The sequence below is a fragment of the Pseudomonas songnenensis genome (genome assembly GCF_003696315.1).
Classification (GTDB): Bacteria; Pseudomonadota; Gammaproteobacteria; order Pseudomonadales; family Pseudomonadaceae; genus Stutzerimonas; species Stutzerimonas songnenensis.
In genome coordinates this window covers 848,390-905,317 of the sequence record NZ_RFFN01000001.1, presented here as the reverse complement: position 1 = coordinate 905,317, position 56,928 = coordinate 848,390, and the positions used below count along the sequence as shown (strand labels likewise).

At 61.9% G+C, this 56,928-nt stretch carries 52 protein-coding genes and 2 tRNA genes; 22 read left to right on the top strand and 32 right to left on the bottom strand.

The annotated features are described in order from the left end of the window. Positions 1–207 precede the first annotated feature (207 nt). Positions 208–1,155 carry a lysylphosphatidylglycerol synthase transmembrane domain-containing protein gene (locus EA798_RS04185; RefSeq protein WP_122098140.1) on the top strand — a complete coding sequence of 316 codons (948 nt, stop codon included), beginning with the start codon at positions 208–210 and terminating at the stop codon, positions 1,153–1,155. A 112-nt stretch (positions 1,156–1,267) separates the two neighbouring features. After that, positions 1,268–1,996 carry a VC0807 family protein gene (locus tag EA798_RS04180; protein ID WP_312956468.1) on the top strand — a complete coding sequence of 243 codons (729 nt, stop codon included), beginning with the start codon at positions 1,268–1,270 and terminating at the stop codon, positions 1,994–1,996. Between the two features lie 72 nt (positions 1,997–2,068). Here EA798_RS04180 and EA798_RS21055 read toward each other — a convergent pair whose 3' ends face one another. The 5 genes from EA798_RS21055 to EA798_RS04160 form a co-directional block, all read right to left on the bottom strand. Further along, positions 2,069–2,155, bottom strand: coding sequence for a small membrane protein YohP (locus EA798_RS21055; protein ID WP_443977743.1), 87 nt, complete (start codon positions 2,153–2,155; stop codon positions 2,069–2,071). A 119-nt stretch (positions 2,156–2,274) separates the two neighbouring features. Further along, positions 2,275–3,174 (bottom strand): AEC family transporter, encoded by a 900-nt coding sequence (locus tag EA798_RS04175; protein ID WP_106157750.1) that lies wholly within the window; start codon positions 3,172–3,174, stop codon positions 2,275–2,277. Positions 3,175–3,288: 114 nt separating this feature from the next. Beyond that, positions 3,289–4,209 (bottom strand): dTDP-4-dehydrorhamnose reductase, encoded by a 921-nt coding sequence (gene rfbD, locus EA798_RS04170; RefSeq protein WP_122098139.1) that lies wholly within the window; start codon positions 4,207–4,209, stop codon positions 3,289–3,291. 263 nt (positions 4,210–4,472) lie between these two features. Next, positions 4,473–5,180, bottom strand: a complete 708-nt coding sequence (sfsA, locus tag EA798_RS04165; RefSeq protein ID WP_122098138.1) for a DNA/RNA nuclease SfsA — start codon at positions 5,178–5,180, stop codon at positions 4,473–4,475. Beyond that, a complete protein-coding gene (locus EA798_RS04160) occupies positions 5,180–6,352 on the bottom strand; it encodes a pyridoxal phosphate-dependent aminotransferase (protein WP_122098137.1) in 1,173 nt (390 codons plus the stop codon). Before EA798_RS04160 ends, sfsA begins: the two co-directional genes overlap by 1 nt. A 191-nt stretch (positions 6,353–6,543) precedes the next feature. Between EA798_RS04160 and dksA the strand changes: the two genes are divergently transcribed. From dksA to EA798_RS04080, 16 genes are all read left to right on the top strand, one after another. After that, on the top strand, positions 6,544–6,990 hold the full coding sequence (gene dksA / locus EA798_RS04155; RefSeq protein ID WP_003284903.1) for an RNA polymerase-binding protein DksA: 447 nt from the start codon (positions 6,544–6,546) through the stop codon (positions 6,988–6,990). Between the two features lie 88 nt (positions 6,991–7,078). Next, positions 7,079–7,984: a tRNA glutamyl-Q(34) synthetase GluQRS gene (gluQRS, locus tag EA798_RS04150; RefSeq protein WP_122098136.1), complete on the top strand. Its 906-nt coding sequence runs from the start codon at positions 7,079–7,081 to the stop codon at positions 7,982–7,984. A 106-nt stretch (positions 7,985–8,090) separates the two neighbouring features. Continuing rightward, a complete protein-coding gene (locus tag EA798_RS04145; protein WP_003284901.1) occupies positions 8,091–8,267 on the top strand; it encodes a hypothetical protein in 177 nt (58 codons plus the stop codon). Beyond that, positions 8,251–11,205, top strand: a complete 2,955-nt coding sequence (locus EA798_RS04140; protein WP_122098135.1) for a sensor histidine kinase — start codon at positions 8,251–8,253, stop codon at positions 11,203–11,205. The genes EA798_RS04145 and EA798_RS04140 overlap by 17 nt, the downstream gene beginning before the upstream one ends. Positions 11,206–11,266: 61 nt before the next feature. Continuing rightward, complete coding sequence (locus EA798_RS04135) at positions 11,267–12,679, top strand: sigma-54-dependent transcriptional regulator (RefSeq protein ID WP_106157744.1); 1,413 nt, start codon at positions 11,267–11,269, stop codon at positions 12,677–12,679. A 750-nt stretch (positions 12,680–13,429) separates the two neighbouring features. Continuing rightward, the gene (locus EA798_RS04130) at positions 13,430–14,824 is read left to right on the top strand and encodes a polynucleotide adenylyltransferase PcnB (RefSeq protein WP_122098134.1); all 1,395 of its coding nucleotides are present in this window, start codon (positions 13,430–13,432) and stop codon (positions 14,822–14,824) included. A 1-nt stretch (position 14,825) separates the two neighbouring features. Next, on the top strand, positions 14,826–15,353 hold the full coding sequence (gene folK, locus EA798_RS04125) for a 2-amino-4-hydroxy-6-hydroxymethyldihydropteridine diphosphokinase (RefSeq protein WP_122098133.1): 528 nt from the start codon (positions 14,826–14,828) through the stop codon (positions 15,351–15,353). A 126-nt stretch (positions 15,354–15,479) separates the two neighbouring features. Beyond that, on the top strand, positions 15,480–16,280 hold the full coding sequence (panB, locus tag EA798_RS04120) for a 3-methyl-2-oxobutanoate hydroxymethyltransferase (RefSeq protein WP_122098132.1): 801 nt from the start codon (positions 15,480–15,482) through the stop codon (positions 16,278–16,280). Beyond that, positions 16,277–17,137 (top strand): pantoate--beta-alanine ligase, encoded by an 861-nt coding sequence (gene panC, locus EA798_RS04115; RefSeq protein ID WP_122098131.1) that lies wholly within the window; start codon positions 16,277–16,279, stop codon positions 17,135–17,137. The genes panB and panC overlap by 4 nt, the downstream gene beginning before the upstream one ends. 83 nt (positions 17,138–17,220) lie before the next feature. Further along, positions 17,221–17,601: an aspartate 1-decarboxylase gene (panD, locus tag EA798_RS04110; RefSeq protein WP_014597581.1), complete on the top strand. Its 381-nt coding sequence runs from the start codon at positions 17,221–17,223 to the stop codon at positions 17,599–17,601. Positions 17,602–17,957: 356 nt separating this feature from the next. After that, positions 17,958–19,622, top strand: a complete 1,665-nt coding sequence (gene pgi, locus EA798_RS04105; RefSeq protein ID WP_106157739.1) for a glucose-6-phosphate isomerase — start codon at positions 17,958–17,960, stop codon at positions 19,620–19,622. A 137-nt stretch (positions 19,623–19,759) separates the two neighbouring features. Then, positions 19,760–20,644, top strand: a complete 885-nt coding sequence (locus tag EA798_RS04100; protein ID WP_122098130.1) for an oxygenase MpaB family protein — start codon at positions 19,760–19,762, stop codon at positions 20,642–20,644. Positions 20,645–20,700: 56 nt separating this feature from the next. Then, positions 20,701–21,717, top strand: a complete 1,017-nt coding sequence (locus EA798_RS04095) for a class I SAM-dependent rRNA methyltransferase (RefSeq protein WP_122098129.1) — start codon at positions 20,701–20,703, stop codon at positions 21,715–21,717. A gap of 85 nt (positions 21,718–21,802) precedes the next feature. Continuing rightward, positions 21,803–24,694, top strand: coding sequence for a DUF748 domain-containing protein (locus EA798_RS04090; protein WP_122098128.1), 2,892 nt, complete (start codon positions 21,803–21,805; stop codon positions 24,692–24,694). Continuing rightward, a complete protein-coding gene (locus EA798_RS04085; protein ID WP_122098127.1) occupies positions 24,694–24,990 on the top strand; it encodes a DUF2845 domain-containing protein in 297 nt (98 codons plus the stop codon). The genes EA798_RS04090 and EA798_RS04085 overlap by 1 nt, the downstream gene beginning before the upstream one ends. A 17-nt stretch (positions 24,991–25,007) precedes the next feature. Further along, complete coding sequence (locus EA798_RS04080; RefSeq protein WP_122098126.1) at positions 25,008–25,316, top strand: DUF2845 domain-containing protein; 309 nt, start codon at positions 25,008–25,010, stop codon at positions 25,314–25,316. Between the two features lie 68 nt (positions 25,317–25,384). Here EA798_RS04080 and EA798_RS04075 read toward each other — a convergent pair whose 3' ends face one another. From EA798_RS04075 to ftsH, 15 genes are all read right to left on the bottom strand, one after another. Next, positions 25,385–25,753: a BON domain-containing protein gene (locus EA798_RS04075; protein ID WP_106157733.1), complete on the bottom strand. Its 369-nt coding sequence runs from the start codon at positions 25,751–25,753 to the stop codon at positions 25,385–25,387. A gap of 268 nt (positions 25,754–26,021) precedes the next feature. Then, the gene (gene pnp, locus EA798_RS04070; protein WP_122098125.1) at positions 26,022–28,127 is read right to left on the bottom strand and encodes a polyribonucleotide nucleotidyltransferase; all 2,106 of its coding nucleotides are present in this window, start codon (positions 28,125–28,127) and stop codon (positions 26,022–26,024) included. Positions 28,128–28,292: 165 nt separating this feature from the next. After that, complete coding sequence (gene rpsO, locus EA798_RS04065) at positions 28,293–28,562, bottom strand: 30S ribosomal protein S15 (protein ID WP_003293213.1); 270 nt, start codon at positions 28,560–28,562, stop codon at positions 28,293–28,295. A gap of 114 nt (positions 28,563–28,676) precedes the next feature. After that, positions 28,677–29,594, bottom strand: coding sequence for a tRNA pseudouridine(55) synthase TruB (gene truB, locus EA798_RS04060; RefSeq protein ID WP_122098124.1), 918 nt, complete (start codon positions 29,592–29,594; stop codon positions 28,677–28,679). 2 nt (positions 29,595–29,596) lie between these two features. Continuing rightward, entirely contained in the window at positions 29,597–29,986 is a 390-nt protein-coding gene (gene rbfA, locus EA798_RS04055) for a 30S ribosome-binding factor RbfA (RefSeq protein ID WP_011914371.1), read from the bottom strand. Positions 29,987–30,088: 102 nt separating this feature from the next. Further along, on the bottom strand, positions 30,089–32,590 hold the full coding sequence (infB, locus tag EA798_RS04050; protein ID WP_122098123.1) for a translation initiation factor IF-2: 2,502 nt from the start codon (positions 32,588–32,590) through the stop codon (positions 30,089–30,091). A gap of 28 nt (positions 32,591–32,618) precedes the next feature. Next, on the bottom strand, positions 32,619–34,100 hold the full coding sequence (gene nusA, locus EA798_RS04045; protein ID WP_015275887.1) for a transcription termination factor NusA: 1,482 nt from the start codon (positions 34,098–34,100) through the stop codon (positions 32,619–32,621). A 46-nt stretch (positions 34,101–34,146) separates the two neighbouring features. Further along, positions 34,147–34,605, bottom strand: coding sequence for a ribosome maturation factor RimP (gene rimP, locus EA798_RS04040; RefSeq protein WP_015275886.1), 459 nt, complete (start codon positions 34,603–34,605; stop codon positions 34,147–34,149). A gap of 127 nt (positions 34,606–34,732) precedes the next feature. Next, positions 34,733–34,809 (bottom strand) — tRNA-Met (locus EA798_RS04035). A 96-nt stretch (positions 34,810–34,905) separates the two neighbouring features. Beyond that, positions 34,906–34,991 (bottom strand) — tRNA-Leu (locus EA798_RS04030). A 7-nt stretch (positions 34,992–34,998) separates the two neighbouring features. Further along, positions 34,999–35,382 (bottom strand): preprotein translocase subunit SecG, encoded by a 384-nt coding sequence (gene secG, locus EA798_RS04025; RefSeq protein ID WP_106157729.1) that lies wholly within the window; start codon positions 35,380–35,382, stop codon positions 34,999–35,001. 4 nt (positions 35,383–35,386) lie between these two features. Beyond that, entirely contained in the window at positions 35,387–36,142 is a 756-nt protein-coding gene (gene tpiA / locus EA798_RS04020; RefSeq protein WP_122098122.1) for a triose-phosphate isomerase, read from the bottom strand. A 65-nt stretch (positions 36,143–36,207) separates the two neighbouring features. Next, positions 36,208–37,545, bottom strand: coding sequence for a phosphoglucosamine mutase (glmM, locus tag EA798_RS04015; RefSeq protein WP_122098121.1), 1,338 nt, complete (start codon positions 37,543–37,545; stop codon positions 36,208–36,210). Positions 37,546–37,555: 10 nt separating this feature from the next. Then, positions 37,556–38,407, bottom strand: a complete 852-nt coding sequence (gene folP / locus EA798_RS04010) for a dihydropteroate synthase (RefSeq protein ID WP_122098120.1) — start codon at positions 38,405–38,407, stop codon at positions 37,556–37,558. 165 nt (positions 38,408–38,572) lie between these two features. Then, positions 38,573–40,483 carry an ATP-dependent zinc metalloprotease FtsH gene (gene ftsH / locus EA798_RS04005; RefSeq protein ID WP_106157725.1) on the bottom strand — a complete coding sequence of 637 codons (1,911 nt, stop codon included), beginning with the start codon at positions 40,481–40,483 and terminating at the stop codon, positions 38,573–38,575. Positions 40,484–41,025: 542 nt separating this feature from the next. Between ftsH and yhbY the strand changes: the two genes are divergently transcribed. Continuing rightward, positions 41,026–41,337, top strand: coding sequence for a ribosome assembly RNA-binding protein YhbY (yhbY, locus tag EA798_RS04000; protein ID WP_122098119.1), 312 nt, complete (start codon positions 41,026–41,028; stop codon positions 41,335–41,337). 33 nt (positions 41,338–41,370) lie between these two features. On the opposite strand, the gene EA798_RS03995 is transcribed toward yhbY, so the two are convergent. From EA798_RS03995 to grpE, 8 genes are all read right to left on the bottom strand, one after another. Beyond that, positions 41,371–41,802 (bottom strand): DUF4149 domain-containing protein, encoded by a 432-nt coding sequence (locus tag EA798_RS03995; protein WP_122098118.1) that lies wholly within the window; start codon positions 41,800–41,802, stop codon positions 41,371–41,373. Continuing rightward, positions 41,780–42,256: a transcription elongation factor GreA gene (greA, locus tag EA798_RS03990; RefSeq protein WP_015275879.1), complete on the bottom strand. Its 477-nt coding sequence runs from the start codon at positions 42,254–42,256 to the stop codon at positions 41,780–41,782. The genes EA798_RS03995 and greA overlap by 23 nt, the downstream gene beginning before the upstream one ends. Continuing rightward, positions 42,253–45,474 (bottom strand): carbamoyl-phosphate synthase large subunit, encoded by a 3,222-nt coding sequence (gene carB / locus EA798_RS03985; protein ID WP_122098117.1) that lies wholly within the window; start codon positions 45,472–45,474, stop codon positions 42,253–42,255. The genes greA and carB overlap by 4 nt, the downstream gene beginning before the upstream one ends. A 36-nt stretch (positions 45,475–45,510) precedes the next feature. Continuing rightward, positions 45,511–46,659, bottom strand: coding sequence for a glutamine-hydrolyzing carbamoyl-phosphate synthase small subunit (carA, locus tag EA798_RS03980; RefSeq protein ID WP_122098116.1), 1,149 nt, complete (start codon positions 46,657–46,659; stop codon positions 45,511–45,513). Positions 46,660–46,875: 216 nt separating this feature from the next. Next, a complete protein-coding gene (gene dapB, locus EA798_RS03975) occupies positions 46,876–47,682 on the bottom strand; it encodes a 4-hydroxy-tetrahydrodipicolinate reductase (protein WP_106157719.1) in 807 nt (268 codons plus the stop codon). Positions 47,683–47,758: 76 nt separating this feature from the next. Beyond that, entirely contained in the window at positions 47,759–48,889 is a 1,131-nt protein-coding gene (gene dnaJ / locus EA798_RS03970) for a molecular chaperone DnaJ (protein ID WP_106157718.1), read from the bottom strand. 122 nt (positions 48,890–49,011) lie between these two features. Continuing rightward, entirely contained in the window at positions 49,012–50,925 is a 1,914-nt protein-coding gene (dnaK, locus tag EA798_RS03965; protein WP_106157717.1) for a molecular chaperone DnaK, read from the bottom strand. Between the two features lie 99 nt (positions 50,926–51,024). Beyond that, the gene (grpE, locus tag EA798_RS03960) at positions 51,025–51,594 is read right to left on the bottom strand and encodes a nucleotide exchange factor GrpE (protein WP_122098115.1); all 570 of its coding nucleotides are present in this window, start codon (positions 51,592–51,594) and stop codon (positions 51,025–51,027) included. A 202-nt stretch (positions 51,595–51,796) separates the two neighbouring features. Here grpE and recN point away from each other — a divergent pair, with 202 nt between their 5' ends. Continuing rightward, positions 51,797–53,470 (top strand): DNA repair protein RecN, encoded by a 1,674-nt coding sequence (gene recN, locus EA798_RS03955; protein ID WP_122098114.1) that lies wholly within the window; start codon positions 51,797–51,799, stop codon positions 53,468–53,470. A gap of 57 nt (positions 53,471–53,527) precedes the next feature. Here recN and fur read toward each other — a convergent pair whose 3' ends face one another. Continuing rightward, complete coding sequence (gene fur, locus EA798_RS03950; RefSeq protein ID WP_003280866.1) at positions 53,528–53,932, bottom strand: ferric iron uptake transcriptional regulator; 405 nt, start codon at positions 53,930–53,932, stop codon at positions 53,528–53,530. 95 nt (positions 53,933–54,027) lie between these two features. Between fur and EA798_RS03945 the strand changes: the two genes are divergently transcribed. Beyond that, positions 54,028–54,543, top strand: a complete 516-nt coding sequence (locus EA798_RS03945) for an outer membrane protein assembly factor BamE (RefSeq protein WP_122098113.1) — start codon at positions 54,028–54,030, stop codon at positions 54,541–54,543. 40 nt (positions 54,544–54,583) lie between these two features. Here the strand turns inward: EA798_RS03945 and EA798_RS03940 are convergent, their stop codons facing one another. Both EA798_RS03940 and EA798_RS03935 read right to left on the bottom strand, forming a co-directional pair. Then, positions 54,584–54,898 carry an RnfH family protein gene (locus EA798_RS03940; protein ID WP_122098112.1) on the bottom strand — a complete coding sequence of 105 codons (315 nt, stop codon included), beginning with the start codon at positions 54,896–54,898 and terminating at the stop codon, positions 54,584–54,586. Next, positions 54,891–55,325: a type II toxin-antitoxin system RatA family toxin gene (locus EA798_RS03935; RefSeq protein ID WP_014819218.1), complete on the bottom strand. Its 435-nt coding sequence runs from the start codon at positions 55,323–55,325 to the stop codon at positions 54,891–54,893. Before EA798_RS03935 ends, EA798_RS03940 begins: the two co-directional genes overlap by 8 nt. A 210-nt stretch (positions 55,326–55,535) precedes the next feature. Between EA798_RS03935 and smpB the strand changes: the two genes are divergently transcribed. Beyond that, positions 55,536–56,018 (top strand): SsrA-binding protein SmpB, encoded by a 483-nt coding sequence (gene smpB / locus EA798_RS03930; RefSeq protein ID WP_003299438.1) that lies wholly within the window; start codon positions 55,536–55,538, stop codon positions 56,016–56,018. Between the two features lie 67 nt (positions 56,019–56,085). Here smpB and EA798_RS03925 read toward each other — a convergent pair whose 3' ends face one another. Next, entirely contained in the window at positions 56,086–56,871 is a 786-nt protein-coding gene (locus EA798_RS03925; RefSeq protein WP_084899636.1) for a GntR family transcriptional regulator, read from the bottom strand. Positions 56,872–56,928: the final 57 nt, after the last annotated feature.

The window sequence follows — 56,928 nt, the reverse complement described above, 5'->3', positions numbered from 1 at the left end:
GGTCTGCAGTCGACAGCTCAGTGTTTCGAGCGTTGCCGCGAGGATGCCCCGAGAGCCGGAAAACTGAACAAAGCCGGCCGGTTGCTGCCGATTATCTGGACGAGTCGAAACAGGGCGGAGGTTATTAGCCCTGGCGGCGAATCAGGACGACCGGCGTGCGCCGGCGCCGAGCAGGTTCGTTCTGCACACTCTCCATGGAGCCAAGCAATGATGAAGAGGAGCGACGTCGCCTGGACCCTGATCGGGATCTCGGCTGTGCTGCTGTCCGGCTATCTGCTGTACCACGAGGTGCGCAATATCTCGCTTGCCGAACTCACCGACAGCTTGCACGCGATCGGTGCCGGCGGCTGGCTGTTGGCTGCCCTGTCGACCCTGGGTGCCTATGTCGCACTGGCCTGGTACGACCGCATCGCCATGGCGCACCTGGGCAAGCAGATCTCCTGGTGGTTCATCGCCCTCTGCTCGTTCACCACCTATGCCCTGGCCCACAACATCGGCGCATCGGTTTTCTCCGGCGCGCTGGTACGCTACCGCGCCTACCGCAGCAAGGGGCTCACGCCCCAGGAAATCGGCATCCTCATCGTCTTCTGTTCCCTGACGTTCGCGCTGGGGGTGCTGTTGGCCGCAGGTGTCGCTCTGATCCTCAAACCGCAACTGCTGGACCGCATCGTCCACAGCGCCCGCTGGGTGTCGTTCGCCCTCGGCTCAGGGCTGCTCATGCTGATTGCGCTGTATGTCTTCGGCGCCTGGCGGCAATTGGCCCCTTGGCGCCTGGGCAAATGGCACATCGAGTATCCCCGGCTGCCGATCGTCGGCCGGCAGCTGCTGGCTGGCCCCCTGGAGCTGCTCTGCGCAGCGGCGATCATCTACTTCGCGCTTCCGGCGGAGAGCAATCCAGGCTATCTGACGATACTCGGCGTATTCCTCGCTTCGTTTTCACTGGCTCTGCTGTCACACGCTCCCGGCGGGCTGGGCGTACTGGAGCTGACGTTTCTTGCCGCACTTCCGGAGCTACCCACAGTCGATGTGCTGGCGGCGCTGATTGTCTTTCGCGGGTTCTATCTGCTGTTACCGTTCGCTCTGGCCATGTTGATCGTGCTGGTATTCGAACACGACCAATGGCGCGAGCGACGGGCCGCCATGCAGCGGCGCTGAAGGCTTACGAACAGCAGAATAAACGCATGTAACGCCCAGTCCGACGAAGATGGTCTGGCGAACGGACGCCACACAGGCGATCATGCAGCCCTCTTCAGACCAACCCGATGTCATGACCGATACCACCCACACTCACGCCGAACACAAACCGCGCCCGCTGATCGACCTGGCCGTCAGTATCGTGCTCCCCTCGCTGATCCTGATGAAGCTAAGTGGCGAAGAACGCCTTGGTGCCGACGGCGCACTGCTGGTCGCCCTCGCATTCCCGCTGGGCTGGGGGCTATGGGAGCTGGCCAAATACCGCAAGTTCAACTGGATCGCCCTGCTCGGCCTGATCAGCGTGTTGCTGACCGGCGGCATCGGTCTGCTGCAGCTGGATACCCAATGGCTGGCAGTCAAGGAAGCCGCCGTGCCAGGCATCATCGGCATCGCCGTACTGGCCTCGACCCGCACTCGTTATCCGCTGATTCGCACCTTGCTGTACAACCCGAAGGTGCTCAACGTGGACAAGATTCACGAACAGCTCGAGCACAACGGTCAGGTCGAGCATTTCGAGACGCGCCTGCTGCGTGCGACCTACCTGCTCAGCGGCACCTTCTTCTTCTCGTCGTTCATGAATTACGTACTGGCCAAGTGGATCGTCAACAGTCCGGCCGGCAGCGAGGCGTTCAACGCCGAACTCGGACGTATGACCCTGCTCAGCTATCCGATGATCGCGATTCCCAGCATGCTGATGATGATGGCGATCTTCTATTACCTCTGGCGCACCATCCACGGCCTGACCGGCTTGCGCCTGGAAGACATCATGGCCGGTGCGCAAGAACAGAGCCGCAGCAAATAGCCGCACGCAAGATCGCGCATGAAAAAGGGCTGCCCGACGCGAATCGGCAGCCCTTTTTTTGCTCCTGTCTGGTCAGAACAGCAGCTTGAATATCCCGATCACCACGATCAGGCCGATGATGAAGATGATGCCCGCGGTCCCGCCGATGAATTTCAGCATGCTGTTCTCTCCCGTTTTCCAAAGTCTGTGATTTTGTGACACCCCCGGCCCGGGGGCGTTCGACAGAACCCGACATGCGAACGGCGAGAGTCCGCCCGCTGGCAACGAAAAATGCGCAATCAGCCGGACGCCAGCAGCATCCAGAGCGGCAGGCTGATGACCGCCATCAGCGTGGACAGAAAAACCGTCGAACTCACCGCCCGCGTGTCCTCCGAATGCTTGACGAAGGCCAGCACATTCACTCCGCTCGGGCAGGCCGCCAGCAGCACCAGCACATGGCGTGCGTCCGCATTCAGCCCCGGCAGCAAACCGCTTAACCACCAGACCAGCGCCGGGAACAGCGCCAGCTTGATCAGCGTCAGCAGCAATACCGAGCCGCTGGGTCGCAACCGGTAACGCGACAGACTGATACCCAGCACCATCAGTGCGCAGGGCAGTGCCGCTTGAGCCAGCCATCCGGCGACGCGCCACAGTGGCTCGGGCAGCTCCAGGCCGGAGACATTCAGCAACGCACCCAGCAGCAGGCCGATGATCAGCGGGTTCGCCAGATTCTTCAGCAGCGCCGGCACGCTTACCTTGTCGCCGTCGCCCAGCGCCGCATAGAAGCTCTGCAACGAGAACAGCACCAGGCTGTGGAACACCAGGATGGCGAAGACGTAGACCAGGCTTTCTGCGCCAAGCAACGTCGTCACCAGCGGGATACCGACCAGCACATTGTTTGAATAGGCAGCGGTCAGGCCCAACGGCGTAGCCCGTCCAGCCCGGTGATGGGCAACCGCGTTGACCAGCAGGAAGACCAGCAGAACCGGCACAAAGTAGGCCAGCAGAAGCATCGGCGACATGCCGTCGCTCAGCTCGGCACGGGCAATTCCGCTGAAGAGCACCGCAGGCATGAACAGTTTGAAGGTGACGCTAGCCAATCCGGCGGCACCCTCGTTGCCCAACCATTGGCGCCAGCCGAACAGATAACCGAGCGAAATCAGACCGAAGATCGGCAGGATTGCCAACACCACCACCATGCTGCGCCTCTCCCTAGAGCCGAACGTCAGGCCGCGCCCAGGCGCGGGGGCGCAAGAATACACCGGTGACTGGAGCAATCGCACGGCGGCCAGGCGGCCACCGTAACAGTCGCATCAGGCGCGAAAGGTTCTTTCGCGCGCGGCGGGGCGTTGTTCCTGCCGGCGCAGGACAGCAATGACCTCGCCCAGGTCGTCCTGCCAGGTGTGGGGCGTGATGCCGAACGTCGACTCGAAGCGACTGCAATCGAGCACCGACCAGGCCGGTCGGCGAGCAGGCGTTGGGTATTGCGCGGTCGCGATCGGCGAAACGCTCGGCTGCCGTGCAATCAGGCCGGCTGCTTCGCCCTGGCGGAATATCTCGACGGCGAAGTCGTACCATGAGCAGGCCGGTACGCCGCTGTAGTGGTACACCCCCCAAGCGAGCCTGGCACCGGCGGCATAACGTCGAGCCAGTTCCAACAATACCGAAGCGATCGCACCTGCCTCGGTCGGGCAGCCAATCTGATCGCTCACCACACCGAGCGCGTCGCGCTGCCGAGCGAGCCGCAACATGGTCTTGACGAAATTGTGCCCATGCACGCCATAGACCCAACTGGTACGCAGGATCAGATGAGCCGGCAGGCAGGCGCGGATCGCCTCCTCACCGGCCAGCTTGCTCGCACCGTAGACGCCGGTCGGCCCCGTTTCATCGCTCTCGAGATACGGGTGGTCGGCTTCCCCAGAGAACACGTAGTCGGTAGAGATATGAAACAGCGGAATACCGGCACGCTCGGCGGCCTCGGCGAGATTACGCGCACCATCCCGGTTGACCGCATAGGCCTGGTCGCCGTGGGATTCCGCGTTGTCCACATGGGTATAAGCCGCCGCATTGATGATCAGCCCGGGGCGTTGCTGCATCGCCGCTGCAACCTGCTCCGGTCTGGCAATGTCGAGCTGCGCCCGAGCCGGCGCCAGCACTTCCAAGCCAAAACTTGCCGCTCGCTCAACCAGCTCTCGACCGACCTGGCCACCGGCACCGCAAACGAGGATTCGCATTCTTTGTCGCCTCATCGATGACGCCCGCAGCAAGGCGAACGTGCGAAATCAAGTCTGTCCACGACGCCGCGCGCGCAGGTCGCGGTGCCGCCCAAAAAAACCATCGAAACCGGCTGGATCGCGTCATTACGCCGTAACAAAACGGCGGAGCAGAGCCTTCCCGTGCGTGATGGTTGTGGTTTCCAGCCTCGTTGAGGCCAGACGAAAGGCACTTTGTTCCCCAGTGGCGCACAAAAATTTATCGCGGTGCCGTTCATGGCAACTCACAGCAATACCGGCAATCGGCCACCGATGCGTAGCTCGGCGGGCGACAGATCGACGCCGTACGCGAGCACTTCCACCCCAGCCGCCACCGCATCCCGCAAGGCGGCCGCATATACCGGGTCGATCTCTTGCGCGGGCCGAACCGCCTCGATGTCGCTGAGATTGACGCAGTAAAGCTGTACGGCACGCACTCCCGCACGCGCCAAGGCCGCCAGTTCACGCAAGTGCCTGGCGCCGCGCGTGGTCACCGCATCCGGAAATGCCGCAACCGCCGTGTCAGCGAACCCGAGCGTGACGCTCTTGACCTCGACGAATGCGGCAGTGCCGCCATAATCGAGGCGAAAATCCACCCGGCTGTTCTCCACTCCGTAGGCCACTTCACGCTTGAGCGCCGTGAAGCCTGCCAGCTCGGCGATCTGCCCGTTCAGCAGCGCCTCCTCGATCAGCGGATTGGCGCGCGCCGTGTTCACGCACGCCAACCGCCCCTGCGGCGTCTCGACCAGTTCCCAGGTGCCCGGCAATTTGCGCCGTGGATCGCTGCTGCGCTGGAACCACACCCGCGCACCCTCGCTCATGCAGTTGAGCATAGAGCCGGTGTTTGGGCAGTGGATGCACAGCGCTTCGCCCTCGTCCGTGACGATGTCGGCGAGAAAACGCTTGTAGCGCCTGACCAGTCGCCCCTGCTCCAGTGGCTGCGCAAAACGCATCAGGCTTGCCAGCTGCGCAGGCCGCGGGCGATACGCTCGACTGCCTGCTGCAGGCGCGGCAGGTTCTGGGTATAGGCGAAGCGCACGTGATGCCCGGCCTGAAAGCGGCCAAAGTCCAGTCCCGGGGTGATCGCGACAAACTCCGTTTCCAGCATGTGCTGACAGAACGCGTAGGCATCGCCGCCAAAGGCGCTGATGTCGGCGTACAGATAGAACGCACCTTGCGGCTCGACCGCGATACCGAAGCCCAGCTCGCGCAAGGCCGGCAAGAGGAAATCGCGCCGGCGGGCGAACTCGCCACGGCGCGCCTCGAGAATATCCAGCGTTGCGGGCTCGAAACAGGCCAGGGCCGCGTGCTGAGCCATGCTCGGCGCACTGATATAGAGGTTCTGCGCGAGCTTCTCCAGCTCCGGAACCGCAGCCGGTGGCGCCACCAGCCAGCCCAGGCGCCAGCCGGTCATGCCGAAATACTTGGAGAAGCTGTTCAATACGAAGGCGTCATCATCGACTTCCAGCACGCTGGCCGCGTCCACGCCGTAGGTCAGTCCGTGGTAGATCTCATCGACCACCAGATGACCACCGCGCGCTTTCAGCGCAGCGGACAACCCGGCCAGTTCGTCACGCTCCAGCAGCGTGCCTGTCGGATTGGCTGGCGACGCGACCAGCGCACCGACGCTGTCACGGTCCCAGTAACGCTCGACCAGCTCGGGGGTCAGCTGGTAGCGCACGTCGGGGCCGACTGGCACCAGTTGCGCAGCACCTTCCACCAGCCTTAGAAAATGCCGGTTGCAAGGATAGCCGGGGTCGGCGAGCAGCCAGTGCTTGCCGGGATCCACCAGCAGGCTGGCAGCAAGCAGCAATGCGCCGGAGCCACCGGGCGTAATCAGGATGCGTTCGGGGTCAACGGATAATCCATAGCGCTGCGCATAAAAGCCGGCGATCGCTTCGCGCAGCCGTGGCAGACCGCGAGCAGGCGTGTAGCGCGTGTGCCCCGCAGCCAGCGCGGCTTGCCCTGCGGCCACGATGGGCGCGGCGGTAGTGAAATCCGGCTCACCGATTTCCAGATGAATAACGTCGTGGCCTTGAACTTGCAGCTGGTTCGCCCGCTCCAAAAGCGCCATGACGTGAAAAGGTTCGATTGCGCGGCTGCGCGCGCTGTATGACGAGGTCATCTGACCTTCCTGTTGAGAACGAAACGTGAATTCTACCCAAGGTCCCGATACCGCTGCAGTTACTGTTGGATTCGGGAGTAGCGCACCCCGATCCGATCTGGTAAGTTCGCCCGCTTGCAGCCGCAGGGCCGGCACGGGCCGGCAAGGGACAAATCATCCTGCGCAATGGACATAGCGAGAGGCGTTCATCCATGCCCATTACCAAAGAAACACCGTCGAGCAAGCAACTGATTCGCGCCTTCGAGCCCTATAAGGAAAGCAAGGGCGAGGAATACATGAGCGACAAGATGCGCGCCCATTTCACTGGCATCCTGAACAAGTGGAAACAGGAGCTGATGGAAGAGGTCGATCGCACCGTGCACCACATGCAGGACGAGGCTGCCAATTTCCCTGACCCGGCCGACCGCGCCAGTCAGGAAGAAGAGTTCAGCCTGGAACTGCGCGCCCGCGACCGCGAGCGCAAGCTGATCAAGAAGATCGACGAAACGCTGCAGCTGATCGAAGACAACGAATACGGCTGGTGCGATTCCTGTGGCGTCGAGATCGGTATCCGCCGACTGGAAGCCCGCCCCACCGCTACGCTCTGCATCGACTGCAAGACGCTGGCGGAGATCAAGGAAAAGCAGATCGGTTCCTGATCCCGGACGGGGCGCTTCGGCGCCCCGCTTCATTTCCGCTCTGCTTCGCTTCATCCGCCCCGCCATCCCTGATCGCGCCGGCTCTGCCATGCCATCTGCCACTCCTGCTCAGTCCGATCGCTACGTCGGCCGTTTTGCCCCGACGCCCAGCGGCTATCTGCACTTCGGCTCACTGGTCGCCGCCCTTGCTTCCTATCTCGACGCCCGCGCGGTCGGCGGTCGTTGGCTGCTGCGCATGGAGGACATCGACCCACCGCGGGAAATGCCCGGCGCGCAGAAGGCAATCGTCGATACGCTGTCGAGCTACGGCTTCGAATGGGACGGCGAGATGTTGCGCCAGAGCGAGCGTCAGGCCGCCTACGGCGCCGCCATCGAACGCCTGCTGGACGAAGGCCTGGCGTACGCCTGTACCTGCTCGCGCAAGCAGCTCGAAGGCTATCCGGGCCCCTACCCGGGATTTTGCCGCACGGCCGCGAACGGCCTCGACGATGCCGCCATCCGCCTGCGCGTACCTGAACGCGAATACGGCTTCACCGACCGTGTGCAGGGCGAATTCCGCCAGCACCTGGGGCGCGAGGTCGGTGACTTCGTGATCCGTCGCCGCGACGGTTTGATCGCCTACCAACTGGCGGTGGTGCTGGATGACGCCTGGCAGGGGGTAACCGACGTCGTGCGCGGTGCCGATCTGCTCGACTCCACGCCGCGCCAGCTCTACCTGCAGGAAGTGCTCGGCGTGCCGCAGCCGCGCTATCTGCACCTGCCGCTGATCATCCAGCCCGATGGGCACAAGCTGGGCAAAAGCTACCGTTCGCCGCCATTGCAGCCCCACGAGGCCAGTCCGCTGCTGCTGCGAGCATTACGCGCGCTGGGCCAGCAGCCTGCAGAGGCGCTGAGCGACGCCCTACCGGGCGAAATCCTCACCTGGGCGACAAGGCACTGGAACGCCGATCGCATCCCGCGCACCCGGACACTGGCGGAAGCGCAGCTGCGCTGAGTCGTCGGAAGCAACAAGGCGGCACACAAGGCCGTTTTACCCTCCGCTGGTGGCTTGCAACGTGCCGCTGCTCTACCATCGCCTCACTTCCGACACGAGACCCGGCATGTATATCTACCGACTGGTGCTGCTCCTGGTAGTGGGGATCTATCTGTTCTCCCCCGCCATCATGGACTGGTGGATCGACCCCAACGGTGCCTGGTATCGGCCCTACGTGCTGTGGCTGATCCTGATCGTGGTGACCTTTATTCTCCAGAGCCAGCGTGATGCAGACGAGCTTTAGCCTGAGCCACCTGATCCTGATCAGCGCCGCCTACCTGTTCATGCTGTTCGGCGTCGCCTGGGTCAGCGAACGCGGCCTGATTCCGCGCTGGATCATCCGCCACCCGCTGACCTACACCCTCTCGCTCGGGGTCTACGCCAGCGCCTGGGCCTTCTATGGCACCGTGGGCCTGGCCTATCAGTACGGTTACGGCTTTCTCGCCACCTATCTGGGCGTCTGCGGCGCCTTTCTGCTGGCACCGGTGCTGCTCTACCCGATCCTGCGCATCACCCGCACCTATCAGCTGTCATCGCTGGCTGATCTGGTCGCCTTCCGTTTCCGCAGCACCTGGAGCGGCGCGCTGACCACCATCGTCATGCTGATCGGCATGTTGCCGCTGCTGGCGCTGCAGATCCAGGCGGTGGCCGATGCCATCGGCATCCTCACTCTGGAGCCGCTGCAGGAGCGTGTGGCGCTGGGCTACTGCCTGATGATCATGCTGTTCACCATCCTCTTCGGTGCCCGCCACATCGCCACGCGGGAAAAGCACGAAGGCCTGGTGTTCGCCATCGCCTTCGAATCGATCGTCAAGCTGGTGACCTTCGGTGCCATCGGCCTTTACGCCCTGTATGTCGTATTCGGCGGCCCGCATCAGCTGGAGATCTGGCTGCTGCAGAACCAGTCGGCGCTGCAGGCGCTGCACACGCCGCTGCAGGAAGGCCCCTGGCGTACGCTTCTGCTGGTGTTCTTCGCCTCGGCGATCGTGATGCCGCACATGTACCACATGACCTTTACCGAGAACCTCAACCCACGCGGACTGGTCAGCGCCAGCTGGGGGTTGCCGCTGTACCTGCTACTGATGAGCCTGGCCGTGCCGCTGATTCTCTGGGCCGGACTGAAGCTGGGTGTGAGCACCAACCCAGAATACTTCACCCTTGGCCTGGGGCTCGCCGCACAGAGCGAGACCCTCGCGCTGCTGGCTTTTGTCGGCGGACTGTCGGCATCCAGCGGGCTGATCATCGTCAGCACGCTGGCGCTGTCCGGCATGGCGCTCAACCATCTGGTGTTGCCGCTCTATCAACCGTCCAGTGAGGGCAACATCTACCGCTGGCTGAAGTGGACGCGGCGCAGCCTGATCTTCGCGATCATCATGGCCGGCTACGGTTTCTACCTGCTGCTGGGCGCCGAGCAGGACCTGTCCAACCTCGGCATCGTTGCCTTCGTCGCCACCCTGCAGTTCCTCCCCGGCGTGCTGTCGGTGCTCTACTGGCCGACTGCCAACCGCCGCGGCTACATCGCCGGCCTGCTGGGTGGCATCGGCGTCTGGGTGGTGACCATGCTGTTGCCGCTGGTGGGCAACCTGGATGGCTTTTATATACCGCTGTTCAACGTCGTCTATGTGCTGGATGACACCAGCTGGCACCTCGCAGCGATCGCCTCGCTGGCGGTCAACGTGCTGGCGTTTTCGCTGTTCTCGATCTTCACCGAAACCAGTCCCGAGGAGCAGAGCGCCGCCGAAGCCTGCGCAGTGGAAAACGTGCGGCGCCCGCAACGGCGCGAGCTGATGGCGGCCTCACCGCAGGAATTTGCCACCCAGCTGGCCAAACCGTTGGGGGCCAAGACCGCCCAGCGCGAAGTGGAGCAGGCGCTGCGCGATCTGCAACTGCCCTTCGACGAGCACCGCCCCTATGCACTGCGCCGTCTACGTGACCGCATCGAAGCCAACCTGTCGGGCCTGATGGGCCCCAGCGTGGCCCAGGACATCGTCGAGAACTTCCTGCCGTACAAGAACGGCGCCGAGGGCTACATCACCGAGGACATCCACTTCATCGAGAGCCGTCTCGAGGAGTACCACTCGCGCCTGACCGGCCTGGCCGCCGAGCTCGACGCGCTGCGCCGCTATCACCGGCAGACCTTGCAGGAGCTGCCGATGGGCGTCTGCTCGCTGGCCAAGGATCAGGAAATCCTCATGTGGAACCGCGCACTCGAGGAACTCACCGAAATACCTGCGCTGCAGGTCGTGGGCTCGCGCCTGTCGACCATTGCCGAACCCTGGCGCAGCCTGCTCAGCGACTTCATCGAGCAAGCCGACGAGCACCTGCACAAGCAGCGCCTGGCGCACAACGGCCATCGCCGCTGCCTTAACCTGCACAAGGCGGCCATCGCCGAGCCGCTGGCCCCAGGCAACAGCGGCCTGGTGTTACTGGTCGAAGACCTGACCGAAACCCAGCAGCTGGAAGACCGCCTGGTGCACTCCGAGCGCCTGGCCAGCATCGGCCGCCTGGCGGCCGGGGTGGCGCACGAGATTGGCAACCCCATTACCGGCATCGCCTGTCTGGCGCAGAACCTGCGAGACGAACGCGAAGGCGACGGCGAGATCGTCGAGATCAGCGGCCAGATCATCGAGCAGACCAAACGCGTATCGCGCATCGTGCAATCGCTGATGAGCTTCGCCCATGCCGGCGAGCGACAGCACCAGCTCTATCCCGTTAGCCTGGCGCAGGTGACGCAGGACGCCATCGGCCTGCTCTCGCTCAACCGCAATCGCACCGAGGTACGGTTCATCAATATCTGCGATCCGACGCATTTCGCCGAGGGCGACCCGCAACGCCTCGCCCAGGTGCTGATCAACCTGCTGTCCAATGCCCGCGACGCGTCGCCGCAAGGGGGCGTGATCCGCATCAGCAGCGAAGTTGCCGAGCAGACCGTGTACCTGACGGTGGAAGACGAGGGCAGCGGCATTCCCAAGGACATTCAGGACCGCCTGTTCGAGCCGTTCTTCACCACCAAGGATCCAGGTGAAGGCACTGGCCTGGGCCTTGCGCTGGTCTATTCGATCATTGAAGAGCATTATGGCCAGATTGATATCGACAGCCCGGCCGACCCGGAAACACAGCGCGGCACCCGTTTTCGCATCACCCTGCCGCGGCATGTCGAAGCGTCCCATGCCGTAAGTTGAAGAGGCGACTGCCGTACCGGCCCTGTGCCGGCGCTGCCTCCAGACCGTCGAGAGAGTACTGATGTCACACATTCTGATCGTCGAAGACGAAACCATCATCCGCTCTGCCCTGCGACGCCTTCTCGAACGCAACCAGTACGAGGTCAGCGAAGCCGGCTCGGTGCAGGAGGCACAGGAGCGCTACAGCATCCCGGGCTTCGACCTCGTCGTCAGCGACCTGAGGCTGCCCGGTGCGCCCGGTACGGAACTCATCAAGCTCGCCGAAGGCACGCCGGTACTGATCATGACCAGCTACGCCAGTCTGCGCTCGGCCGTGGACTCGATGAAGATGGGCGCGGTCGACTACATCGCCAAACCTTTCGATCACGACGAGATGCTGCAGACCGTCGCACGCATTCTCAACGACCATCAGCAAAGTGCAGCCGTGCAGGCCCAGCCTGCGCGCAACGCAAGTGCCGCAGCAGGCGACACGGGGCGGGACGACATCGGCATCATTGGCCACTGCGCGCCCATGCAGGACCTGTTCGGCAAGATCCGCAAGGTCGCGCCCACCGATTCCAACGTGCTGATCCAGGGCGAATCGGGCACCGGAAAGGAACTGGTCGCCCGTGCACTACACAACCTTTCGCGACGCGCCAAGGCGCCAATGATCTCGGTGAACTGCGCCGCCATTCCGGAAACGCTGATCGAATCCGAACTGTTCGGCCATGAAAAAGGCGCGTTCACAGGCGCCAGCGCAGGACGCGCCGGCCTGGTCGAGGCTGCCGACGGCGGCACGCTGTTTCTCGACGAAATCGGCGAACTGCCCCTGGAAGCACAGGCACGTCTGCTCCGGGTTCTGCAGGAAGGCGAGATCCGCCGGGTTGGCTCGGTGCAATCGCAGAAGGTCGATGTGCGCCTGATTGCTGCCACTCACCGCGACCTGAAAACCCTGGCCAAGACCGGGCAGTTCCGTGAAGACCTTTACTACCGGCTGCACGTCATCGCACTCAAGCTACCCCCGCTGCGCGAACGCGGCAGTGACGTGCTGGAGATCGCCAAAGCATTCCTCGCCCGCCAGGGTGAACGCATGAGCAGCGACGACATGCATTTTTCCCGTGACGCCGAACAGGCCATCCGTCACTACTCATGGCCTGGCAACGTGCGCGAACTGGAAAACGCCATCGAACGCGCCGCAATCCTGAGTGAAAGCCCGGAGATCGATGCCGAGCTGCTGGGCATCGATATCGAGCTGGATGAGCTGGACGATGACTTCGACGAGCCGCTCGGCAGCATCCGCGGTATCGCCAGCAGCAATGAGCCGACCGAGGATCTTTCGCTGGAGGACTATTTCCAGCACTTCGTGCTCGAGCATCAGGACCACATGACCGAAACCGAGCTGGCTCGCAAGCTGGGCATCAGCCGCAAGTGCCTGTGGGAACGCCGTCAACGCCTGGGCATTCCGCGGCGCAAGTCGAGTAGCGCCGCTGGGTAGTTTGTTACCGCAGCCGCATGATTCGTAACAAAAACCGGGAGCAACGGTAACGTTCTCCCGGTTTTTTCTTGTCCGCCCCACCGACCTAAATAGCTAACCAGCTGATAAATAACGATTTTTTAAAACTGGCACAGCAAATGCTTTCTAAGTGGCACAACAACAATAACAAGCAGCTCCCATAACAAGAACAAGACGTAACGGCTCCAGCAAAATAACGACAAGAAGGCGGAGGCGCAGCTAACTGATTCTTTTGGAGAGGACTTGCCACGGGGTTCGCCCCACGACCAGGCCGAGAACAATAAAAACTGCAGCAAGCAGGGCCCGCACTGGTTGGATCGAAGATCAAGGCAAAGTCAGCGACCAAAGAAATCCGTTTGCTATTAGCTCCCAGTATGGGAGCGCTCTCGAAGGCCACGGCCCAAGAGAACAGGCGAACAACAAGAACAGCAACGCCTGAACGACTAATAACAATAAAGCACGCGACATTAATTCAAAGGGGAGCCTCGGCTCCCCTTTGTGCTATCCGGGCTTGCTGACCCGCCCGCGAAGCCGTTGCACTCGCAGCGTACCTTGCACTCCTGCATCCGCTCCGCCTGCCGTCCCAGGCAGTACCCTGTCACGCGGCGCAAGATGCTTTTTGACACCTCCCCGCGCATCGTTCAACATCCAGCACTCTCGGTGCTAGAATCCGCGCAGGTTTCGCGGCCATTCGCGACACCGGCCCGTCATTCCGCCACACAGTTGCCCTCCATGCTGAAAAAGCTGTTCCAGTCTTTTCGTCTTCCTCTGCGCCGTATCCCGCATCCCCGCCGCACACCTGAAATTCTGTCCAGCCGGCAGCATTCCCTGCATCGCAACGAGATCAGCCGTTACGCGGTGAGCGTGGTCGAGCGCCTGCAGCAGGCAGGTTACGAGGCTTATGTGGTGGGCGGTTGCGTGCGCGATCTACTGCTGCAGTTGAACCCCAAGGATTACGACGTCGCCACCAGCGCGACGCCCGAGCAGGTGCGCGCCGAGTTCCGCAACGCGCGGGTGATCGGCCGACGATTCAAGCTGGTGCATGTGCATTTCGGCCGCGAAATCATCGAGGTTGCCACCTTCCGCGCCAATCATCCTGAAGAGGATGACGATGACGCCAGCCATCTGGCCTCGCGCAACGAGAGCGGGCGCATCCTGCGCGACAACATCTACGGCACCCTCGAGGACGATGCGCAGCGTCGCGACTTCACCATCAACGCGCTGTACTACGATCCGACCACCGAGCGCATCCTCGATCACACCCGCGGCGTGCACGACATCCGTAATCGCCTGATCCGTCTGATCGGCGATCCCGAGCAGCGCTACCAGGAAGACCCGGTGCGCATGCTGCGTGCGGTGCGCTTCGCCGCCAAGCTCGATTTCGAAATCGAGCGACACAGCGCCGAACCCATCGTCGATCTGGCCGACCTGCTCGACGGCATTCCCTCGGCCCGTCTGTTCGACGAAGTGCTCAAGCTGTTTCTCGGCGGCAAGGCCGAGCGTACCTTCGAGCTGCTGCTCGAATATGATCTCTTCGCCCCGCTGTTCCCGGCGAGCGCTGCGGCACTGGAGCGCGACCCGGAGTACGCCGGCACGCTGATCCGCAACGCCCTGGCCAATACCGACCTGCGGATCCAGCAGGGCAAGCCGGTAACCCCTGCGTTTCTTTTCGCCGCCCTGCTCTGGCCTGCCCTCCCGGCACGCGTGCTGGAGCTGCAGAACCGCGGCATGCCGCCGATTCCGGCGATGCAGGAAGCCGCGCACGACATCATCTGGGAACAGTGCCAGCGCACCGCGATCCCGAAACGTTTCACCATGCCCATGCGCGAGATCTGGGACATGCAGGAGCGTCTGCCGCGTCGCCAGGGCCGGCGTGCCGACCAGCTGCTGGAGAATCCGCGTTTCCGAGCCGGTTACGACTTCCTCCTGCTACGAGAGAGCGCCGGCGAGCAGACCGGCGGACTGGGCGACTGGTGGACCGACTACCAGGAAGCCAGTGAAAGCGAGCGGCGCAACATGATTCGCGGACTCAGCAACAAAGACGATAACGGCGGAGCGAAGAAGCGCCGCCGCGGCGGACGTCGCCGCCGGGCTCCAGGCGACAGTACCGCCACTCCGGCCGAGTAGGATGGAACGCGTCTATATCGGCCTGGGCAGCAACCTGGCCGAGCCGCGGCAGCAACTGCGCGGCGCCCTGCAAGCGCTGGCCGAGCTTCCACAGAGCAGTCTGGCCGCAGTCTCGTCGCTTTATGCCAGCGACCCGCTCGGGCCTGCCGACCAGCCCCGCTATATCAACGCCGTCGCCGCCCTGGATACCGACCTTGCGCCATTGAAGCTACTCGACGCCCTGCAGCGTATCGAGCTGGCCCAAGGCCGCGAGCGCAAGGCCGAGCGCTGGGGCCCACGCACCCTCGATCTGGATATCCTGCTGTTTGGCGACAGGCTGATCGACGAGCCGCGCTTAAAGGTTCCGCACTATCACATGCAGGCCCGCGCGTTCGTGCTCTACCCATTGGCCGAAATCGCCCCGGGGGAACTGGTCTTCGCCGACGGTCGCCGGCTCGCCGATCTGCTCACAGCCTGCCCTTTCAGCGGCCTCGAGCGGCTATCCAGCGACAGTGTCACCGCCACGGTAACGAACGTAACGCGCAGGTAACACTCGCGATTGACTTACTCTGCCGCCGCCGGGACTATAAGCGCCCTCTGCCACCTGCGGCCGTAGCACCCTCCCGGTGTGCCGCCCGGCAATTCTGACCTCCGAGGCTCGAAGAGGACGGCATTCATGCCAGACGTAACCCTGACCACGCTGCAAGGGCTCAAGCAGAAGGGCGAGAAGATCGTCATGCTCACCTGCTATGACGCCACCTTCGCCAAGACGGCCTGCGACGCGGGCGTCGAGATGCTCCTTATCGGCGATTCACTCGGCATGGTCCTGCAAGGTCACGACAGCACCCTGCCGGTTACCGTTGCCGACATGGCCTATCACACCGCCAGCGTCAAACGCGGTAATCGCGGCGCGATGATCGTCGCCGACCTGCCGTTCATGGCCAACGCCACCACCGAACAAACCCTGAACAATTCGGCCGCGCTGATGCAGGCCGGCGCGCACATGATCAAGCTGGAAGGCACCGCCTGGCTGGCGGAGTCGATCCGCCTGCTGGCTGAGCGCGGCATTCCGGTCTGTGCGCACATGGGCCTGACGCCCCAGGCCGTCAACCTCTTCGGCGGCTACAAGGTACAAGGCCGCGAAGAAGCCCAGGCACTGCAGATGCTCGAGGACGCCAAATCGCTGGAAGCGGCCGGCGCCGCCATGTTGCTGCTCGAATGCGTACCCAGCGAACTCGCCGCGCGCATCACCCGCGCCGTGCAGATCCCGGTGATCGGCATCGGTGCCGGCAGCGACACCGACGGCCAGGTCCTGGTGTTGCACGACATGCTGGGGCTTTCGCTCAGCGGCCGCGTGCCGAAGTTCGTCAAGAACTTCATGCGCGAGCACGGTGACATTCCTTCTGCCATCGCCGGCTACGTGAAAGCCGTCAAGACCATCGAGTTTCCCGCAGCCGAGCACGGTTTCTCCGCATGAACATCGTCAAGACCATTGCCGATCTGCGCGCCGCGGTCGCCCGCGCGCGCAGCGAGGGCAAGCGCATCGGCTTCGTGCCGACCATGGGCAACCTGCATGCCGGCCATATCGCGCTGGTGAAAAAGGCCGGTCAGCGTGCCGACTTCGTGGTCGCCAGCATCTTCGTCAATCCGCTGCAGTTCGGCCCCAACGAGGACCTGGACAGCTATCCACGCACCCTCGCGGCGGATCAGGACAAGCTCTTCGAAGCAGGCTGCCATCTGCTCTTCGCGCCGAGCGTGGACGAAATGTACCCGCATGGGCAGGCCCAGCAGACGATCGTGCGCGTCCCAGGTGTATCGGAAGGCTTGTGTGGCGGCAGTCGTCCCGGACACTTCGACGGTGTCTCCACGGTAGTCACCAAGTTGTTCAACATGGTCCTGCCGGATCTCGCCGTGTTCGGGCAGAAGGATTTCCAGCAGCTGGCCGTGATCCGCACCATGGTTCGCGACCTGAACATGCCGGTGCAGATCCTTTCCGAGCCGATCGTTCGGGCCGATGACGGCCTGGCATTGTCGTCGCGTAACGGGTACCTGACGGCGGACGAGCGTGCCACGGCACCTGTGCTGTACCGCACGCTGAAAGGGCTCGAGCTGGCGATCCGGGGTGGCCGCCGCGATTATCCGGCACTGATCGCCGAAGGGTTGAGTGCGCTACAAGCCGCCGGCCTGCGTCCGGACTATCTGGAGATCCGCAACGCCGTCGATCTGCAGCCTGTGAGCGACGCTTCCAGCGAAGTAGTCATCCTTGCAGCCGCCTATCTCGGCAAGACACGACTGCTCGACAATCTGCTCGTCGACATCCACATATCGGCCTGATTCCAGCCAATTGCCCGCAGCCTTGATCACGTTCAAGGCTTGAGGCACACTCTGCGCCGCTTGCGCACCCGGAGGACCCTGCCATGCACGCCATCATGCTCAAGGCCAAACTGCACCGCGCCCAGGTGACTCACTCGGTGCTCGACTACGAAGGCTCCTGCGCCATCGACGGCGAGTGGCTGGACCTGGCCGGTATCCGTGAATACGAACAGATCCAGATCTATAACGTCGACAACGGCGAGCGCTTCACCACCTACGCCATCCGCGGCGAGGAAGGCTCGAAAATCATTTCGGTCAACGGTGCCGCTGCCCACAAGGCGGGCGTCGGCCATCGCCTGATCATCTGCGCCTATGCGCACTACAGCGAGGCCGAGCTGGCCAACTTCAAGCCTCACGTGCTCTACATGGGTGCGGACGGCGAGCTGAGCCATACCAGCAACGCCATCCCGGTGCAGGTCGCCTGACCTCTGCTCCCGGCAACGCTGAAAGAAAGCCCGAAGTGTCCGCACTTCGGGCTTTTTCGTTGTGCCGGGGCCGCAACGGCCTGGATGCTTGGCCAATGTGTCAGCCCGGGCAGAATAGGCGAAATAGCCCGGAACGCAGCAGGGGTTTCCCCTGTCAGAGCTGACTCTGATGGCATAGGATGTGCCTTTACCGGCTCGGCCAAAGCCGGGTTCGGCCAGCATCCGCAGCACTCAGGACGAGTGCCGGCGTGCCCGCACGGTCATACATATCACTGAATCCTGTCGCGGCCAGTGGCGCCCCGATGCACGACCGCAAGGATTCAGCGGCCTGTCAAAGCAAAGGAAGCCGCATCACCATGAGCTACTACCAGCATCCGCTCGATGTCACCGGCCTGCCGTCCTGGAAGGCCCTGGAAGAACACCGCCTGGACATGCAGAACTTCAGCATGCGCGAAGCGTTCAAGGCCGACCCTACGCGCTTCGATGACCTGTCGGTTTCCTGCAGCGGCCTGTTTCTCGACTATTCGAAGAACCTGATCACCCCCGAGACCCGCACCCTGCTGGTGAACCTGGCCCGCGAGGCCGGCGTCGAACAGGCCGCCCACGCGATGTTCGAAGGCGAGCGGATCAACGCCTCGGAGAATCGTCCGGTACTGCATACGGCGCTGCGCCGCCCCATGGGCGAATCGGTGATGGTCGACGGCAAGAACATCATGCGCGACGTGCACACCGCCCTGGCGCAGATGACCGATATCGTCACCCGCATTCACAACAACCTGTGGCGCGGCTTCAGCGACAAGACCATCACCGACGTGGTGAACATCGGCATCGGCGGCTCGTTCCTCGGCCCGCAGCTGGTCTCCGAGGCGCTGCTGCCATTCACCCAGCACGGCGTGCGGACGCACTACCTCGCAAACATCGACGGCAGCGAGTTCCGCGAAGTGACCGCCAAGCTGAATGTCGAAACCACCCTGTTCATTATCTCCAGCAAGACATTCGGCACCCTGGAGACATTGAAGAATGCCCAGGCCGCGCGTAACTGGTACCTGGGCAAGGGCGGCACAGAGGAAAAGCTCTACCGTCACTTCATCGCCGTCACCAGCAACAAGCAGGCGGCGGTCGAGTTCGGCATTCGCGAGAAGAACATCTTCCCGATGTGGGACTGGGTCGGTGGCCGCTACTCGCTGTGGTCGGCGATCGGCCTGCCCATTGCCCTGGCCATCGGCATGTCCAACTTCAAGGATCTGCTGTCCGGTGCCTACAGCATGGACCAGCATTTCCTCAGCGAGCCGTTCGAAAGCAACATGCCGGTGCTGCTGGCGATGCTGGGCATCTGGTACCACAACTTCTGGGGCGCGCAGAGTTACGCCTTCCTGCCCTACGATCACTACCTGCGCAACTTCGTCAAACATCTGCAGCAGATGGACATGGAGTCCAACGGAAAAAGCGTACGCCAGGACGGCACGCCGGTTTCCTGCACCACCGGCCCGGTGATCTGGGGCGGCGTCGGCGCCAACGGCCAGCACGCCTACCATCAGTTGCTGCACCAGGGCACCCCGCTGATTCCGGCGGACTTCATCGTCCCGGTGGTCAGCCACAACCCGGTCGCCGATCACCACGAGTGGCTCTACGCCAACTGCCTGTCGCAAAGCCAGGCCCTGATGCTCGGTAAGACACGCGAGGAAGCCGAGGCCGAACTGCGTGCCAAGGGCCTCAGTGAAGCCGAGGTCCAGCGGCTGGCACCGCACAAGGTGATTCCGGGCAACCGGCCGAGCAATACCGTGGTGATGGAGACCATCAGCCCCGGCCGCCTCGGCGCCCTGATCGCACTGTACGAGCACAAGGTCTTCGTTCAGGGCGTGATCTGGGGAATCAACTCGTTCGATCAGTGGGGCGTGGAGCTCGGCAAGGATCTGGGCAAGGCTGTCTACAACCAGATGACCCGCTTCGATGCCGCGCCGGCCGAGGATGCGTCGACCCAGGGTCTGATCGACTTCTTCCGTGGCCGCCATCGCGGCTGATTGCGACCTGACCGGGCAGTGCACTGCTGCCCGGTCACGCCTCTTGGCCCCCTCGTCCGAACCTGCCTGCAACCGCAAGCAACGATCGTCTCCTCAGGTACTATCGGTCGCTTCGCAAGCCAGCAGCGCCATTTGCCATGGAATTCATCCGCCGTCAGATCGAAACCCGCGTGCTGAGCCTCACCGGCCTGGCCATCGGCGGGGTCGACTACGAAAACCCGCCAGGCGATCCCGGCCTGTTCGGGCCCGAGTCAGTGTGCTGGCGGGTGCATGGCGACTTCACCTCGATGATGGTCGGCGGAATTTCCGCGCTACTGCTGCAGGCCCTGCATCCACTGGCCTTGGCCGGCGTCTGGGATCACTCGAATTTTCGCCAGGACCTGCTCGGCCGGCTGCGACGTACCGGCCAGTTCATTTCTGCCACGACGTTCGGCAGCCAGGCCGATGCCGATCGGCTGATCGAACGGGTCCAGCGCATTCACGCCGGCGTGACCGGCACGGCGCCGGATGGCCGGCCGTATGCCGCATCCGACCCTGACCTGCTTACCTGGGTCCATGTCGCAGAAGTCAGCAGTTTTCTCAAATCGCACCTGCGTTACCTGAACCCGGCGCTCTCGGCTGAGGAGCAGGATCGCTACTACGCCGAAGTCGCGCTGATTGCCGAACGCCTCGGCGCTCAGGACGTGCCGCGTTCGCGCGCGCAGATTGCGGCCTACCTGGAGCGGGTCCGACCGCAGCTGCGCAGTGACGACCGCGCACTGGAAATATTTCGGATACTGCGTAGCGCCCCGGCGCCGAGCCCGCTGCTCAGGCCGTTCGGAACATTGATGCTGTACGCCGGTGTCGATCTCCTGCCCGAATGGGCCCCGGCAATGCTTGACCTGTCGCTAAGCGAAAATCGACGCCAACTGATCCGCGCCGGCGTGTGCTGCACTGCACCGGTGCCGCGTTGGGCCGTGCGCAGCGGGTCCGTGCATCGCGCGCGGCGACGCATGGGCCTGCCGCCGCGCCAGCCCGGATAAATCAGCGCAGCATTTCTTGGTAGACTGCGCGCCCTCCTGTTTTCGAGTCGCCGCGCATGCCATCTCTAGACCAGGCGCTGCGCGCCGCCTTTGAAAGCCGTCGCCCGCTGCTCGAGGAGCTGCACCAACAGGACACCGATTGCTATCGGCTTTTCCATGGCAGCCAGGAAGGCGCAGCCGGCCTGACGATCGACCGCTACGGTCCGCAACTGATGGTGCAGAGCTTCCACCAGCCGGTCGATGCGCCATCCCTGCAGATCATCCAGGATGCAGCCTGCGAGTTCCTCGGGGCGCCGCTGCAGTTCGTCTACAACGACCGTTCGCAGAGCAACTCGCGTATCGACCGCAGCGCTGCGGGACATCAACCAGACGATGCCGCACTCGAGGATCAGATCGGCCATGAGTGGGGGCTGCGCTACCGCGTACGCGCGCGTCACTCCGGCCAGGATCCGCTGCTTTTCCTCGACCTGCGCAACGCCCGCGGCTGGGTCAAGCGACACAGCGCCGGCAAATCGGTGCTCAACCTGTTTTCCTACACCTGCGGCGTCGGCCTGTGCGCAGCTGCAGGAGGCGCGGCTGAAGTCTGGAACGTCGACTTCGCCGAGCGCAACCTGGCGGTTGGCCGGGAAAACGGCGAGTTGAACCCTTCCTTGCTGCCGATGCATTTCGTCCACTCCGACTATTTCCCTGCTATTCGCCAGTTGGCCGGCCTGCCGGTGAGTGCGCGTCGTGGCCGGACATTGCCGGCTTACCCGCGCCTGGCGCAACGCCAGTTCGATCTGGTGTTGCTTGACCCACCAGCCTGGGCGCGCAGCGCGTTCGGCACGGTGGACCTGCTGCGTGACTACCAGAGCCTGCTCAAACCCGCACTGCTGGCCACCGCCGAAGGTGGTGTGCTGATCTGTTGCAACAACCTGGCGAAAGTGTCGATGGAAGACTGGCGAACCCAGGTGCTGCGCTGCGCGGAGAAAGCTGGCAGGCCGGTACGCGAATGGCAGGTGCTGGCGCCAGCTGCCGACTTCCCGTCCCTCGATGGGCTTGCACCCTTGAAGACGCTGATTCTGCGGCTCTGAGCGCATTGCCGGCATCGCTCGATTCGGGGAACCGCATGCCCGTGCCATACTCCAAGGCATCCATCCGCCAGGAATACTTCCGGTCATGCCCAATGGAATGAAGCGTGCGTTCACCGGTGTGGCGCTCGTGCTGATCTGCTACAGCCTGCTTGGCTTTCTGATCCTGCCGGGTATCGCCCAGCGCGTCGCCAATCAGCAGTTGGCCAACTACGCCACCGTACCGGCCAACCTGCAACGTATCGAATTCAACCCGTTCAGCCTTGAGCTTTCACTGTTCGGCCTGCGCATCGGCGCGCAGGACGACCGCCAGCTGGCCTTCGAACGGCTCTACCTCGACCTGCAATGGGACAGCCTCTGGCAGCGGACCCTGCATCTGGCTGCAGTCGAGTTGTGGGCGCCGCATGTCGAGGCGCGCTTCGCCAGGGATGGCGCGCTCAACCTTGGTCAGCTGTTCGAAGTGCCAGAGGCAGAGGCGACAACCAGCGAAGCGGGCGAGATCTTTCCGCTGCGTATCGACCGGCTGCAACTGGTACGCGGACATCTCGGCTTCGAAGACAAGCGACCGAGCGAGCCCATCGTTCTGATCTACGATTCGCTGGATTTCGAACTGCATAACCTGGCAACTCGCAGTGACGGCAGCGCCGACGCACGTCTCACCGCCAGCGGGCCGAGTGGCGGACGCATTGACTGGCAGGGCGACCTCAGCTTGCAGCCGTTGGCTTCCCGCGGCTCACTGCAGGTCAGCAAACTGCAGCTCAAGGACTTCTGGCCCTATGTGCGCGACGCCGCACCGCTGGTGCTCAAGAATGGCACCCTAGAACTCAGCACGGGCTATCGCCTCGATCTCGACGACGGCTTCACGCTTACGCTGGAAAACGCCAGCGCCGCGGTAGGCCAGCTGGCACTGGATAGCCCGGACGGGCGCAAACTTGTTCGCCTGGAGCGGCTGGAGCTGAGCGATACCGCGCTGGACCTCGCCAAGCAACAGGTCACCATCGGCACGCTGCGCAGCCGCAACCTGGAAACCTGGGCCGCCCGTGAAGCAGACGGCGAGCTGGACTGGCAGAAACTGTTCGCCTCTTCCCCGGCGAAAGCGGATGCCAGCAAGGCAACAGCGGAAGAACAAGCACAGCCCGCCGCAGAACCGTGGCAACTGCTGCTGCGCGACGCACAGCTACGCGACTATCGGGTACATCTGGCCGATCGTGTTCCGGACGAAGACGTCGAGCTGGCGCTGGGGCCACTGAATCTCGACATCCGCGATTTCGACAGTCTCGGCAACAGCCCCTTCGCCCTCAAACTGGACACCGGCGTCGGCAAGCAGGGTGCGGTTCAGGCCAGCGGACAGCTGCAGCTGAGCCCCATGAGCGGCAGACTGGCGGTGACCACGCGGGATATCGACCTGCGCATTGCCCAGGCCTACCTCAGCCCGCTGGTCCATCTCGAGCTGCGCAGCGGAATGCTCGCCAGCGAACTGGACATCGACCTGCAGGGCACCGAGCCTCTGGCCTTCAGCGTGCGTGGCAGCGCCGACGCCACGCAACTGCATACGCTCGACACGATCAACAACCGCGACTTCGTCAAATGGCAGCGGCTGCAGCTCAGCGGCCTGGATTACCGCCACCCGAACAGCCTGGCGATCGACCGCATCGATCTGAGCCAGCCGTACGCCCGCTTCATCATCAACCCCGACCTGAGCACTAACATCAATGATCTGCTGGTCAAGCGCGGCGATCCACCGAGCGCTGCGGAAGAACAATCGACGCCGGCGAGCGAGCCGCTAGCCATTCGCATCGGCGGCATCGGCATCGCCAACGGCTCGGCGAACTTTGCCGATTTCAGCCTGCGGCCGCCCTTCGTTACCGCTATCCAGTCGCTGAACGGCGAGATCGGCACGCTCGACAACCGCGAACAGAAGGCTGCCTCGGTGAATATCGCTGGCAAGGTGGATCAGTACGCGCCAGTCAGCATCAAGGGCAAGCTCACGCCGTTCGACCCGCTGCAGAGCCTGGACATCGCGACCAGCTTTCGCCAGGTTGAATTGACCACCCTGACGCCCTATTCCGGCAAATTCGCCGGTTATCGCATCCGCAAGGGTCGTCTCAACCTGGATCTGCACTACCGGATCGAGCAGGGCCGCTTGAACGCCGAGAACAAGGTGGTCCTCGAACAGCTGCAGCTCGGCGAGAAAGTCGACAGCCCGGACGCGGTGGATCTACCCGTGCGCCTGGCGGTAGCGCTACTCAAGGACAGCAATGGCACCATCTCCATCGAGCTTCCGGTCCAGGGCAACCTGAACGATCCCCAGTTCAGCGTCATGCCGATCGTCTGGCAGACGCTACGCAATCTGGTGGTTCGTGCCGCACAGGCGCCTTTCAAGTTCATTGCGGGCTTGGCCGGCGGTGACGATAGCGACCTCAGCCACATCGGGTTCGAACCGGCCAGCAGCACGCTGGACGCCGAAGCGCGCAAGGTTCTCGACACCCTCGCAGCAGCATTGAAGCAGCGTCCAGGCCTGCGCCTGGAAGTGGAAGGGATGAGTGCCGGTGCTATTGACGGGCCGCTCTTGGCCGAACAGCGTTTGCAGCAGGAATACCGCGAAACGCAGTACCGGATCCTGCAGCGTCGAGGCGACAAGGTGCCTGCCGATCCCTCGCTGATACGCATCGAGACAGAGGACGAAGCGCCGCTGCTGGAGGGCATCTACCGCAGCCGACTCGGCCATCAGCCGCCATCCGCATGGGCCGAACTGGATGCCGAACAACGTACCCAGCAGATGCGTCAGGCAGTGCTCGAGTCCTGGGCGGACAATGCAACACTACTGCGTCGGCTCAGCCGTGATCGCGCCGCGGCGATAAAGGGCTATCTGGTCGAGGCCGGACTGGATTCCGAGCGGGTCTATCTATTGGATACCGGCACCGCAGAACAGCCTAGCGATGGCAAGGTAGCCACTGCACTGCACCTGGGGAGTGACTGATGGAAATGATGAGATACGTCGTTGCCGGTGTGTTGCTGGCAACCATTACCAACGTCCAGGCCGACACCATGCGCTGCGGCAGCCAGCTGGTCACCACCGGCGATCGCGCCTTTGAAGTCGAACGCAAATGCGGAACCCCGGAACATCGCGATCTGGTGGGCTACACCCTGAGCCGCAACGACCGGCAAGAGTTTGCGCTGGAAGAGTGGGTTTACGGCCCTCGCAACGGCATGCTCAGCATCCTCACCTTCGAAGGCAACCGTCTGGTTCGTATCGAAACCCGCCGGGCCAATTGAACACCTGGAGTCAGCTGATGAATCGACGCATATCCGCCCTGCTGCTCTGCCTGTCGCTAGGCACTCTGCACGCAGAGGCATCGTCTACCTATCGCTGCAACAGCCGCCTGGTGAGCCTGGATGCCACCACGGCGGAGGTCCGCAGCAAGTGCGGCGAGCCCGCTAGCAGCTCAATGGCGGGTTACAAGGAGATCATCGACGAATACGGCTACCGGCAAGAGGTGCCGGTCGAGGAGTGGGTTTATGGGCCGAACCATGGAATGTTCCACTTCTTGCGCTTCGAAGGCAGCCGGTTGCGGCAGATCGACAGCCAACGCGGCAACTAGCCCATAAAAAACCCCGCTAAAAAGCGGGGTTTTTTCTCATCCCGGCAATAGCGCGCGGGACAGCACCATCAGTCGGCAGTCTTCAGGCCGTCAGCGGCAACATCGCGGACGCCCTTGATGCCTTTGGCCTTGGCGATAGCGGCTTCTTTCTCAGCCTCGGTGGCTACTGTGCCGGACAGAGAAACGACGCCATCCTTGGTTTCTACTTCGATGTCCATGCCTGGAGTGGCGTCTTCCGCCAGCAGAGTGGATTTCACCTTGGTGGTGATCCAGGTATCGGATGCAGCATCACCCGCGTCGTCCATGGTGTTGGCAGCCAACATCACGGTATCGGTCTTGTCGATAGCAGGGGTGGTATCAGCCAGGGCGGCGCCGGCGAACGGCAGGCTAAGAGCAGCGGCAATGGCGGCAGCGGTAAGGGTCTGAGTAGTCTTCATAGATGTCACTCCTGTTCTCATGGTTTCTGGGGCATGACTCCGGTCCCAGATGCACAGATAACAGCGCAAGCGGTGTGCCAACTTTAACCGTTATTTTTATCCTTAAAAAACAACGACTTGCAAAATAAGCCATCATTCGAACACATGCACTATGCATGTTTGGCCGAACCATTGCGTGCATCTTGCAATCCGCCGCAGAGCCCCGCGGAATTTTTGAAGGCAAACAAAAAGGGCCCGAAGGCCCTTTCTGTCAGCTACGTTGCCTGCCTCAGACGCCAGACGCTTCCGCGGCGGCTACGTCCTTGATGGACAGCTTGATACGGCCGCGGTTATCCACGTCCAGTACCAGGACCTTGACTTCCTGGCCTTCCTTCAGCACGTCGGTGACCTTCTCGATCCGCTGATCGCTGATCTGCGAGATGTGCACCAGGCCGTCCTTGCCAGGCAGGATGTTGACGAACGCGCCGAAGTCGACGATGCGCTCCACCTTGCCGACGTAGATCTTGCCGATTTCGGCTTCGGCAGTGATGCCCAGCACGCGCTGCTTGGCCGCTTCTGCCGCTTCCTTGGTCTCGCCGAAGATCTTGATCGAGCCATCGTCTTCGATGTCGATCGAGGCCTTGGTCTCTTCGCAGATGGCGCGAATGGTAGCGCCACCCTTGCCGATCACGTCGCGGATCTTGTCCTGGTCGATCTTCATCGCCAGCATGGTCGGTGCGTTGGCCGACAGCTCGCTGCGCGACTGGGCAATGACCTGGTTCATCTGGCCAAGGATATTCAGGCGCGCTTCCAGGGCCTGGCCCAGAGCGATCTCCATGATTTCTTCGGTGATGCCCTGGATCTTGATGTCCATCTGCAGCGCGGTCACGCCCTTGGCGGTACCGGCAACCTTGAAGTCCATGTCGCCGAGGTGGTCTTCGTCACCGAGAATGTCGGTCAGAACGGCGAACTTCTCGCCTTCCTTGACCAGACCCATGGCGATACCGGCTACCGGAGCCTTCATCGGCACGCCCGCATCCATCAGTGCCAGCGATGCACCACAGACCGACGCCATGGAGCTGGAACCGTTGGATTCGGTGATCTCGGAAACCACGCGGATGGTGTACGGGAACTCGTCGGCGCTTGGCAGCATGGCGGCAACGCCACGACGGGCCAGGCGACCGTGGCCGATCTCGCGGCGACCGGTAGCGCCCATGCGACCACACTCACCGACCGAGTACGGCGGGAAGTTGTAGTGCAGCATGAAGGGGTCTTTCTTCTCGCCTTCCAGGGTGTCGAGCAGCTGCGCGTCACGGGCAGTACCGAGGGTCGCAACGACCAGGGCCTGGGTTTCGCCACGGGTGAACAGGGCCGAACCGTGGGTCTTGTCGAGCACGCCAACTTCGATGTTCAGCCCGCGAACGGTGCGGGTGTCGCGACCGTCGATGCGCGGCTTGCCGTTGACGATGTTCTCGCGAACGGTGCGGTACTCGATCTCACCGAAGGCATCCTTCACTTCGCCGGCAGACGGCTGGCCTTCTTCACCAGAGAACTTGGCAACGACCTGGTCCTTCAGCTCGCCCAGGCGCGCATAGCGATCCTGCTTGATGGTGATGGTGTAAGCCTGGGAGATGGCTTCGCCGAACTCGGCACGGATGGCGTCCAGCAACGCCGTGTTGGCTTGCGGAGCGGTCCAGTCCCAGCGCGGCTTGCCGGCTTCAGCAGCCAGCTCTTCGACGGCCTTGATCACGGCCTGGAACTCGTCGTGGGCGAACAGGACGGCGCCCAGCATCTGGTCTTCGGTCAGCTCTTTGGCTTCCGATTCGACCATCAGTACGGCGTCCTTGGTGCCGGCCACGACCATGTCCAGGCTGGAGGCCTTCAGCTGCTCGTAGTTCGGGTTCAGCAGGTAGCCGGTTTCGGGATGGAAGGCCACGCGCGCAGCGCCGATAGGGCCGTCGAACGGAATACCGGAAACGGCCAGAGCGGCCGAAGTACCGATCATCGCGGCGATGTCCGGGTCAGTCTTCTTGCTGGTGGAGACGACGGTGCAGATGACCTGCACTTCGTTCTGGAAGCCTTCCGGGAACAGCGGACGGATCGGACGATCGATCAGACGCGAGGTCAGGGTTTCCTTCTCGGAAGGACGCGCCTCACGCTTGAAGAAGCCGCCAGGGATCTTGCCGGCTGCGTAGGTCTTCTCCTGGTAATGCACGGAGAGCGGGAAGAACCCCTTGCTCGGATCGGCGGTCTTGGCACCGACCACGGTCACCAGCACGGTGACGTCATCATCGACGGTGACCAGCACTGCGCCGGAGGCCTGGCGGGCGATACGACCCGTTTCCAGGGTTACGGTCGACTGACCGAATTGAAACTTCTTGATTACCGGATTCACGGTTTTTCCTTCTCTTTGTTGCCTTGGGGAAATTGGCAGAACGTTCGGGAGTCGGCCCGAAACGACCTGCAAGAAAGCCAAAAGCTGGAAGACCGAAGCTGATCGCAGGGATATCCCACTTTCAACTTCAGGCTTCCAGCTTCCGGCTTCCAGCGCGGGCGCGTCTTAGCGACGCAGACCCAGACGACCGATCAGGGTGCTGTAACGAGTGGTGTCCTTACCCTTCAGGTAATCCAGCAGCTTGCGGCGCTGGTTAACCATACGGATCAGACCACGACGCGAGTGGTGGTCTTTGCCGTTGGCCTTGAAGTGGTCCTGCAGCTTGTTGATGTTGGCGGTCAGCAGGGCTACCTGCACTTCCGGAGAACCGGTGTCGCCTTCAGCTTGCTTGTACTCGTTAACGATCTGGGCTTTTTCTTCAACGCTCAGTGCCATGATAGGGCTCCTTGAGTGAACAGGCCGGGAATCATCCCGTGTTTAATAAAGAGAAATGACCGTGCCTGCTGACAGCCACCCTCTGACGCAACGCGCGAACGCGCCGCGTAACGGTCATTCCGACCGAATCAACCGACGTGGCGCGATGCGCCCGTCTTCGCTCACTTCACCGATACCGATGAAGCGACCATTGTTATCTTGCACACGTACCATGCCGTACTTGGGCGCTTCCGGCGCCCGCACCGGCTGTCCGTGCAGCCAGTAATAGGCACTGTGTTCGGACAGCTGCAACAGCGGCCAATGTTCAAGACCACTATCAACGGGCTGCAGCAGACCATCCAGCGCCTCGGCACCACCCTCGCCGTGCAACTGCTCAAGGGTCTCGAGCTTCACCGTCTGCGAAAGGTCGAACGGTCCGGCCTGAGTTCGCCGTAGCTCGGCAACATGCGCACCACAACCGAGCAACTGACCGATGTCTTCGACCAGCGTACGGATATAGGTGCCTTTGCTGCATGAAACAGCGAGGCGCGCCTTATCGCCTTCGAGCGAAAGCAACTCCAAGCGCGCAATATTAACAGAACGCGGCTCGCGCTCCACCACCTCTCCGGCACGTGCCAGTTTGTACAACGGCTGGCCGTCTCGCTTGAGGGCCGAATACATTGGCGGCACCTGCAGGATGTCACCACGAAACTGCGGCAGCAGAGCCTCCAGCTCTTCGACGGTGACCGCGACCGGCTTGCGCTCCAGGACCTCGCCTTCGGCATCGGCCGTGGTCGTGGTTACGCCCAGCTGCATGACTGTTTCGTAAGCCTTGTCCGCGTCCAGCAGGTACTGCGAGAACTTGGTCGCCTCGCCAAAACACAGCGGCAACACGCCGGTGGCGAGCGGATCGAGACTTCCGGTATGCCCGGCCTTCTCCGCATTCAGCAGCCAGCGGACCTTCTGCAAGGCCGCATTGGAGGTAAACCCTCGCGGCTTGTCGAGCAGGATGATGCCGTTGACGTTGCGGCGTACACGCTTGACCTGTGCCACGTTTATTCTCCGCGCTCGTCGCTGTGCTTGCGATCTTCCGCCACGGCGCGCTCGATCAGCGAGCTCAGCTCGACACCCCGACGAATGCTCGCGTCGTAGTTGAAGTGCAGTTGCGGAACAGTGCGCAGCTTCATGCTCTTGCCCAGCTGCATGCGCAGGAATCCGGCAGCATCGTTGAGGATGCGCAGGTTGCCCTTGATTGCTTCCTGATCGTCGTCCTGCCCCATGATGGTTATGAAGATCTTTGCATGGGACAGATCGCGACTGACGTCGACCGCGGTGATGGTAATCAGGCCCAGGCGCGGATCCTTGATCTCACGCTGAATAAGCAGCGCCAATTCGCGCTGCATCTGATCGCCGATACGCTGGGTACGACTGAATTCTTTGGCCATAAATTTCTACCCGATTAAAAGCCGAAAGCTGGAAGCTCGAAGCGGTAACCGCACTCAGGCGGCCACCGACTCCTTGCTCCCAGCTTTCAGATTGACGCTTGCTTACAGCGAACGCGCCACTTCGACCTTCTCGAACACTTCGATCTTGTCGCCGACCTTGACGTCGTTGTAGCTCTTCACGCCGATACCGCATTCCATGCCGGCGCGGACTTCCGCGACGTCATCCTTGAAGCGGCGCAGCGATTCCAGTTCGCCTTCGAAGATGACGACGTCGTCGCGCAGCACGCGGATCGGACGATTGCGGTGGACCATGCCCTCGGTGACCATGCAACCGGCGATGGCGCCGAACTTCGGCGAACGGAACACGTCACGCACTTCGGCGATGCCGAGAATGTTCTCGCGAACATCGCTGCCGAGCATACCGGTGAGCGCCTTCTTGACGTCCTCGATGATGTCGTAGATGACGTTGTAGTAGCGCATATCCAGGCCTTCGGCCTCGACGATCTTGCGCGCACCGGCATCGGCACGGACGTTGAAGCCGAACAGCACCGCGTTGGACGCCAGCGCCAGGTTGGCATCGGACTCGGTGATACCACCGACACCGCCGCCGACCACACGAACCTGCACTTCGTCGTTGCCCAGGCCGTTGAGCGAGCCCTGCAGCGCCTCGAGCGAGCCGCGTACGTCCGCCTTGAGCACGATGTTGAGCGTCTTCTTCTCGTCCTGCCCCATGGTCTCGAAGATGTTTTCCAGCTTGCCGGCATGGGCGCGAGCCAGTTTCACTTCGCGGAACTTGCCCTGGCGGAACAACGCAACTTCACGGGCCTTCTTCTCGTCGGCCACAACGGTCAGGTCGTCACCGGCTTCCGGCGTACCATCCAGGCCGAGGATCTCGACCGGAATCGACGGGCCGGCTTCCTTAACAGGCTTGCCGTTTTCGTCGAGCATGGCGCGAACGCGACCGAAATTGACGCCGCACAGCACCATATCGCCCTGGCGCAGCGTACCGTCCTGAACCAGCACAGTGGCAACCGGGCCACGACCCTTGTCCAGACGCGATTCGACTACTACGCCACGGCCTGGCGCCGAAGGCGTGGCCTTGAGTTCGAGCAGTTCGGCCTGCAGCAGAACGGCTTCGAGCAGCTCGTCGACGCCGGTACCCATTTTCGCGGAGACCGGAATGAACGGCGTGTCGCCGCCCCACTCTTCCGGGATCACGTCAAGTGCACCCAGGCCGTTCTTGATGTTGTCCGGGTTGGCATCCGGCTTGTCGATCTTGTTCACCGCTACCACGATCGGAACACCGGCAGCCTTGGCGTGCTGGACGGCTTCCTGGGTCTGCGGCATTACACCGTCATCGGCAGCAACCACGAGGATCACGATATCGGTCGCCTTGGCACCCCGAGCACGCATGGCGGTAAACGCAGCGTGACCAGGGGTGTCGAGGAACGTGACCATGCCACGCTCGGTTTCAACGTGATAGGCACCGATGTGCTGGGTGATACCGCCGGCTTCGCCGACTGCAACCTTGGCGCGGCGGATGTAGTCGAGCAGCGAGGTCTTGCCATGGTCGACGTGGCCCATCACGGTCACGACCGGTGCACGCGATACCGACTCGCCTTCGAACTTCAGCAGCTCGGCCAGTTGCTCTTCCAGGGCATTGTCGCTGACCAGCTTGACCTTGTGGCCCAGCTCTTCGGCAACCAGCTGAGCAGTTTCCTGATCCAGCACCTGGTTGATGGTGACAGGCGAGCCCATCTTGAACATGAACTTGATGACTTCGGCCGCTTTCACCGACATCTGCTGGGCCAGCTCGGCCACAGTGATGGTCTCGCCAATCGACACTTCGCGCACGACAGGTCCTGTTGGGCTCTGGAACCCATGCTGGTTACGCTTCTTGAGCTTGGACTTGCCACGACCACCGCGACGGAAGCCATCGGCCTCGTCTTCGCCGGTACGTACGGTACGCGCCAATGGGGCCTTGGTCTTGAGCGACGGGCGATGCTGCGCATGCTTGCGATCACGACGCTCGTCGTCATCGCTGCGTGGCTTCTCGACACGACGCGGCTCTTCTTTCTTGCGCTCAGGTGCAGGAGCGGCAGGCTCGACTGCGACCGGTGCCGGCTCGGTATTGACCACCGGCTCGACTGCGGCCGGAGCGGTCACGTCGGCCTGAGGCTGGGGCGACTCGGCCTGACGGCGAGCCTCTTCCTCGGCACGCTCGCGCGCTTCCTGCTCCGCCTTCAGACGAGCAGCTTCTTCTGCCGCATGCTGCTCTTCGAGCTCGCGGCGCTGCTCCGCTTCGATTTCCTCGGCGCTGCGCTTGACGAAGGTTTTCTTCTTGCGCACTTCGACGCTGATGGTCTTGCTGCCACCAACCTTGAGCTTGGTAGTGGTCTTGCGCTGCAAGGTAATCTTGCGCGGCTCGTCCACTTTCGCCCCGTGGGTGCTTTTCAAATGGGCCAACAGGGCCTGTTTCTCGTTATCGGTCACTACTTGCTCGGCGCTGGTGTGCGACAGTCCTGCCTCACGCATCTGCTGAAGCAGTCGCTCGACCGGTGTGTCGACCACCTGGGCCAGTTCTTTCACCGTGACTTGCGTCATGCATTTCTCTCCTCAGGCCGCTAATTACTTACTCGAACCAATGGGCTCGGGCGGCCATGATCAGCTTGCCGGCACGCTCTTCATCGATGCCGTCTATGTCGAGCAGATCGTCTATCGACTGCTCGGCCAGGTCTTCGCGGGTGATGACTCCCCGCACGGCCAACTCGACCGCCAGTTCTTTATCCATACCATCGAGTGCCAGCAGATCTTCAGCCGGCTGAGCATCCGCAAGCTTCTCCTCGTTGGCGATGGCCTTGGTCAGCAGGCGATCTTTGGCCCGCGTACGCAGCTCATTGACGATGTCTTCGTCGAAGCCTTCGATGCCAAGCATTTCCTCCATGGGGACATAGGCAATCTCTTCGAGGGAGGTGAAGCCCTCTTCAACCAGCACCTGCGCCAGCTCTTCGTCAACGTCAAGTTCGTCGATGAAGTTACGCAGGATGTCGCCAGTTTCTTCCTGCTGCTTGGCCTGGATGTCCGCTTCGGTCATGACATTGAGCGTCCAACCAGTCAGTTGACTGGCCAGGCGCACGTTCTGACCGCCACGGCCGATCGCTTGCGCCAGGTTGTCTTCGGCGACTGCGATATCCATCGCATGGGCATCTTCGTCGACGATGATCGCCGCAACTTCAGCAGGCGCCATCGCGTTGATGACCAGCTGCGCGGGGTTCTCGTCCCAAAGGACGATATCCACTCGCTCACCACCAATTTCGCCCGAGACTGCCTGTACGCGGGAACCGCGCATACCGATGCAGGCGCCCTGCGGATCGATGCGCTTGTCCTTGGAGCGAACGGCGATCTTTGCCCGCGAGCCCGGGTCACGCGAGGCGCCCATGACTTCGATCAGGCCTTCGGCGATTTCTGGCACTTCGATACGGAACAGCTCGATCAGCATCTGCGGCGCGGTACGCGACAGAATCAGCTGCGGCCCACGATTCTCGGTGCGGATTTCCTTGAGCAGCGCGCGAACACGGGCACCGACGCGGAAGGTCTCACGCGCGATGATGTCTTCTCGGGCAAGCAATGCTTCAGCGTTGTTGCCAAGATCGACGATTACGCTGTCGCGGGTAACTTTTTTGACCGTACCGGAAATGATCTCGCCCAGACGATCGCGGTAGGCTTCTACCACCTGCGCACGTTCGGCCTCGCGGACCTTCTGCACGATCACCTGCTTGGCGGTCTGCGCGGCGATACGCCCGAATTCGATCGACTCGATCTTCTCTTCGAACACATCACCGAGCTTGGCGTCAGGATTGCGTTCCTGAGCCTGATCCAGAGCCAGCTGATGGGCTGGATCATCGAAATGCTCATCATCGACCACGGTCCAGCGACGGAACGTTTCGTAACTGCCGTTCTGGCGATTGATTTCTACACGCAGATCAACTTCGTCTTCGTAACGCTTCTTGGTAGCCGTGGCCAAGGCCAGCTCCAGCGCTTCGAAAATCACACTAGCCGGTACGCCCTTTTCATTGGACACCGACTCCACAACCAGCAGTACTTCTTTGCTCATCGTACGCCTCGCCTTTCGCAATCCATTGGGTCCGCGGGAACCGTTCTCAGTCAAAACGGGGAATGATGTTGGCCTTATCGATCATGTCGATCGGCAGCAGGTATTCATGATCATCGACCAGCACCACGACATCCTGCTCTTCCACCCCACGGAGAAGACCCTGGAAATTGCGCCTGCCCTCGAAGGGCGAGCGCAGCTTTATTTTTACCTGGTCACCGACATGGGCGGTGTACTGCTCAATGGTGAACAGGGGCCGATCCATACCGGGAGAAGAAACCTCAAGGGTGTAGTCCACGCTGATCGGATCTTCCACGTCGAGCACACCACTCAATTGACGGCTAACCTTCTCGCAGTCGTCGATGAGGATGCCGTCGGCATGGTCGATATAGACTCGCAGCAGTGAATGCCGCCCCTGGGAAATGAACTCAATACCCCAGCACTGATAGCCAAGCGCCTCAACCACCGGGGCCAACAAGGCCTGCAACTGTTCTAGCTTGCTCGACATCGAAGTCCCTCGCGCATGCTGTACAAATGAAAAATGGGCGAAACGCCCATCCCTTTGACCGCCTGTAAATGCCGGCGACCTGGCCTCAAGCTAATAAAAAGCCCCTGTACAGGGGCTCTTTATTGACTGGTTGCGGGGGCTGGATTTGAACCAACGACCTTCGGGTTATGAGCCCGACGAGCTACCAGACTGCTCCACCCCGCGTCAAACTGGGCACGAATTATACGACTCGCGCCTAATACAGGTCAACTTAAAACCCTTAAAACACAAGAAAGCCCGCACTAGGCGGGCCTGCTTGTTTGGTACCGAGGAGGGGACTCGAACCCCTACAGCCTATGGCCACTACCACCTCAAGGTAGCGTGTCTACCAATTCCACCACCTCGGCAAAAACCTTATTGCCCTTTTTCTACCTCAGGCAGATCACTAGCAGCATCTGCCGGCTTGCGCTGCTCGAGCACAGGCACATCTTCTACCGCCGGCTTACTGACCGGAACTTCCAGCACAGCCGGATCCGGCAACCCCGCCTGAGACAACTGATCAGCCTGCTGCTTCGCGAAGAACGCCAAACCGAGACTAGTCACGAAAAAAACGCCGGCGAGTATAGCAGTAAGACGACTCAAAAAGGTAGCAGAACCTTGGCTTCCGAAAACAGTTGCCGAAGCACCCGAACCAAAAGAAGCACCAGCATCCGCACCCTTGCCCTGCTGCAGAAGCACCAGCGCAACAACACCTAGAGCAACCAGCAGATGCACCACAATCACGACAGTCTGCAACATCTGATCAGTTCCCCGCGGCGCGACAGATCGCACCAAATTCATTCGCTTTCAGAGAGGCCCCACCAACCAGCCCCCCGTCAATATCCGCCATCGAGAACAGCTCAGCGGCATTGTCCGCCTTGACGCTACCGCCGTACAAAAGCCTAACGCCCTCGGCGACTTGGCGATCTTGACGCGACAGCTGCTCGCGTATGGCAGCATGTACTTCCTGGGCCTGCTCGGGGGTTGCGGTCAAGCCACTACCAATCGCCCATACAGGCTCGTAAGCAATGACCGCCGACTCGAACGCTGCAATACCGTGATCATCCAGCACTTGCGCCAATTGGCGACCGACCACTTCCAGCGTCCTACCAGCCTCACGCTCCTCGAGCGTTTCACCCAAACACAGCACAGGCTTCAAACCTCCTACCTGCGCCGCCAAAAACTTGCGGCTGACCACCTCATCCGTCTCACCCAAAACCAGGCGACGCTCCGAGTGACCAACCAGCACCCACTCACACCCAACCTCAGCAAACTGCTCGGCCGACACTTCACCGGTCAGCGCCCCGAAGCCGTTCTGCGCCGCACAATCCTGGGCGCCAACAGCAACATGCTTGTCATCGACACCACCCAGAACCTGAGCGACATGCAGACAGGAGGGGAACACCGCGATCTCGACACTTACAGGCAACGCCTGCACACGGAGAGACTCGATTAGCTCTGCGACGCTAGCGCGGGTACCGTTCATCTTCCAGTTACCAGCTACCATGGGGCGACGCATGCTTTACCTCATCGGTCAAAGTGGGCGCAGATGTTACTCAACAGAAAAGGCCCTGGCAAGCGCGATTACGCACAAACTTCAGCAACGATCCTGGCGAGCTCTTCTGCCATACCCCGCACCTGACTTTCGTCATCGCCTTCGACCATCACCCGCACCAGCGGCTCGGTCCCCGACTTGCGCAGGAGCACCCTACCTCGCCCCGCCATACGTTCGGTAACACTGTCACAGGCAGCCTGCACGCTCGGATGGGAGATGGGATCCCGATCGCCGGTGAAACGCACATTGATCAACACCTGAGGGCATTTGTGCCACGCCAGCCGCTCCTGGGCGAGCGTTTGCCCGCGCCGACGTAGCGCCAGCACCACCTGCAAAGCCGCAATAATCGCATCACCCGTAGTAGTGTGCTGCGCACAGACGATATGGCCGGAATTCTCGCCACCCAGCGCCCAGCCGCGATCGAGCATCTCCGCAATTACATAGCGATCGCCGACCCTGGCCCGAGTGAACGGGATGTCCCGCGCCTTGAGAGCTAGCTCGAGCCCGAGGTTACTCATCAACGTGCCAACTACACCACCGGACAGCCGATCACGCTCTTGCAGATCGGTTGCGATGATATAAAGCAACTCATCGCCATCCACCACGGCGCCAGTGTGATCGACCATCATCACCCGATCGCCGTCACCATCGAAGGCGATACCAAGGTCCGCACCATGATCGACAACCGCTTTCTGCAGCTGCCCGACATGAGTGGAGCCGACGTCGGCATTGATGTTCAAACCGTCCGGCTGCGCACCTATCACGACCACTTCGGCGCCCAGTTCACGGAACACGCTGGGCGCAACCTTGTAGGTTGCGCCATGCGCGCAGTCGATCACCAGCTTCAACCCGGAGAAGTCGGTGCTGGTCGGCACGCTGCTCTTGCAGAATTCGATATAACGGCCCGCCGCATCGTTGATGCGAGACGCCTTGCCAAGCTGTGCCGACTCGACCACGGTCATCGGCGCATCGATCAACTCCTCGATCATCAGCTCAACTTCATCAGGAAGTTTGGTGCCGCGGCCGGAAAAGAACTTGATTCCGTTATCGTGATGCGGATTGTGCGAGGCACTGATCACGATGCCCGCCTCAGCATGAAAGGTACGCGTCAGATAGGCGACTGCGGGTGTCGGCATTGGTCCCAGCAGCAGTACGTCTGCGCCAGCCGCCGACAAGCCCGCCTGCAATGCTGACTCGAACATGTAGCCCGAGATGCGCGTGTCCTTGCCGATAAGAATCCGGCACTTTCCCTGCTTGCGAAAGGCCATGCCGGCTGCCCATCCCAACTTGAGCATGAAGTCCGGAGTGATCGGAGCCTGCCCGACATGTCCACGGATACCATCGGTGCCGAAATACTTTCTAGTCATGGTGTCTTCCCTATTCCGCCGTCTGCACTGCAGCAATCATTCGAACTACATCAACCGTCTCGGCGACATCGTGAACGCGAACTATTCGAGCGCCCTTGCTCACTGCCAGCGCAGCAAGCGCCAGACTGCCATACAAGCGCTCATCAACCGGACGCCCCAAAACCGCCCCCACCATGCTTTTGCGGGACACGCCGACCAGCAAGGGGCGACCGAGGCGGTGAAGCGCCTCCAGATGCCGAAACAGCACGAGGTTATGGTTCAGCGTCTTGGCAAACCCAAATCCGGGGTCAAGAACTATCCGCTCGTGCGGGATACCAACGCCGACGCAGGCCGCCATTCGCTGTTCGAGAAATGAGCAAACCTCGGCAGTGACGTCTTCGTAACGCGGGTCGACCTGCATATCCCCCGGCTCACCCCGCATGTGCATCAGGCAGACCGGCAAACCGGTGGCAGCAGCTGCATCCAGCGCACCATCGCGCTGCAACGAGCGCACGTCATTGATCAAACCCGCACCCAGACGAGCGCATTCGCGAATGACCGCCGGAGTGGAGGTATCCACCGAAACCACCACGTCCAGTTCGCGAGCGACGACCTCAACGATTGGCGCAACCCGTTCCAATTCCTCGGTCGGAGACACGGCGCGAGCGCCTGGCCGGGTGGACTCACCTCCAACGTCGATCAGCGTAGCTCCGGCAGCAGCCATGGCCTCTGCGTGCCGAAGAGCGGCATCGCGGTCGGCGAAGCGCCCACCATCGGAAAAGGAATCGGGGGTGACATTGAGAATTCCCATCACATGTGGACGGGACAGATCAAGAACTCGGCCGCCACACACCAGCCGAGAGGGAGATAACGAATCGATCATTCACAAGCCTTGAGCGTTCAGGCCGGACCCTCTAAGCGAGCGTCCATCCGACTGCACCACCATGGCACAACGGGGGTGAACAATTTACACCAGAAGGGGCGCCTATGCGCCCCTTCTGGTTACAGCCATTACTTCTGCGAGCGGAAAGCCGCAGGACCAGCGATGTCAGTGCTCGCCAGCCGGCCCGCCAATAGGCGTTTGCGGACGACTGTCATCTGGAACGACCGGCGTGCCGGAAGCTCCCGATCCGCCTTCCCAATCACGCGGCTCACGCGGCGTACGCCCAGCCATGATGTCGTCGATCTGCGGCGCATCGATGGTTTCGTACTTCATCAGTGCCTCAGCCATCATGTCCAGCTTGTCCCGGTTGTCGGTCAGGATCTGTTTGGCCGTGCCATAGCAATGATCGATGATGCTGCGTACCTCCTCATCGATCAGCCTGGCCGTTTCTCCAGAGACGTTGGAGTGCTGGCTGCCGGCGCTACGACCGAGAAAGACCTCGCCTTCCTCTTCGGCATACATCAAAGGCCCGAGCTTCTCCGACAATCCCCACTTGGTGACCATGTTCCGCGCCAACTGCGTGGCACGCATGATGTCGTTCGAGGCACCGGTGGTGACGCCTTCGAAACCCAGCGTCATCTCCTCAGCGATCCGGCCACCGAACAGCGAACATATCTGACTGATCAGCGCGCGCTTCGACAGGCTGTAGCGATCCTCTTCCGGCAGGAACATGGTGACCCCCAGCGCCCGCCCACGGGGGATGATGGAAACCTTGTATACCGGGTCATGCTCAGGCACCACACGACCGACGATGGCGTGACCCGCCTCGTGATAAGCCGTATTGAGCTTTTCCTTCTCGGACATGACCATGGATTTGCGCTCGGCGCCCATCATGATCTTGTCCTTGGCCAGTTCGAACTCGCGCATTTCCACGATGCGCTTGTTGGAGCGCGCAGCGAACAATGATGCCTCGTTCACCAGGTTGGCCAGATCGGCACCGGAGAAGCCTGGCGTACCACGGGCAATCACCGCCGGCTCGACGTTTTCGCCTACCGGCACCTTGCGCATGTGTACCTTGAGAATCTGCTCGCGACCACGAATATCCGGCAGACCGACCACCACCTGCCGATCGAAACGACCGGGGCGCAAGAGTGCCGGGTCCAGAACATCAGGACGGTTGGTTGCAGCGATGACGATGATGCCGTCGTTCATCTCGAAGCCATCCATCTCCACCAGCAGCTGGTTCAGGGTCTGCTCACGCTCATCGTGCCCACCGCCGAGACCGGCTCCACGATGACGGCCGACCGCATCGATCTCGTCGATGAAGATGATGCATGGAGCGTGTTTCTTAGCCTGCTCGAACATATCCCGGACACGGCTCGCACCCACACCGACGAACATCTCGACGAAGTCCGAGCCGGAGATAGTGAAGAACGGCACTTTGGCCTCGCCCGCAATGGCCTTGGCCAGAAGCGTCTTACCCGTACCGGGCGGACCGACCATCAGCACGCCGCGCGGGATACGCCCACCGAGCCGCTGGAATTTGCCCGGGTCGCGCAGAAATTCGACCAGCTCATGGACTTCTTCTTTTGCTTCATCGCAGCCGGCAACGTCAGCAAAAGTGGTCTTGACCTGATCTTCCGAGAGCAGGCGTGCCTTGCTCTTGCCGAAGCTCATCGGTCCACCCTTTCCACCGGCACCGCCCTGCATCTGGCGCATGAAGAACATGAACACGGCGATGATCACGAGAATCGGGAAGCTCGCTACCAGCAACTGAGTCCAGATGCTCTGTTGCTCAGGCTGCTTGCCTTCGATCAGCACATTGTTGTCGAGCAAATCACCAATCAGACCATTGTCCTGAATCGCAGGACGGATGGTTTTGAAGGTATCGCCTTCGCTTCGCTTACCGATGATGACGAAGCCATCGACCGTAACGCGCTCGACGCGCCCTTCCTTGACCTGCTCGAGGAAGTCCGAATAGTTCAGCGTCTGCGGCTCGCTCGGGCTGGAAAAGTTGTTCATCACCGTGACCAGGACGGCGGCGATGATCAGCCACAGAATCAGGTTTTTTGCCATGTCGTTCAAATTAACTACCCTCTGGAGCAAACCCGTTGTCTGCGGGCCGCATGACGGCCGATTGGTTGCTCGGCCTAACTTACTACACAACGTACTGGAACTGGCAGTCGGTCTGTAACCCTATGAAACAGCGTAGCCCTTGTCCTGCGCGGCCGTCCATTCGACTGAAGCCTGTCCGATAGACCGCCAAACCTGGCGTTCTGCACCGCATGCAACGCATCCGCTGCAAAACCACTACCGGAATTGACGCGTACTGCGGTCCGCCTTCACGAATAGGGACCAATGGCTCCGAGTCCTCAGGCACCACAGCACTGAAGTATCCTTACAGCGATATTGGGGCCATGCTGGAAATCACAAGGCCAATGAATGCGCCGTGCACGCCCCGTCTCGCATATGCGCGGCGGCGAAAGCAAACCATACGCTGCACCAGGCAACTTCTGCTGACGCTTGAATGTGCCCGGCCGATGCCTGCGCTGGGCGGCCTTTAACCTGTCGGGTACACTAGCCGCCATTTTCAAGGCTTCTGACGCAAGGGTCGAAATATGCCGCTCACCAACGAGCAAAAGAAACAGTACAAATCCATCGGCCATCACCTGAAGCCGGTTCTGATCGTGGCCGAGAACGGATTGACCGAAGGCGTTCAAGCCGAGCTCGAGCGAGCCCTGAACGATCACGAACTGATCAAGATCCAGTTCCGTATCACCGAGCGCGAGGACCGCCGCGCCCTAATGGAAGAGCTGTGCAAGATCGCGAAGTGCGAGCTGGTGCAGGTAATCGGCAAGATGGCACTGGTGTACCGCAAGAATCCGAAACCGAACAAGCAACTGTCCAACATTCACCGCTTCCAGGCTTGAGATCGCTGCGGCAGGCCGGGCCTGCCGCACACGTCAGAGCTCGCGCCCCGGAGCCGGCTGCAAGACCAGCATCAATCCGCACAGCGCCATGACCAGATAGCTGAAGCTTGCCCAGTAGAGGGATTCGAACCAGCCGGCCTGCATCAGCAATTGGCTGCCCGCAAGCACCACCACCGCCAGCAACAGCTGCCCCCGCACATCGCGCCACAAGCCGCGCAGCCCCGTCACCTGAACCAGCACCAGCGCCTGTAGCGCACTACAGAACGCAGCGAAGCCTACGAGCAAAGGCTTCAGGCTGCCGGCGATTTCCTCGACCAGCAACGGCGCCAGGCCGATACGCCCAAGCGCCGGCAAGACCATGAACTGCAACAGCCACAGGCCGCCAACCCAGAACGTCTGGGTCAGCTGCCATGTAATGATGCCGGCCCGCGCGGGCTGCCGATCAGATATGACGAACCTCGACAATCTCGTACTCGATCAGCCCACTGGGCGTCTTGACGGCCACAACGTCGCCTTCTTCCTTACCGATCAGCGCGCGTGCAATCGGCGAACTGACCGACAGCTTGCCCTGCTTGATATCGGCCTCGTCGTCACCGACGATCTGATAGGTCACCTGCTCGTCAGTCTCGACGTTGGCGATATCCACGGTCGTGCCGAAAATCACTTTGCCGGTGGGCGTGATGTTGGCGATGTCGATGACCTGAGCGTTCTGCAGACGTCCCTCGATGTCGCGGATACGCGCCTCGACCATACCCTGCTGCTCACGCGCAGCGTGATACTCGGCGTTCTCCTTGAGATCGCCCAGCTCGCGCGCCTCGGCGATCGCCTGGGTGATCTGCGGACGCAAAACGGTCTTCAGATGCTTGAGTTCGTCTTCCAGGGCCCGGGCGCCCTGGATGGTCATTGGGAATTTTGTCATGCCTTGATTCCTGCATGGAGATCCTGCAGCCGGCGCACGGTCTTCTCGGGACCAAACTTGAGCGCCTCACAGATCGCCTGACCACCCGCGATGGTGGTGGTGATGCAGATCTTGTGCTGCAGGGCGTTGCGACGAATGGAATAGGAATCCGCGATGGACTGACGCCCCTCGGTGGTGTTGATGACCAAGGTGACCTCGTCATTTTTGATCATGTCGACTACGTGAGGACGGCCTTCGGTCACCTTGTTCACGCGGCGCACCGGCAGCCCTGCGGCCTCGATGATGCGCGCAGTTCCGGCCGTTGCGACGACCTCGAAACCGAGGCCGACCAGATCACGGGCAACCTGTTCGACGTAAGGCTTGTCGTCTTCGCGCACGCTGAGGAACGCGCAGCCTGATGTCGGCAGGATTTCGCTGGCACCCAGCTGAGCCTTGGCGAATGCTTCAGCGAAGCTGTCGCCGACACCCATCACCTCACCGGTGGACTTCATTTCCGGGCCAAGGATGGTATCGACGCCTGGGAACTTGGCGAACGGGAATACCGCCTCCTTGACGCTGTAGTAGGACGGAATGATTTCGCGAGTGAAACCAATTTCCTTGAGGGTCTTGCCCGCCATCACGCGCGCTGCGACCTTGGCCAGCGATTCGCCGATGCACTTGGAGACGAATGGCACGGTACGCGAAGCACGCGGGTTGACCTCAAGCACGTAGATGTCTTCGCCCTGCACAGCCATCTGTACGTTCATCAGGCCGATTACATCGAGCTCCAGTGCCATCTTGCGCACCTGATCGCGAATCTCGTCCTGAATGTGCTGCGGCAGCGAGTAGGCCGGCAACGAACACGCCGAGTCGCCGGAGTGAACACCTGCCTGTTCGATGTGCTGCATGATGCCGCCGATGACAACGTCGGTGCCGTCGCACACGGCGTCGATATCGACCTCGATGGCGCAGTTGAGGAAGTGATCCAGCAGCACCGGGCTGTCGTTGGACACCTGGACTGCTTCACGCATGTAGCGCTTGAGCTCTTCTTCCTCGTAGACGATTTCCATCGCACGGCCGCCCAGCACGTAGGACGGGCGCACCACCAGCGGATAACCGATCGCCTTGGAGGCAGCAATGGCTTCCTCTTCGCTGCGCGCGGTGGCGTTCTGCGGCTGACGCAGATTCAGGCGCTGCACCATCTGCTGGAAACGCTCGCGGTCTTCGGCGCGGTCGATCGCATCCGGACTGGTACCGATGATCGGCACGCCCGCTTCTTCCAGCGCACGGCAGATTTTCAGCGGGGTCTGGCCGCCGTACTGCACGATCACGCCCTTGGGCTGCTCGACGCGGACGATCTCCAGCACGTCTTCCAGGGTTACCGGCTCGAAGTACAGGCGATCCGATGTGTCGTAATCGGTGGAGACTGTTTCCGGGTTGCAATTGACCATGATGGTCTCGTACCCGTCTTCACGCATGGCCAGCGCGGCGTGCACACAGCAATAGTCGAACTCGATGCCCTGACCGATACGGTTGGGGCCGCCGCCGAGGATCATGATCTTCTCGCGGCTCGACGGGTTGGCCTCGCACTCTTCCTCGTAGGTCGAGTACATGTAAGCCGTGTCGGTGGCGAACTCGGCGGCGCAGGTGTCGACGCGCTTGTAGACCGGCAGCACCTTGAGCTTGTGGCGGTGGCTGCGCAGGTTCTTCTCGGTGACGCCCAGCAGCTTGGCCAGACGTGCATCGGAGAAACCCTTGCGCTTGAGCTTGTACATCAGATCACGGTCGATGCTGGATAGACCCAGCGTCTTGACGTGCTCCTCGTCCTTGACCAGATCCTCGATCTGCACCAGGAACCACTCGTCAATCCGGGTCAGCTCGAACACCTCGGCAACCGTCTTGCCGGCACGGAAGGCGTCGGCAACGAACCAGATGCGATCGGCGCCCGGCACGGTCAGCTCGCGCTTGAGGGTGCTTTCAGCTTCGGCATCAGCCAGATTCAGCTTCGGATCGAAACCGGTAGCACCAACTTCCAGACCACGCAGCGCTTTCTGCATGGACTCCTGGAAAGTGCGACCGATGGCCATCACCTCACCGACCGACTTCATCTGGGTGGTCAGACGCGCGTCGGCCTTGGGGAATTTCTCGAAGGCGAAGCGCGGGATCTTGGTAACGACGTAATCGATGGCCGGCTCGAACGATGCCGGGGTGCGACCACCGGTGATGTCGTTGGACAGCTCGTCGAGGGTGTAACCCACAGCCAGCTTCGCCGCGATCTTGGCGATCGGGAAGCCCGTGGCCTTGGAAGCCAGTGCCGAGGAACGCGACACCCGCGGGTTCATCTCGATCACCACCATGCGCCCGGTGTTCGGGCAGATGCCGAACTGCACGTTGGAGCCGCCGGTTTCCACGCCGATCTCGCGCAGCACTGCCAAGGAGGCATTACGCAGGATCTGGTATTCCTTGTCGGTCAGGGTCTGCGCAGGGGCGACGGTGATGGAGTCGCCGGTATGCACGCCCATCGGATCGAAGTTTTCGATGGAGCAGACGATGATGCAGTTGTCCTTCTTGTCGCGGACCACCTCCATCTCGTACTCCTTCCAGCCGATCAGCGACTCGTCGATCAGCAGCTCGCTGGTCGGAGACAGATCGAGGCCGCGAGCGCAGATCTCCTCGAACTCTTCACGGTTGTAGGCGATGCCGCCGCCGGTGCCGCCCATGGTGAACGATGGACGGATGATGCAAGGGAAGCCGACCTTGTCGAGGACGCCGTAGGCTTCTTCCATGTTGTGGGCGATGCCGGATACCGGACAGGCCAGCCCGATGTCCTTCATTGCCTTGTCGAAGCGCGAACGATCCTCGGCCTTGTCGATGGTGTCGGCATTGGCGCCAATCATTTCAACGCCGAACTTCGCCAGTACCCCATGCTTTTCCAGGTCCAGCGCACAATTCAGCGCGGTCTGGCCACCCATGGTCGGCAGCAGCGCATCCGGACGCTCCTTCTCGATGATCTTGGCGACGGTGGCCCACTTGATCGGCTCGATGTAGGTGGCATCGGCCATCGACGGGTCGGTCATGATGGTGGCCGGGTTGGAGTTCACCAGGATGACGCGAAAGCCTTCCTCCTTCAGCGCCTTGCAAGCCTGGGCACCGGAGTAATCGAACTCGCAGGCCTGGCCAATGACGATGGGGCCGGCGCCGAGGATGAGGATGCTTTTGATATCTGTACGTTTTGGCATTTTCTTACTCTCGAATCCTTTGGTCAGTCGGCAGGCTTAGCGGCGCTTGGCCATGGCTTCGATGAAACGGTCGAACAGCGGCGCGACGTCGTGCGGGCCAGGACTTGCTTCCGGGTGGCCCTGGAAGCTGAAGGCAGCCTTGTCGGTGCGTTCGATACCCTGCAGAGTACCGTCGAACAGCGACTTGTGCGTCGCGCGCACATTGGCCGGCAGGCTCGCCTCGTCCACGGCAAAGCCATGGTTCTGACTGGTAATCATCACCACACCGGTCTTCAGATCCTGTACCGGATGGTTCGCGCCGTGGTGACCGTTGGGCATCTTCACAGTCTTGGCACCGGAGGCCAGAGCCAGCAGCTGGTGGCCAAGGCAGATACCGAATACCGGGATGTCGGTTTCGAGCACCTGCTGAATCGCCTTGATCGCGTAGTCGCACGGCTCGGGGTCACCCGGGCCGTTGGCCAGGAAGATGCCGTCCGGATTGAGCGCCAGGGCTTCGCTGGCAGGCGTCTGCGCCGGCAGTACGGTGACGCGGCAACCGCGGGCGACCAGCATGCGCAGGATGTTGTACTTCACGCCGTAATCGAAGGCGACGACGTGATAGGGCAGCTCGCTGGCCGGGATCTCGGCATGCGCGTCGTCCTTCAGGCACCAGACGCTGGAGCGCCACTCGTAACGCTCCTTGACGCTGACTTCCTTCGCCAGATCCATGCCCTTGAGGCCGGGAAAGCTGCGCGCCAGCTCCAGCGCTTTCTCTTCGGTCGCGTCAGCACCAGCCAGGATGCAGCCGTTCTGCGCACCCTTCTCGCGCAGGATACGGGTCAGGCGACGGGTGTCGATGCCGGCGATGGCAACGGTGCCGTTGGCCTTGAGGTAGTCAGGCAGGGGTTGCTTGTCGCGCCAGTTGCTGGAGATCAGCGGCAGGTCGCGGATCACCAGGCCGGCGGCCCAGACCTTCCAGGATTCGGCGTCTTCCGGCGTCGTGCCGGTATTGCCAACGTGAGGATAGGTGAGCGTAACGATCTGCTTGGCGTAGGAAGGATCGGTGAGGATTTCCTGATAGCCGGTCATGGCGGTATTGAACACCACCTCACCAATGGTTTGCCCATCGGCGCCGATGGATTCGCCGCGAAAGATGCTGCCATCGGCAAGAGCCAAAATGGCTGGCGTAAGGGCTGGCTTAGTCAAGAGACCTCCCGTAGATCAAGGCTGGAGCAGACGCAGATTGTAAAAAAGCGGGATGACGTGTGAAGGTCATCCCGCTTTTTGTTTGATTCATTTCTGCGCAACTTTTAGTGGACACACTAAAGCGAGTAGCTTACAGAAAACCCTATTTAGGGTCCAGCCATAATGCCCGACAAGCGCACCCGGAAGGAGCACGGCGCTGCCGAGCGGCGCAAAAACTCATTTCAGACCAAGCACATCCTGCATGTCATAAAGCCCGGCGGGCTTCTCATCCAACCAGAGCGCGGCACGCACCGCCCCCTTGGCGAAGGTCATGCGACTGGAGGCCTTGTGGGTAATTTCCACGCGCTCGCCGTCGGCGGCGAACAGCACGGTGTGATCACCCACCACATCGCCGGCACGCACGGTAGCGAAGCCGATGGTTTCGCGCTGACGCGCCCCCGTCTGCCCTTCGCGCCCGTACACCGCAACCTTCTGCAGGTCACGACCCAGCGCCTCGGCGACGACCTCACCCATGCGCAGGGCGGTACCGGAAGGCGCGTCCACCTTGTGCCGGTGATGCGCCTCGATGATCTCGATATCCACGTCGTCGCCCAGCACCCGCGCCGCCGTATCCAGCAGCTTGAGGCACAGATTGACGCCAACACTGAAGTTGGCCGCAAAGACAATCGGGATTTCTCTGGCCGCCGCGGCCAGGCGCTCCTTTTCTTCCGGCGAAAAGCCGGTGGTGCCAATCACCATGGCCTTGCCGGCGCGCCGGCAGACCTCCAGATTCTTCAGGGTCACCGAGGGGTGAGTGAAATCGATCAACACGTCGAACTCGTCGACTGCCCGGGCAAGCTCACCAGTCAGCGGCACCCCCAGGCGTCCGATGGCGGCCAGCTCGCCAGCATCGGCACCGACAAGCGTACTGTCCGGCCGATCGATGGCTGCCGTCAGGCCGGCCGCGCCGCTGGTCTGCTGGACCGCTTCGATCAGGGTCTTACCCATGCGTCCGGCGGCGCCGGTCACTGCAATACGTCGCATCAAATCAGCTCCAGGCTGTGGGTCTCAGACAGCAGGCGAAGGCATGCAGCCTGTCGCCGGCCGCCCGCAGCCCTTGTCATACATCGCCGAAAAAGCGCTTCACACCCTCGAACCACCCGCTGGCCTTGGGTGAATGAGAGGTGTCGCCCTGCAGGGTGCCACGGAATTCCTCGAGCATCTCGCGCTGACGCTTGCTCAGGTTGACCGGTGTTTCGACCACCACGCGACACATCAGGTCGCCCGCTGCACCACCTCGAACGGGCGCAACACCCTTGCCGCGCAGACGGAACTGCTTGCCGGTCTGCGTGCCTTCGGGGATTTTCAGCTTGACGCGACCATCCAGGGTGGGCACTTCCAGCTCACCACCCAGTGCCGCATCGGCAAAGCTGATCGGCACTTCGCAATACAGATGCTTGCCATCGCGCTGGAAGATCGCGTGCTCGCGCACATTGACCACGACATACAGGTCGCCGGCCGGACCACCCTGGGTGCCCGCCTCGCCCTCACCGGACAGACGAATGCGATCGCCGGTATCCACACCCGGCGGCACCTTGACCGAGAGCGTCTTCTGCTCTTCGACGCGCCCCTGCCCATGGCAGCTGCCGCACGGGTCGGAAATCATCTTGCCGCTGCCATGGCAGCGTGGGCAGGTCTGCTGCACCGAGAAGAAACCCTGCTGCATGCGCACCTGACCGATACCACCACAAGTGGTACAGGTCACCGGGCTGGTACCCTTCTTCGCGCCGGAGCCATCGCAGGTCTTGCACTCGACCAGGGTCGGCACACGAATGGTCACCGTAGTGCCACGCACCGCCTCTTCCAGATCGAGCTCGAGCGTGTAGCGCAGATCGCTGCCGCGCTGCGCGCCGCCCCGGCCACCGCCGCGACCACCACTGAAGAAATCGCTGAACACGTCGCCGAAGATGTCGGAGAAGTTCGCCCCACCGTAACCAGCACCGGCTGCGCCAGCACCCATCTGCGGATCGACGCCGGCGTGCCCGTACTGATCGTAGGCAGCACGCTTGCTCGGGTCGGAGAGCACCTCGTAGGCCTCGTTGGCCTCCTTGAAGGCTTCCTCGGCTGCCTTGTCTCCCGGATTGCGGTCCGGGTGATGCTTCATCGCGAGGCGCCGGTAAGCCTTTTTCAGCTCCGCCTCGCTGACGCCGCGCTCGACGCCCAGCACCTCATAAAAATCGCGTTTGGCCATAACTATCCTGAACCCTCAATTTCGTGCCTTCCAGACACGCCGACGCGGGAGCAAGCCCCCGCGCGGCGGTCGGGCCCGCCCGAACGATGTCGGGACGGGCTGGAGCGGAAGCAAGCCAGGGCTTACTTGTTGTCCTTGACCTCTTCGAACTCGGCGTCGACCACGTCGTCACCCGGCTTGCCCTGCTCATCGGCCGGCTGACCTTCGCCCGCCTGAGCCTGCTCGGCGTACATCTTCTGCGCGACCGGAGTGGAGGCCTGGGACACCGCCGCGATCTTCGCTTCGATCTCCGCCTTGTCGTCGCCCTTGATGGCCGCTTCCAGCTCGCCCAGCGCCTTCTCGATCGCAGCCTTGTCGTCATCGCTGGCCTTGTCACCGGCCTCGACAAGCATCTTGCGAGTGGCGTGCACCAGCTGATCGCCCTGGTTACGGGCAGTGGCGAGCTCCTCGAACTTGCGGTCTTCCTCGGCGTTCGCCTCGGCGTCGCGCACCATCTGCTCGATTTCCTCCTCGGACAGACCCGAGTTGGCCTTGATCACGATGGACTGCTGCTTGCCAGTAGCCTTGTCCTTGGCAGACACATGCAGGATGCCGTTGGCGTCGATGTCGAAGGTGACTTCGATCTGCGGCATGCCGCGCGGCGCCGGCGGGATCTCGGCCAGATCGAAGCGACCCAGCGACTTGTTCTGCGCGGCCTGCTTGCGCTCGCCCTGCAGCACGTGAATGGTCACGGCGCTCTGGTTGTCGTCCGCAGTGGAGAACACCTGCGACTTCTTGGTCGGGATGGTGGTGTTCTTCTCGATCAACGGAGTCATCACGCCACCGAGGGTTTCGATACCCAGGGTCAGCGGCGATACGTCGAGCAGCAGCACGTCCTTCACGTCACCCGCCAGGACCGCGCCCTGAATGGCAGCACCCATGGCGACGGCTTCGTCCGGGTTGACGTCCTTGCGCGCTTCCTTGCCGAAGAACTCGGCGACCTTCTGCTGCACCAGCGGCATGCGGGTCTGACCACCAACCAGGATCACGTCGTCGATCCTGGAGACGTCGACACCGGCATCCTTCAACGCGATGCGGCAAGGCTCGATGGTGCGCTGCACCAGGTCCTCGACCAGCGCTTCCAGCTTGGCGCGGGAGATCTTCACGTTCAGGTGCTTAGGACCGGTCGAGTCTGCAGTGATGTACGGCAGGTTGACGTCGGTCTGCTGGCTGGACGACAGCTCGATCTTGGCTTTCTCGGCAGCCTCCTTCAGGCGCTGCATGGCCAGCGGGTCACCCTTGAGGTTCATGCCGGTTTCTTTCTTGAACTCGTCGACGAGGTAGTCGATCAGGCGAATGTCGAAGTCCTCACCCCCGAGGAAGGTGTCCCCGTTGGTAGCCAGTACCTCGAACTGGTGCTCGCCGTCGACTTCGGCAATCTCGATCACCGACACGTCGAAGGTACCGCCACCCAGGTCATAGACGATCACGGTGTGGTCGCCCTTGGCCTTGTCCATGCCGTATGCCAGCGCAGCCGCGGTCGGCTCGTTGATGATGCGCTTGACGTCCAGGCCGGCGATACGACCGGCATCCTTGGTGGCCTGGCGCTGGCTGTCGTTGAAGTAGGCAGGAACGGTGATCACCGCCTCGGTCACCGGCTCACCGAGGTAGTCCTCGGCAGTCTTCTTCATCTTCTTCAGAATCTCAGCGGAGATCTGCGGCGGAGCCATCTTCTGGCCATTCACCTCGACCCAGGCATCGCTGTTGTCAGCCTTGACGATCTTGTAGGGGACCATCTGGATGTCTTTCTGCACGACTTCTTCGTCGAAGCGACGACCGATCAGACGCTTGACCGCGTACAGGGTGTTGTGCGGATTGGTCACTGCCTGGCGCTTGGCCGACTGACCAACCAGGATTTCGCCGTCGTTCGCATACGCGATGATCGATGGCGTGGTGCGGCCGCCTTCGGCGTTCTCAATAACCTTGGCCTTGCCGTTTTCCAGGATCGAGACGCAGGAGTTAGTGGTTCCCAGGTCGATACCGATGATCTTGCCCATTTAATTCGCTCTCCAAATTTCGATTGGTCCGCGCCTGTTTTACCGGCTGCGGGTAACACAAAAACGCTTGGCTACCAGATGGGGGTCGGCAACCGGATTTCAAGCCTTCTCATCGATCGAAGGCGGCACATCGGCGGGCGCCTTGCTGACGACGACCATCGCCGGACGCAGCAGGCGGCCGTTGAGCAGATAACCCTTCTGGAACACCTTGAGCACGCTGCCCGGCTCGACATGGGTGCTCTCTTCCATCGCCATGGCCTGATGATGCTCGGGATTGAAGGGCTCGCCGTGGGGGTCGAGCTGCTCGAGCTGGTGACGCGCGAGGGTATCCAACAGCAGCTTGAGGGTCAGCTCGACACCTTCACGCATCGGCTTGACCGCCTCGTCACCGGGGCTGGACAGTTCAAGACCACGCTCAAGGCTGTCGGCAACCGCCAACAGGTCACCGGCGAACTTCTCCAGCGCGAACTTGTGGGCCTTCTCGATATCCTGCTCGGCGCGCCGACGAATGTTCTGCAGCTCCGCCGCCACGCGCAGGGACTGGTCCTGCGCCGCCGCCAGCTGTTCTTCCAGCGATTGCACGCGTGCAGCCAGGTCCTCGGCTACGTCCGCTTCCGAATGCTCGGGCGTTTCCGGGTTCTGGTTATCCAGGTTCTGCTCGTCGGCCATGAGTCCTCCTCTCTATGCGATCAGCGGGCAGCAAACCCGCGCTTGTGCCGCTATATGGGGGCGGGAAAACCGCCTTCAAGGGCACGAAGCAAAGTGCAGCGCACGAAATGACCAGCGACCGCACATTCATCTACCCGTACTTGTAGGCACAAGGAAAACCACTGTATAAATAGCCAGCCACACAAATATCGGGAGCCCCGCCATGCTGGTTCATCTGTCGGTACACAACTACGCCATCGTCGAGCATCTCGACCTCGAGCTGAAACGCGGCATGAGTGTCATCAGCGGTGAAACCGGCGCCGGCAAATCGATCATGCTCGACGCGCTCGGCCTGACGTTGGGCGATCGTGCCGACAGCAGCGTGGTGCGTACAGGTGCCGACAAAGCCGACATCCTTGCCAGCTTCGATCTGGACGATATTCCCGACGCCCGCGCCTGGCTCGCCGAGCGCGACATGGACAATGACGGCCCATGCATTCTGCGGCGAGTGATCACGGCCGAAGGGCGCTCGCGCGGTTATATCAATGGCACGCCCTGCCCCCAGGGTGATCTCAAGGCGCTGGGCGAGCTTCTCATCGATATTCACGGCCAGCACGAGCATCAGTCGCTGCTGAAGACGGACACCCATCGACGCCTGCTCGATGAGTTCAGCGGCAGCCAGGAACTGGCGCGCCAGGTACAACTTGCTGCACAACGCTGGCGGCAAACCCGCCAGACACTGGAGCGACTGAGCAACAGCGGCGACGAGCAGCGCGCCCGCCATCAGCTGCTCAGCTACCAGCTCGAAGAGCTGGAAAACCTTGCGCTTGGCGAGAGCGAGCTGGAGCAACTGGAGCAGGAGCACAAGAACCTCGCGAACGCGGAGCAACTACTTGGCGCCTGCCGCCAGGTCATGGAGCTGTGCAGCGAAAGCGATGCCGGCAACGTGCTGTCAGCACTGACCAGCAGCCTGCAACGCCTGACGGCCTTCCAGAACCAACCGCAGGCGCTGAGCGAAGCGGTCAACCTGCTGGCCAGCGCGCAGATTCAGGTGGAAGAAGCCATCGGCGAACTCAACCGCTTCGTCGATCATTTCGACGCCGATCCCGAGCGCCAGCAGACGCTGGAGGAGCGCCTGGACACCATCTACACCCTCGCCCGCAAACATCGCATCCAACCTTCCGAGCTGCCTTCACTGCATCTGCAACTGCTGGAAGAGCTCGAAGGACTCAACGCCGACGACGAAGCAGTCGAGCGACTCGGCGAAGAACTGGCGGCATACGCCCGGCACTATGAAGAAAAAGCCGGCGAACTCAGCCGCATGCGTCAGGTCGCGGCAGATCAGCTGGCGAGCGCGGTGGAAGTCGAGGTCCAGCGCCTGGGCATGCCCGGTGGCAGATTCAGCGTGCAGCTCAAGCCCGCTGCTGAGGGTGAGCTGATGCCCTACGGCCTGGAGCAGGTGGAGTTTCTGGTCAGCGCCAACCCGGGCCAGCCACTGCGACCGCTGGCCAAGGTCGCCTCGGGCGGTGAGCTGTCACGCATCAGCCTGGCAATTCAGGTCATCACGGCCCAGACGTCCCGCGTACCGACACTGGTATTCGATGAAGTCGACGTTGGCATCGGTGGCCCCACCGCAGAGATCGTCGGACAACTGCTGCGCCGCCTCGGCGAGCGCGGACAGGTACTGACCGTGACCCACCTGCCGCAGGTCGCCGCCCAAGGCCATCACCACCTGTTCGTGCACAAGGCTCGAGGCGCCGACGAGACTCGCACGGCAGTGACCGAACTGGATCAGGCCGGCCGGGTCGGGGAGATCGCGCGGATGCTCGGCGGCGTCGACCTCACCGAACAATCAATGGCGCATGCCCGGCAGATGGTCACCTCGGCCCAGGCCTGAGCCCGACGGACAGGCACAAAAAAGGCGGCCGCGGCCGCCTTTTTCATGCACAGGAGATCAATCCTTCTTGCGCACGTAGAGCACAAGGTTGTGATCCACCAGCTCGTAACCGTGACGCTTGACGATCTCTTTCTGCAACTTTTCGATCTCGGGATCGAAGAACTCGATGACATCACCACTGTCGACGCAGACCATGTGGTCATGATGCCCGCCGTCGGCAAGCTCGAAGACGGCATGACCACCATCGAAGTTATGCCGAACTACCAGGCCGGCCGCCTCGAACTGGGTCAGCACGCGATAGACCGTCGCCAGACCGACATCCTCACCCGCTTCCATCAACGCCTTGTAGACGTCTTCGGCACTCATGTGACGGCGATCGGTAGTGTCCAGCATCTGCAGGATCTTCACCCGCGGCAGAGTTACCTTGAGCCCAGCTTTACGTAGTTCGCTATTTTCGACCATGGTTGGCTTTCTCGCTGCTGCTGTTTCGCAGCCTCCTTCAATACGGGTATGATCCGGGTTCTTTGCCCAGCCAAGATAGTGGAAGTCACCCACCGATGCAAAACACCAAGCTCATGCTGACCAGCCTCACCCTCGTGGGTCTGTTCGCACTCGCCGGTTGTTCATTTCCCGGGGTTTACAAGGTCGACATTCAACAGGGCAATGTCGTCACGCAGGACATGATAGACCAGTTGCGCCCCGGAATGACCCGCCAGCAGGTGCGGTTTATCATGGGCAATCCGCTGATCACCGACACCTTCCACGCCAACCGCTGGGACTACCTGTACAGCATCCAGCCCGGCGGCAGTCAGCGCCAGCAGGAACGCGTCAGCCTGGTGTTCAACGCGAATGATCAGCTGGCCGGCCTGGCCGGTGACTTCATGCCCGGCGTGAGCCGCGACGAACAGATCCTTGGCCGTCAGCCGCAGGGCACCAGCACGACTCCAGCCGCTGCGCCACGCCAGCCCGAAGAGCGCCCCGCGCCCGGCTCGCTACTGGAACAGATTCAGCGCGAAGTGGACCAGGCCGAACCGGTTCCGGTGCCAATTCCGGAGCCTCTGGAAACCGAATAAACAAACGCCCGGCAAGCCCGGGCGTTTTTGTATCGATCTGTTACGCATCATCGGCCTTGCTCTTCGCAGCCTTCGCTGCCCGCTGCTTGCGCACCTCTTTCGGGTCAGCGATCAGAGGCCGGTAGATCTCGACGCGCTCACCCTCCTCCAGCACCCTTTCCTCGGGCTTGGCCACCGCCTTGCCAAAGATCCCAAGCGGCGCACTCGCCAGATCGAGACCGGGGAAATGCACGTCCAGCCCCGAGCGCAGCGCGGCCTCGCGAACAGTGGTGCCGGCGGGCACGGTCATCTGCAGCAGCTTCTGTTTGTCCGCCAGCGCATAGACCACCTCGACCGCAATCGATGGCTTATCCATAAAGCTGCTTCGCCCGTTCGCAAAAGGCATCGACCAAAGTGTTGGCAGCCTGGTTGAACAGCGGCCCGAGCGTTGCCTTGACCAGCGGCCCGGCGTAATCAAAGGTCAGATCCAGGCTTATCTTGCAGGCCTTCTCGCCCAGCGCCTTGAATTCCCAGATGCCATGAAGATGGCTGAATGGACCTTCCTCAAGCGTCATCTCGATCCGCTTGCCGAACTCCAGCGCGTTACGCGTCATGAAGCGCTGACTCAACCCGGCCTTCGCCACCGTCATGCTGGCGTGCATCTCGGTCTCGCTACTGGAAAGCACCTCGGTCGCAGAACACCAGGGCAGGAACTGAGGATAGCTGGCTACATCGTTGACCATGTCGAACAGCGCCTGCGCGGGGTAAGGCAGCAGCGCGGAACGTTGAATGTGCGTCGTCATGCGGACCTTCTACGTCATCATTTCGTTGCGCGCCGATCCAAAGCACCCGACGCAGCCGGCCCGCAACCGCATAACTCAGGCGTTGAAGAGTCAAGGCGGCAGCAAAGCGCGCACATTGTCGGGGATTAACGGCCGCCCCTCAAGTTTCTGGCGCCGCGGCTGTCGAGGGCTGTCGCCAGCCGCAACGGGACTCCCTATAATGCGCCCCCTATGGCCAAACAGAAGAAACAGTCCCCCGGGACCATCGCGCTGAACAAGAAAGCGCTACACGACTACTTCATCGAACAGAAATTCGAGGCGGGCCTCGTCCTGGCCGGCTGGGAAGTGAAGAGCATGCGTGCCGGCAAGGCACAGCTGGTGGACAGCTACGTCCTGCTCAAGGATGGCGAAGCCTGGCTGATGGGCGCGCACATCACCCCGCTGACCAGCGCCAGCACTCACGTCATCGCCGACCCGACCCGCACCCGCAAGCTGCTGCTGAACAAGCGCGAGCTGGGCAAGCTGTTCGGTGCCGTGCAGCAGAAGGGGTACGCCTGCGTGGCGCTTTCGCTGTACTGGAAGAAGCACATGATCAAGTGCGAGATCGCCCTCGGCAAAGGCAAGAAAGAGTACGACAAGCGCCATACCGAGAAGGAACGCGACTCCGATCGGGAGATCCAGCGCGCCATGCGCACCAAGGGCAAGGACGACTGACCGCCATAGCGCGGCCTGATCAGTCCATGCGGCAATAGCGCGCCGGCAGCCAATGCCGGCTCCGCGCTCAACCTTCCTTCTGCATCCTTTCACCCTGCCGGCGCTGCGCGCGCGCCAGCCGCTGGGCTTCCTGCTGACCTTCGGCCAACACTTCCTGCACATAGTTGATGTGCCGATGGATCACCTCACGAGCTTCCACTGCCCGCCTGGCCATGATCGCCTCGTACAACTCGCGATGCTGACTCATCAGCATGTCCCGCGTTTCGTCACGCAGGGCATACATGCCACCGATGTTAGTCACCACGTTGCGCTTGAGCAGATCGAACAGGCCACGGATGGTGTGCAGCAACACTGCATTGTGGCTGGCTTCGGCAATGGCCAGGTGGAATTGGGCATCGGCTGCGCCTTCCTCCGCCCGAGTTACCTTGCCCTCTCGGGTATAGCAATCCTGCAACGCCACGAAGGCTTCGGTGAGGCGTTTCTGGTCCACCTCGGTTGCACGCAGCGCGGCGTAGTACGCACAACTGCCTTCAAGCGTGTGGCGAAACTCCAGCAAGTCGCGTTGCGCATCGCTGTTGTTTTCCAACAAGTGCAACAGAGGATCGCTGAACGTCGAGCCCAGCGACTCGGCGACGAATGTACCTCCGCCATGCCGACTCACCAGCAGCCCCTTGGCCGCGAGCTTCTGAATCGCTTCACGCAACGAAGGCCGCGAAACCCCAAAGCTCTCGGCCAGGGCGCGCTCAGCAGGAAGACGCTCACCCGCCTTGAGCGTGCCCTCGAGAATCATGGTTTCCAGCTGCGCGACGATATCGTCCGCCAGCCGCCGCTGCCGCACCATGCCCACATCCATATCAGCCCCCCAAATGGTCTTACCAATCCAGAAATGCTAGCCATGACCGCGCATCCG

What these genes read in the sequence shown, in the direction of transcription:
- fur (WP_003280866.1), bottom strand. Translation starts at nt 53,932, where the DNA reads ATGGTCGAAAATAGCGAACTACGTAAAGCTGGGCTCAAGGTAACTCTG.
- EA798_RS04180 (WP_312956468.1), top strand. Translation starts at nt 1,268, where the DNA reads ATGACCGATACCACCCACACTCACGCCGAACACAAACCGCGCCCGCTG.
- EA798_RS04090 (WP_122098128.1), top strand. Translation starts at nt 21,803, where the DNA reads ATGCCCAATGGAATGAAGCGTGCGTTCACCGGTGTGGCGCTCGTGCTG.
- EA798_RS04145 (WP_003284901.1), top strand. Translation starts at nt 8,091, where the DNA reads ATGTATATCTACCGACTGGTGCTGCTCCTGGTAGTGGGGATCTATCTG.
- carB (WP_122098117.1), bottom strand. Translation starts at nt 45,474, where the DNA reads ATGCCAAAACGTACAGATATCAAAAGCATCCTCATCCTCGGCGCCGGC.
- tpiA (WP_122098122.1), bottom strand. Translation starts at nt 36,142, where the DNA reads ATGCGTCGCCCCATGGTAGCTGGTAACTGGAAGATGAACGGTACCCGC.
- infB (WP_122098123.1), bottom strand. Translation starts at nt 32,590, where the DNA reads ATGACGCAAGTCACGGTGAAAGAACTGGCCCAGGTGGTCGACACACCG.
- dnaJ (WP_106157718.1), bottom strand. Translation starts at nt 48,889, where the DNA reads ATGGCCAAACGCGATTTTTATGAGGTGCTGGGCGTCGAGCGCGGCGTC.
- EA798_RS04075 (WP_106157733.1), bottom strand. Translation starts at nt 25,753, where the DNA reads ATGAAGACTACTCAGACCCTTACCGCTGCCGCCATTGCCGCTGCTCTT.
- folP (WP_122098120.1), bottom strand. Translation starts at nt 38,407, where the DNA reads ATGATCGATTCGTTATCTCCCTCTCGGCTGGTGTGTGGCGGCCGAGTT.
- EA798_RS03935 (WP_014819218.1), bottom strand. Translation starts at nt 55,325, where the DNA reads ATGACGACGCACATTCAACGTTCCGCGCTGCTGCCTTACCCCGCGCAG.
- EA798_RS04085 (WP_122098127.1), top strand. Translation starts at nt 24,694, where the DNA reads ATGGAAATGATGAGATACGTCGTTGCCGGTGTGTTGCTGGCAACCATT.
- folK (WP_122098133.1), top strand. Translation starts at nt 14,826, where the DNA reads ATGGAACGCGTCTATATCGGCCTGGGCAGCAACCTGGCCGAGCCGCGG.
- gluQRS (WP_122098136.1), top strand. Translation starts at nt 7,079, where the DNA reads ATGCCATCTGCCACTCCTGCTCAGTCCGATCGCTACGTCGGCCGTTTT.
- EA798_RS03940 (WP_122098112.1), bottom strand. Translation starts at nt 54,898, where the DNA reads ATGGATAAGCCATCGATTGCGGTCGAGGTGGTCTATGCGCTGGCGGAC.
- EA798_RS04185 (WP_122098140.1), top strand. Translation starts at nt 208, where the DNA reads ATGATGAAGAGGAGCGACGTCGCCTGGACCCTGATCGGGATCTCGGCT.
- dapB (WP_106157719.1), bottom strand. Translation starts at nt 47,682, where the DNA reads ATGCGACGTATTGCAGTGACCGGCGCCGCCGGACGCATGGGTAAGACC.
- yhbY (WP_122098119.1), top strand. Translation starts at nt 41,026, where the DNA reads ATGCCGCTCACCAACGAGCAAAAGAAACAGTACAAATCCATCGGCCAT.
- EA798_RS03945 (WP_122098113.1), top strand. Translation starts at nt 54,028, where the DNA reads ATGCAAAACACCAAGCTCATGCTGACCAGCCTCACCCTCGTGGGTCTG.
- dnaK (WP_106157717.1), bottom strand. Translation starts at nt 50,925, where the DNA reads ATGGGCAAGATCATCGGTATCGACCTGGGAACCACTAACTCCTGCGTC.
- EA798_RS04135 (WP_106157744.1), top strand. Translation starts at nt 11,267, where the DNA reads ATGTCACACATTCTGATCGTCGAAGACGAAACCATCATCCGCTCTGCC.
- rbfA (WP_011914371.1), bottom strand. Translation starts at nt 29,986, where the DNA reads ATGGCCAAAGAATTCAGTCGTACCCAGCGTATCGGCGATCAGATGCAG.
- nusA (WP_015275887.1), bottom strand. Translation starts at nt 34,100, where the DNA reads ATGAGCAAAGAAGTACTGCTGGTTGTGGAGTCGGTGTCCAATGAAAAG.
- pgi (WP_106157739.1), top strand. Translation starts at nt 17,958, where the DNA reads ATGAGCTACTACCAGCATCCGCTCGATGTCACCGGCCTGCCGTCCTGG.
- secG (WP_106157729.1), bottom strand. Translation starts at nt 35,382, where the DNA reads ATGTTGCAGACTGTCGTGATTGTGGTGCATCTGCTGGTTGCTCTAGGT.
- panC (WP_122098131.1), top strand. Translation starts at nt 16,277, where the DNA reads ATGAACATCGTCAAGACCATTGCCGATCTGCGCGCCGCGGTCGCCCGC.
- EA798_RS04130 (WP_122098134.1), top strand. Translation starts at nt 13,430, where the DNA reads ATGCTGAAAAAGCTGTTCCAGTCTTTTCGTCTTCCTCTGCGCCGTATC.
- panB (WP_122098132.1), top strand. Translation starts at nt 15,480, where the DNA reads ATGCCAGACGTAACCCTGACCACGCTGCAAGGGCTCAAGCAGAAGGGC.
- smpB (WP_003299438.1), top strand. Translation starts at nt 55,536, where the DNA reads ATGGCCAAACAGAAGAAACAGTCCCCCGGGACCATCGCGCTGAACAAG.
- rpsO (WP_003293213.1), bottom strand. Translation starts at nt 28,562, where the DNA reads ATGGCACTGAGCGTTGAAGAAAAAGCCCAGATCGTTAACGAGTACAAG.
- rimP (WP_015275886.1), bottom strand. Translation starts at nt 34,605, where the DNA reads ATGTCGAGCAAGCTAGAACAGTTGCAGGCCTTGTTGGCCCCGGTGGTT.
- rfbD (WP_122098139.1), bottom strand. Translation starts at nt 4,209, where the DNA reads ATGCGAATCCTCGTTTGCGGTGCCGGTGGCCAGGTCGGTCGAGAGCTG.
- greA (WP_015275879.1), bottom strand. Translation starts at nt 42,256, where the DNA reads ATGACAAAATTCCCAATGACCATCCAGGGCGCCCGGGCCCTGGAAGAC.
- EA798_RS04095 (WP_122098129.1), top strand. Translation starts at nt 20,701, where the DNA reads ATGCCATCTCTAGACCAGGCGCTGCGCGCCGCCTTTGAAAGCCGTCGC.
- glmM (WP_122098121.1), bottom strand. Translation starts at nt 37,545, where the DNA reads ATGACTAGAAAGTATTTCGGCACCGATGGTATCCGTGGACATGTCGGG.
- EA798_RS21055 (WP_443977743.1), bottom strand. Translation starts at nt 2,155, where the DNA reads ATGCTGAAATTCATCGGCGGGACCGCGGGCATCATCTTCATCATCGGC.
- grpE (WP_122098115.1), bottom strand. Translation starts at nt 51,594, where the DNA reads ATGGCCGACGAGCAGAACCTGGATAACCAGAACCCGGAAACGCCCGAG.
- EA798_RS04140 (WP_122098135.1), top strand. Translation starts at nt 8,251, where the DNA reads ATGCAGACGAGCTTTAGCCTGAGCCACCTGATCCTGATCAGCGCCGCC.
- EA798_RS04160 (WP_122098137.1), bottom strand. Translation starts at nt 6,352, where the DNA reads ATGACCTCGTCATACAGCGCGCGCAGCCGCGCAATCGAACCTTTTCAC.
- EA798_RS03925 (WP_084899636.1), bottom strand. Translation starts at nt 56,871, where the DNA reads ATGGATGTGGGCATGGTGCGGCAGCGGCGGCTGGCGGACGATATCGTC.
- panD (WP_014597581.1), top strand. Translation starts at nt 17,221, where the DNA reads ATGCACGCCATCATGCTCAAGGCCAAACTGCACCGCGCCCAGGTGACT.
- EA798_RS04080 (WP_122098126.1), top strand. Translation starts at nt 25,008, where the DNA reads ATGAATCGACGCATATCCGCCCTGCTGCTCTGCCTGTCGCTAGGCACT.
- recN (WP_122098114.1), top strand. Translation starts at nt 51,797, where the DNA reads ATGCTGGTTCATCTGTCGGTACACAACTACGCCATCGTCGAGCATCTC.
- sfsA (WP_122098138.1), bottom strand. Translation starts at nt 5,180, where the DNA reads ATGCGTTTTGCGCAGCCACTGGAGCAGGGGCGACTGGTCAGGCGCTAC.
- dksA (WP_003284903.1), top strand. Translation starts at nt 6,544, where the DNA reads ATGCCCATTACCAAAGAAACACCGTCGAGCAAGCAACTGATTCGCGCC.
- EA798_RS04100 (WP_122098130.1), top strand. Translation starts at nt 19,760, where the DNA reads ATGGAATTCATCCGCCGTCAGATCGAAACCCGCGTGCTGAGCCTCACC.
- ftsH (WP_106157725.1), bottom strand. Translation starts at nt 40,483, where the DNA reads ATGGCAAAAAACCTGATTCTGTGGCTGATCATCGCCGCCGTCCTGGTC.
- EA798_RS04175 (WP_106157750.1), bottom strand. Translation starts at nt 3,174, where the DNA reads ATGGTGGTGGTGTTGGCAATCCTGCCGATCTTCGGTCTGATTTCGCTC.